Genomic DNA, 57671 nt, shown 5'->3' with positions numbered 1-57671 from the left:
ATGAGCCATGAGGATATCATTGCATCGATGTGCGCTACTTATCATGTGCGGACTCAGCAGCTTTCCCAATGGCTTTTATTCCGTACCGCTGTTACTGCCTATTTAACCGCTCTTCTTAAACAGAATCGGATAACGAGCGAAATCAGGAATTACCGGTGGTTTTTCAAAGCTGCAAGCTGATGTGTAATTAATTTGTTAAAAAGACATTAAGTCGGCAGGTGTTAGTATCCCGACTTAATGTCTTTTTCTGTCTTTAGCTTGCTCCCATACCGCCACCATTCTGTATTGAGTCCCCCGTTATAAATTGCTGTCGTCCGATACGAAAAATGTGGGCTACAGAAACCCGGAGCGTGCCAATCAAAAGAAAGGGTCGAAGGAATTTATTTAATACGGCTGGATATGGAGCGGATGCCCCTCCTTCCATTCTGCAAAAAATACTTCTTTCGGCGACTGGACCTCTTGTTTGGAAAGTTCTGTATGTAGCCACTTCTCATCTAGATTGGCCTCGAGGAGATTGTCATATAAAATTTCGCCGTCTGATATGAGGGTGAAGGCCAATAATGGTTCCTGCGGCTGGAGATTCATATCCTGTCGTGTCGGGGGCTGCGCCTGGGATTTTTTCATGACTGAAATGGATCCATCCGTTTCCAGAATGGCGAAGGCTACCTCGTTGACAGAAAATGCCCCCTTAGCACGCAGCAGATGCTGCAACTGGTTGATATCAAGCTTGCTTTTTTTCATTTGTTCTCGCTGCAGATGGCCTTTATTGATGATGATTGCGGGCATGCCTTCCAGCAGCCTGCGCGTTTTTTTGAACTTTTGCGTAGCAATCTCTGTCACATAGAGTAGAATTCCCCATAATAACACCGCGTACCCAATTTCAAACAATCCTGCCTGATCATCAAACAAAGCATTTCCGACCAGTTCACCCAGTATGAGTGCAGCGATAAAGTCAAAAGCGGTCAACTGGGTGATTTGTGTTTTTCCTAAAAATTTCGTAATCAAGAACAGAGCGAAGAATCCAAAGATCGTCTCGACTAATATAGATACGGCATTATCCATATTCACAACCCCCTTGCCAATCTTTTTTTTATCCTAACCCATTACCGGTGGGTTCATACGAAAAATCGGAGTTATACATTGTGAGTTTTCGAGGCTTTCGAAAAAAAGAAGGCATAAAAAAACCTTGCCGCTAAGACAAGGTTTTGCTGTGTATTATAATTCTTTTACCATGGTGACGTGCGGGATACCAGCGTCCATAAATTCCCCGGAAACAGTTTGATAGCCAAGTGATTGATAAAAATCTTCTGCGTGTGTCTGGGCATTCAGTTTGGATTTTTGGAATCCGTGTTCCCGAATTGCAGCTTCCATTGCTTTAATTATCTGCGAACCGAAAGAGCGGCCGCGGTATTCCTTGAGGACACAAATTCTTTCCAGCTTGCCATACGGGTCGACGAATCGCAGTCTGCTTGCTGCCACAGGTATTTCATCTTCATAGCCGACGAAATGGATAGCTTCCTTCTCAAGCTCATCGATCTCCAGCTCCGCCGGGACTTTTTGCTCCTCAACAAAGACAGTATTTCTTACATGGTACGCCTGTTTTTGTTCTGTTTCTGTTTCCACCTGTTTAACTTGCATTATTTAATTTTTCTCCTCACCGAATGTAAAGGTTTCAAATACAGTCCATGCGCCATTTTCAAGCTGGTACATCAACTGGAAACGATCAACTGTCTGCTCCAGGTCGAAGCTTTGCATTTTCAAGCTGCCGAATACATCTGAGTATTCGTCGTGCGAAAGCTTTTGGGCAATCGTTATATGCGGGACGAAAGTGTACGTTTTTTCTTGCGGCAGGTTACCGGTATGCAACCTTTCGTTCAATTTAAGCAATTCGTCGACAGGCTCGACTTTTAAGTATATCGTGTTGGTCACGGGAGAAAAAGAGCTTACTTTGTGAATCTGCAACGGAAAGGGCTTGGTTTCCGCAGCCACTTTTCGGAGTTCTCCCACAATCTGTTTCAAATCATCTTCATTGGCCTCGAACGGCTCTTTTAATGTAAGGTGTGGCGGAATGAGTGCGTAATGCGGGTCATACCGCTTTCTGTATGAATTAGCCGTATCTTGAATTTTCTTTTCTGGGAAAATAGCAATACCATATCTCATAAATATTCCTCCTGTATGATTGGTTTACGTTAGGCAATATTGAATAGCTTGGTATTTTGATTGATCATGTAGCTAATTCCAATTCGGTTACCAACCATTATATCAAAAATTGGTAAAACGGGCGTAGACTAAATTAGAGAAAACGCACAAATTTTAAAAAACTTTGCTTAAAGGTCTGACGAAGGATTTCACTGGAAAATCGTAAGTAAGGTTGTTAACTAATACTCAGTTCATCCATTAAACATGGTGACAAGCGCCCGCTTTAAATCCTTTTGCCAGAACTTCCAGGTATGATTTCCGTCAAGTTCATGGAACACATAGTTGGTGTCCTGTTGTTCGATAAGCTCGTGAAGCTTTCGATTCGGTTCCAGAAAATCTTTGCGATCCCCTGCTGTTGTCGGGACATCTGTTTCCTCATTGCCTATAGTGTGATAAATATCAAGGGTGTCGACCGACTTGGCAGATTGTACAGCATTCAGTACTTTTTCATCTACATACGGTGACTGCATGATTACTTTTCCGAATGTGTTCGGATATTTTAGAGCAGTCATTAAAGCCAATGTTCCTGCCAGTGAATCGCCTATCAATGCACGGCTGCCACCCATGTGATAAGTTGGCAGTTCTTCATCTAACAAAGGAACCACTTCGTGGAGAAGAAACTGCATATAAGCAGCCTGCTTACTGCCATTAGGATGATATTTATCCTGACGGTCGTATTTATCATTATAATGAATCCCTACAAAAACAGTATTTTCAATCTCCCCGTCGCTATGCAGCCGATCGCTCAATGTCGCTATCCTGCCGAGCTGAAAGTAATCATCTCCATCCTGCATGATACAGACATGGTACTTGTACAAAGGAGAGAAAGACTCTGGCAGATACCATTTGATCGTCATGGTTTCTTCTAAGTACTTGCTGTCGATTTGTCGATCAAGCATCGTTCCTTTTCTACCCATTGTAACTCACTCCTTAAAACATGCAGCCAGGAAGTATCCTATAAGATTCCCCCTGCCGCCCCCAACTAAACAAATCTAAGCCCAGTTTAACATAAAACAACAAAAAAAGAACATACGCAGGGTAGGAGGGACAGTCCCTCCGTGAATTAATTCACATTTAATTTGCCGTTACGGAAAGATTTGGGGTCAGTCCCCGATATATGACGGACAAGATTTATCTGCGCTCGCGCCGGGTATAGATGTATAAAACCTTCAAAGGAGGCTGACTTAGATGGAAAGTAAAGTGATTGGCGGTGTATTCAAAACGCAGGAAGATGCAATCAAAGCGATTAAAGAATTGCAGGAAAAAGGCTACAAGAAGGAAGATATATCGGTATTTGCCAAGGATAGCGATGATGCCGCAGTGATTGGGGATGAAACGGATACTAGTATAAGCAAAGATAAGAGTGGACGCGGGAAAAATGCTGGAAAAGGCCTCGGTATCGGGGTCGGAACCGGGGGCGTACTAGGAGGCATCACCGGTCTGATTGCTGAAGTAGGTCTTCTGGCGATACCTGGTGTTGGAGCAATAGCGGCCGCAGGGCCGATCGCCGCAGCATTAACAGGAGCAGGCATTGGAGCCGGTGGTGGCGGTATTGTCGGTGCGCTTGTCGGTGCAGGGATACCGGAAGAACATGCCAAGGAATATGAGCGTCATCTAAAAAACGGAAATATCGTTGTTTTAGTCGAGACAGGGGAAAATGATCGTGAAGTTTATAAAACCTTCTTGGCCAATAAAACAGAAAACCATACCATCTATCCAGACGAAGTAGTGGTTAACGAACCAAGAAGTCATCAATAAAGGACTTATTTGAAGAAAATGGTGACTCAAATGGGGACAGTCCCTCTGTGAATCTGCTCATAGAGGGACTGTCCCCATTCCTTTAATGCTCCATTTTGACTATCGGTTTTACGGTGGTACCTTGCTTCGAATCAGCAAAAGCCTGGTTGATGTCTTCCAGTTCATAGAAATTGATGAGTTTATCGAATGGGAACTGCCCGTTTTTGTAGTACGCAATCAGTTTAGGTATGAATAGTTGGGGGATGGCATTTCCTTCAATGGCTCCTACAAGCCCTTTACCCAAGGCCATGATGTCCTCGAAAACGTTGAACTCCGTTTCCTGGGTAACACCTACGACGGCAGAAATTCCCAACGGTTTCAATGCTTGTACAGACTGACGTGCCAAAGCAGGTACGCTGGTTGTTTCAACAGCATAGTTCGTACCACCACCGGTCAGCTTTCGAATTTCTTCAACTGTATCGACTTCTTTTCCATTAAGGACATGAGTGGCCCCTAATTCTTTTGCCAATTCCAAGCGGCTTTCATGAACATCGATAGCGATGATTTGTGAACAGCCGACAATTTTCGCTGCCATCACAGCGCTAAGTCCGACTGCTCCGCATCCAAAAACTGCTATGGTTTCACCAAAATTCGGCTGTAATTTGTTCAATACCGTACCACTCCCGGTCTGAATGCCACAGCCGAGCGGCCCGAGTAATGCAAGATCGACATCTTTATCTACCTTTACCACATTACGCTCATTTGCAATGGCAAATGTTCCAAACGAGGATTGGCCAAAGAAGCTGGAAACGGATTCTCCATCTTGTTTAATTCGATTAGTATTGTCATTCATTTTTCCCCCGAAATTCAAATCATTGAAGTAAAGGCAATAAGCCGGGTGCCCGGACAAACAGTTTTCACAGTGACCACAAGATGAAAAGGATAGAACAACATGATCTCCTTTTTCGACTGTATGGACATTAGAACCGACTTTTTCTATAATGCCGGAGCCTTCGTGACCGAGAACAGCAGGGAGTGGGACAGGCACTTCCTGGTCCCTAGCTACAGCATCCGTATGACAGACACCAGAAGCAACTACCTTCACCAAAACTTCATTGGCGGTGGGGTCCGCCAGTTCCACTTCTTCTATTTGAAAATCTTCCCCTTTACCATGAGTTACAGCAGCTTTCACTTTCATTTTCATTCTCCTTTAAAACGTCATTATCCCCTAGACTTCCCCAAAAAAATTAAGATAACCAGTAGAAGGAGCGCAGCGAGTTCATAACGGGGGTCAGTCCCTCTGTGAACTATTCACAGAGGGACTGACCCCAAAATTCTCGAAAAGGCAAGGGGTGCGAATCAAAGGTTCCCTTGCTTTTTTATCCTTTCACATGATTTGTCTGTTTTCATCCATACTAATAGTGGAGGTATCGTTATGAAAATGTTTCTTTTATCCATTTTATTGGCGTCGATTATTCCTACCCAGCAGCATCCGCCCGATCCACCAAGGCAGCCAATTAAACCAGAAGAACAACAAGCGCAGACATTTACGGTCACCCATAAAGATAAAGCAATCCATCAAATTACCGCTGAAGATGTGAGTCTTCCTTATATAGAGGGATTGTGGCTGGATATGGAAAAGTATAAGCAATTCCAGGAGGAAGTCGCTTCACAGGTATATCGTGAACCAGTCAATGCCAGAATTGACGTGAACGGCCGGATTACCCCGGCAAAACCTGGCCGCGAGCTTGACCTGGAGCAGTTTAATCACCAATTTGCAGCATTTTTTTATGGGCGTGAAGTTTCCAAGGTGGAGACACCGCTTCGAGTTGTCCACCCACGTGTCGATGAAGAACTGCTTGCTTCTATCCGTGAACGAAAAATCGGCCAGTATGTCACTTATTATAATGAAAACAATAAAGAACGATCGAAGAACGTAGCCCTCGCTGCCGAGGCAATTGATAGCCATGTCGTGTTTCCAAATGAAACCTTCTCTTTTAATGGGGTTGTAGGAAAACGTACGAAGGAAAAGGGTTACCTGCCGGCCCCGGTAATTGTAAAAGGAGAACTAGCGGAAGATATTGGCGGGGGAATCTGTCAAATATCCTCCACTCTGTATAATGCAGTCGACCAGGCAGGGGTGAAAATAATTGAAAGGTATTCCCACAGCCGGCGCGTTCCATATGTGCCACCCGGGAGAGACGCTACAGTCAGTTGGTATGGGCCGGATTTCAGCTTCGAAAATGATTATAACCAGCCTATATTAATTAGGGCAAAAGCAGTAAATGGCCGAGTATTGATCAACATCTTTTCATCCGAAACAATTGAAAATGAGAAGCGCGAAGTACCGGAGGCGGATGCGGAACCACCAAAAGAGGTGCCGGCGGAGTAGAAGTCACTCAATCGATTCCTTGCACCCCAAGATCATCAAGCAAAATTTTCAACTCTTCCGCCGCCCGGTCCGTGCCTTTGTAATAATCTTCGATGCTACAGTCCTGTAAATAACGATAGCGATCAATAATATCATCGAGCGGTACTCGTTCTTCATCGGTTGCATTTAAATAATATGGGGCCAGGGCTGCACATAATACGTTGAAAGCACCCTGGCTGTTTTCTATATAATCGACCGAAATGATTCCAGCCATCGAGTTTTTCTTTTTTATATTCAATGCCCGCTTCGCAGCAATTTCAAGCTTGATTGCGATTTGTTGACTGAACACACGAAACAGTCCCTTCTGTAATTCATTTCTCTCATCTTACCAGAAAAGAAAGCGCTTTAAAAAGATAAAGACCTTTTTTTGTAGATAGGCCATGTTATAATAAGCGCAAAAGATGACAGGGAGATTAGAAAAGATGAACATTGTGTTTGATTTGGACGGTACGATTTGTTTTAAAGGAAAACCTGTTTCAGAAACCATTTTGCGAGCATTGGAACAGGTCCAGGAACATGGCCATTCGATTATTTTTGCTTCGGCACGTCCAATTCGGGACATGTTGCCAGTGCTTGATTCTCGATTTCATACGTATACCATGATAGGTGGAAATGGCTCTTTGATTTCCGAACGGGGAAGTCTTACGCACCAAACAGCATTTTCGAATTACCAACTAGAAGTCATCAAACATTTGATCGAAAGCCAAAACGCTGCTTTTTTACTTGATGGAGAGTGGGATTATTCTTATACAGGGCCAGCAGACCATCCAATCTTAAGCAAAGTGGATCCAGGTAATTTAGCAAAAAACATATCGATTGAACAGCATCCGGCTGTTGTAAAAGCACTTATTCTATCTGCCGATGATATGGATTTGCTCGCCAGGGAACTGGAAAAAATAGATGTTGTTCTTCATCGTCACTCCGCAGAAAATGTGCTGGATATTAGTCCTGAAAATATTGATAAACGTACAGCGTTACGTACGATTGGCATAGATGATTATATCGCGTTCGGAAATGATGCTAATGATATAAGGATGTTCCAAGAGGCACACCATGCAGTAATGATCGGCCATCATGCCGAGCTTGCTTCTTTTGCTTCGGAAGAAATCCCGTTAGATGGAGACTTTGAAGCGGTGATAGCTGAACGTATTGTACAACTAAGCACAGCCTGCGAAGGAAGTAAGGTATAAGAAAAATTCAGACTAAGCATGGCTGAACCTTTCTTTATCGCCTATACGTTTACAAGAGACAAGGCAAAAAAGAATAGTATTGACAAAAGGGGAATTACCTATTAAAGTAATAGTTGTCGATAAAATATTATAATGTGATTCCGTAGCTCAGCTGGGAGAGCGCCACCTTGACAGGGTGGAGGTCGTTGGTTCGAGCCCAATCGGAATCATAGCCGGAACCCTTGATAGAAAAGGGTTCTTTTTTTTGCCTGAAGTGAAAAAACGGTTCTCGGTCAATTACAAAGTTAGGTGCGTAAAAGGGCTTTCTCTGATATTTTTTATATAGCATAGTGTATGGAAGGTGATATATTTGCTTAAAGTTTTAGGATATTTTTTTACCATAACTGTAATCATATACATAATGTTTACAGTATCGGCAACAATGCTGGATGTTAATAGTGAAGGGGCGGTTTTTCACATACTCATATTTATGACTTTGCTTTTGGCCCTGATTTCAGCTTTGCTAATTAGGATAATTGAACTGATGAAAAAATAGTTGATTTAAATAATTCTGGTTGTCCATCTAAATAGCAAAAAAGACAGCGATAACAGAAATACATAAAAAAAAGAGTGGGATTTAAGCTTACACGCTAAATCCCACTCTTTTTTTGAAAGCAATAAATTCAAGGGCATAACAAAAAACCATTGAATCATCTTGGATTTCATGGTAAATTAAATAGGTATGTATTAGTGTAAAACGAAATACTTCACACTACCTCTATTTTAATTATACGACTTACACAATGCATTAGTCAACCTTTTTATAAAAATTTTTAAGGAGTGTTGCTATGGGATTGAATTTTCAGCAGGAGAAGATGCGGTTAGCCCGGGTTCAAAAGACACTTACGGAAGAAGTCGACAGACTTGAAGAAGAAACTTCCAGGCGAAAAAAAGAGGTTGTTCATATCCGGAAGCATTTTTGGGATGAAGTGAAGGTGAACACCGAAACCTTTGATGATTACTTGGAAACCATTATTGGTTTGAGACAAGAGGCGCAGGCCTTATCGGTAACTCAGAGTATCCACCGACATGCATCCAAGCGGCTGTCAACATTGCACCGTATGCAGGACATTCCCTACTTCGGCCGGATTGATTTTAGGGAAGACGGGGCTTCTGACGTGGAGGAGATTTACATTGGCATTTCCTCGCTTAGAGACGATAGCGGCGAAAACTTTCTGATTTACGACTGGAGGTCGCCGATTGCAAGTGTTTACTACGATTTTCAGCCTGGTCCGGCAAAGTATGCTGCTCCAGGTGGAGAAGTCCAAGGTGAATTGAAGAAAAAGTGGCAATACCTTATTCGCGGGCGTGAGCTTGAATCTCTGTTCGATACGAGTCTTACCATAGGGGATGAAATTTTACAGGAAGTACTGGGTAAAGGTACTGACAAACAAATGCACAGTATAGTAGCGACAATTCAACAGGAGCAGAACCGTATTATCCGTCATGATCATGGAAGACTGCTAGTTGTTCATGGTGCAGCTGGAAGTGGCAAGACTTCGGCCGCCATGCAACGGATTGCTTATTTGCTCTACAAATATCGAGACCGCTTGCATGCTGATCAAATCATTCTGTTTTCGCCTAATTCCATGTTTAGCAGTTATGTGTCCAATGTGTTGCCGGAACTGGGGGAAGAAAATATGCAACAAGTTACGTTTCAGGAATACCTGAATCACCGATTGAGTAAACAGTTTCAAGTAGAAAATCCCTACGAACAATTGGAATATGTTTTAACTGCTGAGAACACCTCTTCCTACCAGACAAGGCTAGCGGGCATCCGCTTGAAAGGATCTTCCAGCTTTGTCGATGCGGTCCAATCGTACAGACGGTCTCTGGAATATACCGGAATGATTTTCAAGGATATTACCTTCAGAGGGGAATCGATCATAACTGCGAGACAGATAGAAGAAAGGTTTTACAATCAAGACGCATCTCTTCGCTTTCCTAACAGACTTGAAAAATTGAAGGATTGGTTAATCAAAAAAATAAAAGAAATTCAAAAGGCAGAAAGGAAAAAGCCGTGGGTACAAGAGGAAATCGAACTACTAAGTGACGATGCGTACCATGAGGCACGAACCTTCTTGGCGGAAAAACGAGGTTTGAAACGAGAAGAGATTGCCCACTATGAGGTCGAGCCAGACGAACTTGGAAGGTTGATCGTTCATCAAAAGTGGATGCCGTTACGAAAAAAGATCCGCTCGTTTCGTTTCATCGATTTTAAAGGAATTTACAGGCAGTTTTTTGATGATTCCTCTCAATTCGTAAAAGGCGAAAATACAGCGAAGTGGTCGGCTATTTGTAAGGCGACGCAGGAAATGCTGGATGAAGATAAACTATTTTATGAGGATGCTGCGCCATTTCTATTTCTGAAAGAGTTGATTCAGGGCTTTCAGACGAACAGCTCGATCAAACATCTCGTTGTTGATGAGGCTCAGGATTATACCCCTTTTCAATTTGAGTTTTTGAAGCGTTTATTCCCCTCAGCAAGGATGACAGTGCTCGGCGACTTTAACCAGGCAATATTCGCCCATGCCAATGGAAGGGTAAATTTCGACACGCTAACTAGCCTGTACGGTCGGGATAGAACAGAAGTGATCAATTTAGCGCGGAGTTACCGATCGACCAAACCGATTATTGAATGTACAAGAAGACTTGTTCCTAATGGTGGAGAAATAATTCCTTTTGAACGTGCTGGGGAACGACCTGTTTTGAAACAAGTAGTTGATCGAGTAGAACTGCACAGTTGTATTGTCTCCCAAATAGCAGCGTTGCAAAGGTTAGGACATAAAAGTATCGCCATCATATGCAAATCCGCCAAAGAAAGTGAAAGGGCATATGAATCCTTGGCATGTATTAAAGATATCAAGCTGTTAAAGAGTAACTCGGCGACCTACGAGCAAGGAGTCGTTGTGTTGCCGGCATATTTGTCCAAAGGTGTGGAATTCGATGCTGTGATTATTTACGATGCATCGGAAAATGTGTATGGAGACGAGAGTTTGCGGAGAATATTTTACACAGCTTGCACCAGAGCTATGCATTATTTGCAGTTTTATAGTGTCGGGGAACCGAGCCCCTTTTTGCGGACCGTGTTGCGGGATGGGTACGTTCAATATGCCTCCATCTAACGGAGATTTTAAACAACAGATGATATCCTGTTAATGCCTATGGTATAGGAATAAACCCAGAAGAGGGAAATGCTTCAAGTGAAACCTGTTGGACTAGAAATGGGAGGGATTGTAATGGATGCTTTTGTTTTGAAATTTCAAGACATCGCCAATGCAAGACTGAATGTGGTCGGTGGCAAAGCGATGAATATGGCCAAATGCTCGAAGCTGGAAGGAATACACGTGCCAGCAGGGTTTTGTGTTACCACCGAAGCTTATAAAAGCTCCATTGGGGAAAACCAGGCGTTTCATGAACTGCTGGATCGCCTGGCAGCTAAAAACCTGGGGGAACGAGAAGAAATCAGGGAAATCAGCAAGAAAATCCGTGAGCTGATTGAAGGAATTGAAATGGAGAATCGAATCAAAGAAGATATCGATGAATGTCTTTTATCTTTGGGTTTCGAACAAGCGTATGCAGTGCGATCCAGTGCCACCGCTGAAGATTTACCAGACGCCTCCTTTGCGGGGCAACAAGAAACGTATCTAAATATCATAGGAAGAGAATCCATTCTGCGCTATATCAGAAAGTGCTGGGCATCATTGTTCACAGAGCGTGCTGTCGTTTATCGTATGAGGAATGGCTTTGAGCACAGTCAAGTTTATTTATCCGTTATTGTTCAACAAATGGTATTTCCACAGTCCTCAGGAATTTTATTCACTGCTGATCCCGTAACCTCCAATCGAAAACTGCTATCGATCGATGCCGGTTTTGGGCTAGGTGAGGCGCTTGTCTCTGGTTTAGTATCTGCAGATAATTATAAGGTGCGGGAAGGGGAGATTGTAGAGAAGACGATTTACAACCAAAAGATGGCTATCTACGCACTGAAAGAAGGTGGAACACAGCGAAAGGAAATGGAGCCTTCGCGACAAGGTCTGTCCACTCTGACAGATGAGCAGGTTTTAAAGCTTGAAAAAATCGCTAGAAAGATTGAAGCCTATTTTGGCTGTCCTCAGGATATTGAATGGTGTATTGTCGATGATACAATCCACATCCTTCAAAGTAGACCAATCACGACCTTATACCCTATCCCAAAAACGGGCGATCATGAAAATCATGTCTTTCTATCTGTCGGCCATCAACAAATGATGACCGATGCGATGAAACCGTTGGGCATCTCTTTGTTTCTGTTGACGACGAATGCTCCCATGTTCGAGGCGGGTGGTAGACTGTTTGTTGATTGTACACAGTCTTTGGCTTCATCTGCCCAAAGAGAAACGTTACTGAATACCATTGGAGAATCCGATCCTCTTACAAAAGATGCACTCACGAAGGTGGTGGAACGGGAAAATTTTATTCAATCCCAATCCCCTCCATACAGTCAACAAGAAAAAAGACCAGGTAGTAGTAATATCGATAAACCGGTAAACATTGAAGACGATCCGACGATCGTGTCTGATTTGATAGAGCGTCATCAAAGATCTATAGAAGCGTTAAAGCAAACGATTCGAACGAAAACAGGAGCGGATTTATTCCGCTTTATTTTAGAGGATATCCAGCAATTAAAGAAGAATCTATTTGACCCTGAAGGATTGCGTGTGATCAATGGTGCGATGAATGCTTCCGCGTGGCTTAACGAAAAAATGAACGAGTGGTTGGGCGAAAAAAGCGTAGCAGATACGCTTTCTCTATCTGTGCCAAACAATGTCACTTCAGAAATGGGACTGGAATTAATGGATGTCGCTGACGTTATCCGACCTTATCCGGAAATCATCCACTATCTCCAAGATGTAGAAGATGATAACTTTTTGGATGAACTGGTTACGTTTAAGGGCGGGCAGGAAGTAAGAGATGCTATCAATGTTTACCTCGATAAATATGGAATGCGATGTCCCGGTGAAATTGATCTAACGAGAACCCGCTGGAGTGAAAAACCATCCATCCTTATCCCTATGATTCTCAGCAACATCCGAAATTTTGAACCAGGAGCTGGCGCAAGGAAATTCGAGCAAGGACGACAGCTCGCTTTGAAAAAAGAAAAAGAGTTGTTGGATCGATTGAGGCAATTACCGGATGGTGAACGAAAAGCCGAAGAGACAAAACGGATGACCAGACTGCTCCGATGTTTCATCGGTTACCGGGAATATCCTAAGTATGGCATGGTAAGTCGCTACTTTGTTTATAAGCAGGCTTTATGGAAAGAGGCCGAAAAACTTGTTTCGGCCAATATCATTCAAAATAAAGAAGACATTTTCTATCTTTGCTTTGAAGAACTGCGCGAAGCAGCAACGACACGTCATTTGGATCACCAACTTATCGTCCAACGAAGAAAAGAGTACCAGCGGAATAAAAAACTAACCCCGCCACGCGTGCTCACTTCCGAGGGGGAAGTCATTGTAGGTGAATACAAACGAACAAATCTTCCAATTCAAGCTGTGCCGGTTTCTTCCGGAGCAGTAGAGGGAAGAGCGCGGGTCATATTAAATATGGAAGAGGCAGAGCTGGAAGATGGTGATATTTTGGTCACTGCTTATACAGATCCCAGCTGGACTCCTTTATTTGTAACGGTAAAAGGCCTCGTCACGGAAATTGGCGGACTGATGACCCATGGAGCAGTGATTGCACGTGAATATGGCTTGCCGGCAGTTGTCGGGGTGAAAAATGCTACGAAACTGGTTAAGGATGGCCAAAGGATCAGGGTGAATGGAACGGAAGGATATATAGAGATCCTCTGATTAACGGTGAGAAGGTACCGGGTAATATACCCGGTACCTTCTCAATCTGATAAAAGCTGGAAGGTTTTGTTGTCCAGCATGAAGCCAAAGAGATTACAGAAGTCGCTTCTTTTGAAAGAAATAGGCAAGCGAAGTTGTGAAATCGCTTAACTTTATTATTGACACCCCAAAAAAACAGTGGTAAATTAAACGTGTAAACGCCAACAATATCATAAACATTTTTAGGAATGTTACCTATTTTGGGCATAACCTGAATCGATTTGAATGACGCATAGCTATGTGTCTATTCAAAACGGTTCAGGTTTTTTATTTACAAAAATACGAAGGAAAGTCAGGGGGAATCACGATGAAATACACTCAATTGGCTAAAGACATAATTGAAAATGTCGGCGGCAAGGAAAACGTTAACAGTGTAGTCCACTGTATTACTCGTCTTCGCTTTAAATTGAAAGATGAAAGTAAAGCGAATACAGAAACACTGAAAAATATGGATGGCGTAGTGACTGTTCGAAAAAGCGGCGGCCAGTACCAGGTCGTTATAGGGAACCATGTCGCAGATGTCTATCAAGCTGTGGTTGAGGAAGGCGGTTTTCAGGCGGAAAGAGCAGTGGATGGTGACGAAGGGGAAGACAAAGGGGGGCTGTTCAACCGCTTCATCGACATGATTTCCGGCATATTCACACCGATACTAGGAGTATTAGCGGCTTCTGGTATGATTAAAGGCTTCAATGCCTTGTTTGTGGCAGTCGGCTGGCTTAATGAGGAAGGCGGAACCTATCAAATCCTGAATGCGATCGGAGACGGGCTGTTTTATTTCTTGCCGATTCTTCTAGGCTATACGGCAATGAAAAAGTTCGGTGGTACACCGTTCTTGGGAATGGTTATCGCAATGGCGCTGGTTTATCCGGATCTGGAAGGAATTCCGGCTTCAGGAGATCCTCTGTACACGCTGTTTTCGGGAACCATGTTTGAATCACCAGTGTATATTGAATTTTTTGGTATTCCGGTCATTTTGATGACCTACTCGATGTCGGTTATCCCGATCATTGTCTCAGCATTTTTCGCAGTTAAAGTGGAAAATTTCCTTAAGAAAATCGTACCGTCTGTTGTAAAGATGTTTTTGGTTCCCATGTTCACCTTGCTGATAATTATCCCCTTGACCTTTATCATTATTGGTCCGATTGCGACCTGGGCAAGTCAGTTGATCGGTCAGGCAACGATTTGGGCTTATGATCTTAGTCCGGTTATTGCGGGAATTTTCCTTGGAGGTTTCTGGCTGGTGTTTGTCATGTTCGGTCTGCATTGGGGACTTGTTCCAATAGCAATGAACAATATTGCGGTAGGCGGCATCGATCCGATTTTGGCATTGATTTTTGTCCATTCATTCGCACTTGCGGCAGCGATTTTTGCTGTTTGGTTAAGAACTAAGAACCAAAATACGAAAACATTGAGTGTACCGGCGATTATATCTGCGATTTTCGGTGTTACAGAGCCGGGGATGTATGGTATCGCACTTCCGCTAAAGAAACCATTTATTTTTACGGTTATTTCCTCGGCAATAGGCGGAGGGATCCTTGGTCTGTTTGGTACCCAAGCTTATGTCATGGGCGGTCTGGGAGTATTCCAATACCCTTCCTTTATCCATCCGGAAGAAGGGCTCAACACAGCGGCCATAGGTGCATTGGGGGCAGTGGGGGTCGGCGCGGTTTTAGCTTTCGTTTTAACTTACTTCTTTGGCAGCGTCAACAAAATAGAAGAAAGCACAGCAGAATCAGGATTGGAGAATAAGACGTCATCCGATGAATCTTCCCGGGAAGAGACAGCCGCAGGTGAAGAAAAAGTGAACGACGAAACGATTTTCAGCCCTCTAAATGGGGAGTTAAGAAACCTGTCTGAGATTGAGGATACAGCTTTCGCATCCGGTTCGTTAGGAGAAGGGATTGCGATTGAACCGACAGAAGGAAAAGTATATGCACCAGTTACCGGTACCATTTCCGCTTTATTTCCAAGCAATCATGCCATTGGCATCCTGTCTGACCAAGGCGCAGAGGTGTTGATTCATATCGGAATGGATACTGTCCAGTTGAATGGAAAACACTTTGAAGCTCATATTGAACAGGGAAGCCGGGTGGAGCTAGGTCAACTCTTGATTGAATTCGATTTGGATGCCATTAGAAAAGACGGCTTTTCCTTGACCACACCTGTAGTGGTGCCGAATTGTGATCATTACGAAATCAAAATGACGAGTGAAAAAGAAGTAAAAGCTCAAGGTGTATTGTTTGAAGCAAAAGCGAGATAAAGTAATGCTGTAGCGGGGTCTGGTAAAAAAGGACGGGTTCCCCTCCTACTGATAAGGTGCTATGGGGATTTAAACACTACAGTCATTATTTTTAATAAATGAAAAATTGGAGGAATAAACAATGGCAAAACGTTTTCCAGAAGGATTTCTATGGGGCGGCGCAACAGCTGCCAATCAAATTGAAGGCGGTTTTCATGAAGGAAATAAAGGAATGAATATTGCCGATGTACTACCAGGTGGTAAAGAAAGATTATCGCTAATAAGCAATCCGGGTTTCGATTTCGAGATTGATCCAGAAAAGTTTTACCCGAATCATGAAGCCATCGACTTTTATCACCGCTACAAAGAGGATATCGCCTTGTTTGCGGAAATGGGCTTTAAAGTGTTCCGTATGTCGATAGCATGGACACGCATTTTTCCTAACGGCGATGAGTTGGAGCCGAATGAAGAGGGACTTGCCTTTTATGATCGGGTATTCGATGAATTACACAAGCATGGCATTGAGCCGGTGGTTACGATTTCCCATTACGAAATGCCGGTCCATTTAGTGAAAGAATATGGCGGATGGAGAAGCAGGGAAGTGGTCGCCTTTTTTGAAAGATACGTGAAAGCGATCTTCAACCGCTATCAAGGTAAAGTGAAATATTGGATGACTTTTAACGAAATCAATAGCGGTTTGATGATGCCGATCATGGGGCTCGGTTTCTCTATCCAAAAGGAAGAAGATAAGTATCAGCCGACATTCCAGGCATTTCATCATCAATTTGTTGCCAGTGCCAAAGCGGTCAAGTTGTGTCATGAAATGATGCCGGAAGCGGAAATAGGCTGCATGATTATTTTCGCTCCCGTATATGCTTATGACAGTAATCCCGAGAACGCCATGCACGCACTCCAGGAAGAAGAACTGTTTAACTACTTCTGCGCTGACGTTCAAGTGAGGGGGGAATACCCGGCCTTTATCAACCGCTATTTCAAAGAACATGGGATTGAATTAGAAATGGAAGACGGGGATCTCGAAATCATCAAAGAAGGTACTGTAGACTATATTGGATTCAGTTACTATATGTCTCGCACGGAAAAGAAAGACAAATCCGACTTGGATGGAATCCAGGGCAACATTATGCAAGGGGTGAAGAACCCATTCTTGAAAGCGAGTGACTGGGGCTGGGAAATAGATCCGATCGGTTTGAGGATTTCTTTGAACAAACTTTACGGAAGGTATGAAGTTCCTTTGTTTATTGTGGAAAATGGCTTAGGCGCTTATGACCAAGTAGAAGAGGATGGTTCAATCAACGATGATTACCGGATCGAATACCTCCGCGAACATATTGAACAAATGGGCGAAGCAATCGAAGATGGTGTGGACCTGATGGGATACACAAGCTGGGGCTGTATTGATCTGGTCAGTGCATCGTCTGGAGAATATTCGAAGCGTTATGGGTTTATCTATGTAGACAAGCATGATGATGGCAGCGGCACATTAGAAAGGAAGCGGAAAAAGTCCTTTTACTGGTACAAAGATGTCATCGTCTCGGATGGGGAAAACTTGTAAAAAGAGTCTACAGATTAAAAATCGACTCCGATTCGATTAGGATGTTTGGCAGGAGTAATTCATTGGCAAGCCACGTTTGATAACTGATCAAACGTGGCTTGCCTTTTTATTAAAGAGATTGGTACCCTCTACCCCAATAAAAGGGAATGATTAATCATGTCCAAAATAACTGACTTCCAGGCAAAGTTTTCCTTTGGAGTAAGGTTTTAAGACAAAAAATGTGAACATTGCTTTGTACTGTTGATGGTAAAAAAACAACTCTATCATAATAGAATATATGAAAGGGAATAAAGGTATATTTAGAGAAAGTGATATATGATAAATACAAGTGAGGAATTTTGATGAAGAAAAACGTTAGGAATATTCTTTTGGTCGTGTGGGTACTAGTGATTGTTATCGGAACGCCTAGCTTTGCTACTATGGTTGGGGCTGCGCAAAAATTGATAAAGAAAAAGCTATTCAGAAATATGACTTGAAAGGGGATCGTTCCATTGGCCTTACTTTAGAGGAGATGGGATATACCCAGGAAGAGTTAGATGAGATGAGTGAAAAATTCGGCCTTATTTTTCTCCAACAGAAAATGGATGCACTTTGATGCAGCCGGTGCTCTAAATGGAGGAGGAGACAAAGAAGTTGTACAACGAGTAAAAAATATATCGAGAAAATAAACAAACTAAAAAACTATTCAGCCAATGGTATCGGTATCTTTTACAGTCGTTCACCAATGGAGATTTATGGACAATAATCTCATCGGGAAGGAATAATGAAATGCTATTTAAGTTATTAAGTACACCATTTAAAATAATGACAATCATATTGATAACCGCAGTGATAATGATTTTTTGCTTATCTTTATGGAGTTGGCATTATCAAAATCCATTCGCCATAACCAATTGGATTATTGTTGCTTTGTTTTTGGTGAATGGAATACATGTCTTTAATAAAAAAAGAAGCTGGGGAATCTGGTTAATTGCAGGTGCGATTATTATTGCGGCAATTTCCTGGGTGCAAACTCTGTATTTGTAAGTGAAATTGATACACAAGCTAGGGCTACATCGAGAAAACTTGCAGGGGGGGAATCTGTCTTCCTCCGTACTTTGAATTTACCGGGAGTGATGCAATAAGGAAGCCGCGTTTTGAAGAGACTTCAAACGTGGCTTCCTTTATATCAAGGAGTCAAAGTGATTTTTCCCGATTTTTCTGCCCAGTCAATCTCAAATGCAACTGCTTCTGCCTCTGATTGAGCACAACCTTCACACATACTGCCACTTTCTTCAATTAATCCATTTTCGTTCAATGTGTCTTCACCTTTTGTGCTACCGGCATCAAAATCGAAGGTATATGAAATCCTTTTTTTCGATAACGGTTCCTCTTCTTTATAGGAGATACTAAATGAGGTTTCCTGCTTGTTTTCTTCAGGTTGATAGATTTCATATCTGACCTGCCAGTTTTCGCTTTCTCCTGTGTACAACTTACAAGTTTGATTCTCATTATCGCAAGCTGTAAAGGTAACCACGATTAAAAAAGATAAAAGCAAGCGTTTATTCAATAGAAACACTCCTAATGAAGTGTGAGCTTTTACAGAATGAAAAAGTGGATTTTTTACTGTCATTTTAACACATGGGAACTTGGTCAAGATTACCAAATAAAACGGTTAAAAGAAAAGTCCGCAGCGAAACACCCGATTCCGCTGTGGACCTTCCTGGACATTGAGAACACACTCTATTTTTCTTTTACTCTGGAAACCGTCAATCCATCTCCAATCGGAATGAGCAAGGACTCTAATTGTGGATGATTGGCCGCAAGTTCGTTGAAATGTCTCATATCCTCTGTATAACGCTTTTTCTTCGAGGTGTCATCTACTACGCTACCTCCAGCTAAAACATTGTCAGACACTATCAATGCGCCTGGTTCAGCCAGCTTGATACAATGCTCCAAGTAATGCTTGTAGTTCTCCTTATCCGCATCAATAAAGAAAAAATCGAATTGTCGTTGATTTTCTTCCAATTTCTCCAGGCTTTTCCGTGCAGGTCCCGTGAGATAAGTGACCTGGTTGCCAAATCCAGCTTTAGCCAAATTGTTCTCTGCCAATTTTGCGTACTTTTCCTCGAGCTCCAGGGAAGTCAATTTTCCGTTACTTCCGAAGCCTCTTGCCAGACATATGCCACTGTAACCACCAAGTGCGCCTATTTCCAATACGTTTAGAGCACCGGAAATGGAAACTAGCATGGTCAGCAGTTTTCCGGAAGATGGAGACACGGATATCGATGGCATTCCGTTCTCCTTAATGGATGCTGTTACCTCTTTGAGAAGTGCGTCGTTAGGGGCAAAAACGCTATCAATATAATCATTCATCTTCTTCACTATAAATCTACTCTCCTATTATCTGTTTTTTAAACAATTATACTACAGTTGCCTTCTCCTAACCTGTTTTCCATCTGGGTGTCGGCTTCACTGCTTACTTTGTGCTCGCTGTTTAGGGATTAAGGTTAGATCGGGAAAAAGCCGCTGCTAATCCTGTGGTTGATTATTATTACAGCATATCTTTCTTTAATACTGGTAATGACTTATCTAATACGCTTTAATTCCTGAATTACTATAATTCGTCTCTAAAACGCGGTTCCTTCAAAGTGAAGGGGAGCAGGATTTTTTATTAAAAAACTATTTGGCCCACCCCTTTAGTAGAAGTGCACATTTTCTTTCGACAAGATACTTGTCTAGGACAAACCATTTTTATATTCATACACTGTAGTATCCCTAATGGAAAGGGGGGAATGAAATGGGACGTTGTCATAACTGTGATAAACGGAGAAATGCCGTTTCACCAAGTGAGACTTCTCCGGCAAGGGATGAAATGGTAGTCCATCCGACAGAAAGAGTAGTTAACACAAGAACAAGGCAGCGTGTCGTGAAGAATGTTCATCCGACCGAAGTAGAAAACGTTAATAGAACCGTTGTAAGAAATGAAAATTATTACCCTGTCAGAAATTACGAAGTGAATGAAACCGTAGTAGAGGATTATGACTGCGGTAGTGATCTTAACAACCCAAACTGCAGACGTGTCAGTCCGGCCTCGGATAGTAATGATAATCGAGGACATTGCAGACGTGTCAGCCCGGCTTCAGATAATAATGATGATCGCGGACGCGACAGACGTTGCTGCCGCCATCATAGGCGAAGTTGGATTTAAACAGGAGCACCCTTTATGGGTGCTTCTTCCAAATCTAAAGTCAGAGTAAAATGCATAGATTACTATTTTATTTTCCGAGGAGGATGAACATGACAAAAATTTTCATCGACCCTGGCCATGGTGGCAGTGACCCTGGTGCTGTTGGTAACGGGTTGCAGGAGAAGCATCTAACACTGGCCATTGGGCTGAAAATTCGCGATATCTTGAACAGTGAGTATGAAGGCCACTCTGTTATGTTGTCGCGCACCACCGATCAAGATATTTCATTAACACAGCGAACCAACATGGCCAATAACTGGGGAGCCGATTATCTAGTATCGATTCATATCAACGCTGGCGGCGGAACAGGGTTTGAATCGTACACATATAATGGCAGTTATTCTGGAAAGGCGGAAACAAACCGGCTAAGGGGGATCGTTCATGACTCGGTTGTCAATCAAACAGGGTTTAGAGACCGTGGCAAAAAAGAAGCAAATTTCCATATGCTTAGGGAATCTGCTATGCCGGCGGTGTTGACGGAGAACGGTTTTATTGACCATTCCGCAGATGCAGCAAACCTAAAATCCGATGCTTTTCTTACCCGAATTGCCCGTGGGCATGCGGACGGACTGGCGAACGCACTCGGTTTGACTCCCAAAAGTAGTGGCGGGGATACCGGAGTGCAGAAATATGTGGAGATCATTGTAGATTCCTTATGGACTTACAATACGGCAGATTGGGATGATAAGGCTGTTGTCGTCAATAGAGGAGAAGTTTTCACCGTCATTCGGGACAGGTTTCCAGTTGGCGGCGGGTATATGTACCAAATTAAAAGTGGATTATATATCACAGCGAATCCTTCCTATGTGCGGTACTATACGAGGTGAAGAAAAATAGAAAAAGAGTGAATGAGCGAGGGAGGCAGCTTTGAATGAAAGCTGCCTCCCTCTTAAAATGCATACTATACGGATTGACTGTCATCGATCGCAGTTTTGTCATCATAGGTCTTTACATTGAGCTTGCCTAATATGCGTGAAGTCAACGTGCCGGATACCATCGCTCCGTTCACGTTCAAGGCGGTTCGGCCCATATCGATGAATGCTTCAATCGAGATCAACAGCCCAGCTAATGCTACTGGCATATTCAAGGAAGACAACACAATCAACGCTGCGAAGGTTGCGCCGCCTCCTACCCCAGCAATGCCGAAAGAACTGATTCCGATGATGATGACCAATTGTAAGATGAATAATGGGTCAAGTGGATCGATTCCGACAGTCGGAGCGATCATAACGGCAAGCATGGCTGGGTAAATTCCCGCACACCCGTTTTGCCCCATGGTCGCTCCGAACGAAGCGGAAATATTAGCTATTCCCTGGTCAACACCAAGAGAGTTTTTCTGTGCCGAAATATTTAATGGGATTGTTCCGGCACTGGAACGGGATGTAAAGGCAAAGCCTAATACTGGGGTCACTTTCCGTAAAAACGTCATTGGATTCAATCCAAATACCCCTACCAACACCAAATGGATCACAAACATGGTCAGCAGTGCAGCATAGGATGCCATTACGAATTTACCCAATTCGATAATACCTGCGAAATCGGTAGTAGCAACTGTATTTGCCATCAAAGCTAAAATTCCGTATGGAGTTAAACGCAAAATCAACGTGACGATCCTCATGACTACAGCATAGACGGCATTTACCATTTTGGTAAACATTTCGGCTTGTTCAGGGTTTTTTCGTCTTAAGCCAAGGACAGCGATTCCGACAATGACCGAAAAAATGACGACCGCGATGACGGAGGTTGAACGCTGTCCGGTCATATCCAAAAAGATATTGGACGGGATAAAGTTCAATATCTTTTGCGGTGTGGATTGGGTTTCCACTACATCATCCAAAGTGGCCTCCAGAGAAGAGCCTCGATCCTGTTCGGCTTGACCTGCTTCGATCTGTTCGGCATTAAGATCGAAAATAGTGGCGGAAGCAATTCCGACTAGAGCCGCTACCATGGTTGTCGTAATCAGAATACCGATAATCCAAGCAGACATTTTTCCTAGTTCTGCTGATTTATCCAGATTAATAATCGATTGAATGATCGATACCAGCACGAGTGGAATAACAATCATCATCAAAAAGTTGACATAGCCGCGGCCGACGATACTGTACCAATCCGCAGTCGTGGCAAGCACCTCAGAGCCGCTTCCATAGACCCATTGTAGGATGGCACCCAAGACGATTCCCATCCCGAGGCCCGTAAACACTCGTTTCGTAAAGGAAACGTGTTTGCGTTGCATGGTAATTAAAATACCGATAATGGCTAGTAATACAATGATATTTGTAAAAATAAATAAAATATCCATCCATAATCCCCCTGTCTTGTGTTCTTGTTAGCATATGTAGCTACCGATCATTCTGCTCTCTTTCTAACACAAATAAATCCTATAAAAATAGTATGCTTTCAAAATTTATATTATTATCAATGTTCGTGTCAAGTTATTTGGTTAATATAGGAAAAGCTGCAACAACTTGGGGAGAACAAGAACAGTTTATTTTTTCTGAATCTTTAGTCTTTCCGGGTGAAAAGGCGTATAATGGAATAGGTACTATACAAAGAAGGGGAGGAAAAACAGATGACCAAAAAAATCGATAAGGATATGGTGGAAGCTTTTTCGAATAGTCTCTATAACTATCCGCAAAGCAAGGTAATTAAAGACGCAATCATGAAAAACGGCATCCAGGCTTCCATCCAAAACAATGATTCCGTTGTATCGATGAATCACGTGTTTTCCGAGGAAATTAAAACAGGGAAAGTGACCAATCAAAAGCAAAGCGGACGCTGCTGGATGTTCGCGGCTTTGAACACTTTTACACACAAATTGAACGATTTGTTTAATCTGAAGGACTTTGAGCTTTCGCAAAATTATACGAATTTCTGGGATAAGTTCGAGAAATCGAACTATTTCTTGGAAAACATTCTCGATACGGTGGAGGAGCCACTTGATGGAAGGTTGGTTTCCTGGCTGCTGGAGACTCCGCAGCAGGACGGCGGTCAATGGGATATGTTTGTTTCTTTGATTGATAAATATGGTGTCGTTCCAAAACAGGTGATGCCTGAAACCTTTCACAGCAGCAATTCAGCCCAATTGAATCAGCTGTTGGATGCCACTTTGCGCAAGGACGCTGTTGAACTCCGCAAACTTCATGGGGAAGGCAAACCGGAAGCAGAGCTGCAGCAAGTGAAAGAGGGGATGCTATCGAATATCTATACCATGCTTGTTTATGCTCTCGGGGAGCCTCCTCGGACATTTGACTTTGAATTCAGGGACGAAGAGCATGCCTTCCATAGGGAAGAAAGCATAACCCCGCACGCATTCTTTGAAAAATATGTCGGGATAAACCTTCATGATTATGTAAGTGTCATCAATGCCCCTACAGAGGATAAGCCTTATGGAAAGACCTATACAGTCGATCGGCTGGGTAACGTGGTTGACGGCACACCGATCAAGTATCTAAATGTCGATATGGAGACCTTGAAACAGCTCGCCGTTAAGCAGATAAAAGATAATGAAAGTGTCTGGTTCGGTTGCGATGTCGCACAGGATTCCAATCGAAAAGAAGGAATCATGGATACCGCTCTCTTTGATTATGAACAGGCATTCGGCTTCTCGCCAGGCATGTCGAAAGCGGAACGGCTTGACTTTAAAGACGGACTGCTGACACATGCAATGGTGTTGACCGGTGTCAATCTTGTCGATAATAAACCAAACAGATGGAAGGTTGAAAACAGCTGGGGAGAAAAAGTAGGCGACAAAGGCTACTTCGTAATGAGTGATGAATGGATGAACGAATACACTTATCAGGTAGTCGTTCACAAAAAATATTTGTCAGAGGAACTGAAGCAAGCCTGGGAGCAGGAGCCAGTAGTTTTGAAACCATGGGATCCAATGGGTTCGCTTGCTGTTATGAAGTAATGAAAAAATCGGCCGGGCCAAAAGCTGGTCACCAAAGCAAAACCGGGCGAATTCTAATGCTAATCGAATTCGCCCGGTTTTTGTTTTTAGGTTGGGATTCGTTCTCTTACAATGTGGTAATAATCGGCCCTTCCTTTGTAAGGATAATCGTATGTTCGTATTGAGCTACAAAGCTTTCATCAGTTAGGAAGGTCCAGCCATCTTCCGATTGGAAGACCTCCTCTTCAGAAGTAGAGATAAACGGTTCAAAGGCAATTACCATGCCATTCTTTAAAGTTTCATCGTCCCAGGGAGAGTGGAAGTTGAAAATATGTTCTGGTGCCTCATGAATGGAGCGCCCTATACCGTGTCCAGTAAGATTTTTTATGACTGTTAATCCATGCTGTTTTGCTACATTGTGTGCAGCCTTTCCGAGTTCGCTTTTTTTCGAACCCGGTTTTGCATGCTTAAGCCCGGCATCAAATGCTTCCTTTGCAACATCACATATTTTCTGTAAAATCATCTCTCCCTTACCAACCACAAAGGAAGTACCGGTATCAGCAAAATAACCGTTTTTTGAACCGGAAACATCAATGTTAACCAGGTCCCCTTCTTGGATAGTCCGTTCTCTTGGGATTCCGTGTGCTACTTCTTCATTTATACTAATACACGTATATCCAGGGAAATTGTATTCTCCTTTTGGTGCAGAGTGAGCGCCTGCTTTTTCAAAAAGCTGTCCCGCTATTTCATCGAGTTTTTTTGTAGTGACTCCAGGCTTGGTGCAATGGATTAATTCATTTCGAATTGCTCCACAAATTTCACCAATTTCTTTTAATCCCTTAAAATCTTCTTCAGTCTTTGCAATCATCGGATATCCTCACTTTTTAAAGTATTGTTAAATCAGTATTCCATTCAGTTTCTAGTATAAACGGAATATCTTTTTCTTCAACGAAAGATATTTCGGAAGGATAGGTACACAAAAGACACCATACTTTACCTCAAGTTATATTTCACTCCAAAAGAAAACAACATGATAAGACGAATGCCATGTTAATATGTCGATACTGCCATATTAAAGAGGATATTAATTTTTATATAAACTAATATCCTCAAATGATAGTCTAGGGAATGAGATCAGAGATGGCAAGGCGCCCAATGTTTTTCTTATTCAATATGCAGTAATTCCTCGTTTAACTTCCTGGACTGATTTTTGAAGTAAAGGTAAAAGCAAATCCAGATCACCGCATATATTGCCAGCGTGATGATAAGGAATAACAAGATGCTTGCTGTTCCAGCCGGAATCCAGCCAATTTGATAGGCAAGTATAAAGTAAGCAGCCATGGCGGTAACGAAGTGAAGTCCGGTCTGCTGAAAAAGCGATAAAGATCTGATTTCAAAGTAAAGCGGGGTAACAGAAAACAACCATCCGCAAAATATAGAGCCAAGTGAATTTCTCAGGAAAAGTCCCCCGTCCAGCACCTTTTCATCTGCGAAATATACTAGAGAATTAGTAGCCAATACGGCAATAAATGCACCAAAAAAGATACCAATCAAGCTTCTGACTAAAAAGGTTTTCACTTTTTATCCCTCCTGTTCATTTTTAAAATAGATCGGATATTGCTGACATAATGCCGTGAAGCATATTCCTTCGCTCCGGATTTGAAATGGACACAAAGTGTGCCGTTGAAGGATGGTTCGAAGTGGCTGATTTCAAAAAGATTTGCGACAACCGACTTGGAAATCCGGATAAACCGATCCTTAGGAAGAGTTTGGTCCAGTTCATATAATTTTTCTTTGACTTTGAATATTCCTGCTGGGGTTGCAGCCAGGACTGTATCCCGTTCCGATTGAAAATAGTAAACCTCTTCCGGTTTCAAAATATGTTGTTGATCCCCGTTTTTCCCGATAATAAAGTCTGTCTTTCTGTTTTCCAGGAAATCGAGAACTTGTTTAATCGAATCATCGATTTCCCTGCACTGGATTGTAACAGTCGTACTTTCATGGTTACGATCCACATCCAATAACACCTTCACCATTTCCCCTCCTTTTGTTCGATTTGTTAAATCCAGTATAGAGTTGCTTTCCTTTCTTGTCATCACGATGGAGACAAAACGTCAACTCGAAAAGATAAGATGCAATTCTTCATCTGCGACCTGCATTGCGGCATCCAGCTAAAAAAATCATATGTATCCACAAACCAAATAAAAGAGACTGTTCGGCTGAAACAGTCTCCCCTAACTTGTTTTTAGTAATAATAGCCGCCTCCATATGGAGGATATCCGTAATATGGCGGATAAAGCAGTGAGCTTCCCAGAAATCCGCCCACCACACCACCAAGAAATGGATAGCCGAAGCCTCCGTAAAACGGTCTAGGTCCGAAGAATGGTCTTGGACCAAAGAATGGGCGCGGGCCAAAGAATGGACGCGGACCGTAAAAGGGTCTGCCGCGTTCCTCTGAATAATATTCCTGTTGAGCTAGGGCAGGGTATTCCTGAATTTCGTTATTCATCCTATATCTCCCCTCCTTATCAGTTCTAATTCATTCTATTGAAGAGAGGGGAGTTTGTAGCCTGTTTCACCCAACAAAGGACACAAGATGGGCATCTATCCATAAATTCATTTTTCCTGACTGACTGCTTCTTTCAACCTGTCGATAGATTGCGCCAATGCAGTTATCCGTTTCTCAAACCGGAACAAAAGATATAATACCATGACAACCGGAAATCCAAGATCGCTTACAAGTGTCACTAATGAAGGGACAAGCGTCGAATCCATTCTTCCTCCTCCTTTCTTTTCTCTTTAAATTTAAAAAGAGAAGGATTTACAGCAAAAGTAAACCGGAACAAGATAGTTATATTTACACTAGAAACTGGAACAAATATTGCGATATAATGACAAAAAAAGCGAACAAATGTTCTTATTTTTGTGTAAATCAGTTTATTTTTATCCTGTTTCATGCTCTTTACATAGTAGGAGGGATGCATCTATGGAATATGAGCGCTTCTCAAACAGTCATCATGATAGCGTAGAAGAATTTTTTGAAAGATATCATGCCTTTGCAAGGCAGCCGGTAGTCAAGTCGTTTTTTTTGAATGAGGAAAACAAACAGCTATTGGAAAAAGCACTGGTGGAGAAAACGGAAGAAAGCCAAAGAAGATTGGACGAAAAATTTCGTGATTTTTATCGCCGGGCAAAGATGACCAAGTATTTTTCTAATTTGATCTATTTTAATTCGATCAACTTTGATAAGCGAACACGTACCTATTATGAAAAGTATTTAACGATACTCAATCAGCCGTTGTCCGATAAGGAAACGGATTCAGAAGATGAATGGATGGACATCCTTTCCAAGGAAACAACTGATCCAGTAGAAGAAATCGTTAAGGATAGTGAAAAATTGGAAGATCATATACAGGATGAAAAGTTGTATGATGCCATTCAGCAATTAAGCAAGCTTCAAAAAGAAGTGCTCGCACTCATTTATGTCGACCAATTAAAAATCAAAGAAGTTGCTGCTGTAAGGAAAACCTCCTCCCAAAATATATCGAAAATTCACAGGCAGGCAATCACGAAGTTGAAAAAATATTTTAAGGAAAGGTGACACGATGAAACAAGAACACGATTTAATTACCGAGTTCATTACCCAAATGGAACCTAAAATAAAGAAATCTATCAAATATACTTCCTTTCAGGAAAGGGATGATTTGGAACAGGAAATAAAATTGAAAATGGTCGAGACGGTATCCAGAGGAGTGATCAAAGAAACGCCTGGTTTCTGGGAGTTCAAACAATCATTCGAATGAGAGAACGGACACCGGACAGCTTGGACAGGTCGGTAGGTTTGTTTTTCTGAGGATGTGTAGAGAGTAGATTTCGATTTTCACTTATGATAGTTTTAACAAAGAAGTGTACGCACCTGCAAATGTAATCAAAAGTTTTATCTTCCAAAAGGAGTTGTACGAAGACATGTCAAACAGAACGGGGTTCCTAGTCATGCTTTCTTTCTTTATATTCTTCCTGGCTGCATGCAGTGATGCTTCCGATGATTCAGCAGCAGAACAGCAGTCGGCCTCCGGTGAGGAGTCACCAGCAGAAGATGGCGAAGCAGTATCAGACACTCCCGAAAAGCAAGAGGAAACAAATGAGGAAGAGGCACGAACCTCTGTAGAAGAAAAGGAAAGTCCAGAGGAACAAAAATCGAAGGATACTGTGAAAAATCAATCAGACACATCTATTGACGCTGATGAAGCTGCCGCTACCACCAATGAAAGAAGTAATCCTGCTATCACCGATGGGGAAGCCGCTATTACTTATTTAAAACAGCAATTGGAAATGAAAGAGAATGAAGATATTGTTTTCGATGACTTGGGCGGAAAACTGAAAGAAGATGAAGCAGGGTCTTATTACACCATTACTCTGACATCGAAGGCGATTGAACAGGATGGCGGTTCCGGAACAGTAGGTGTCTATAAAGTCTACCAGAATGGTGAATACGAGATGAAAGGCTAAAAATGTTCTGTTATATGAGATGAAACCGGAACACCTGAAATAATTACAGGAAGTCCCTAATTGGTATAAGCGGATACTAATACGTAATAAAATAAAATAGAAGAGTAGAAATAAAGGGGCAAAGGGAGAGGAAGCGATTGACGGACAAGTTTATTGCTTTTGATGTGGGTGGAACGAAAGTGAAGCATTCGGTAATACTTGGGGACGGCATTATACTGGAAAAGGCTCAATACGATACACCGGTCTCTGATTTAGAGAGGTTTTTGATGGAAATGGAACTTATCATCAAGCAATACCGTTCTCGTCATTCTGTTAACGGAATAGCGATTAGTATGCCAGGCCCGATTAATCCAGTAACTGGATACTTGGATTCTGATACAGCGGGAAACGTGGTCTGTATAAGAAGAAGGAGCATTAAAACGTTGTTGGAAGAGAAAATCGATGTGCCGGTAGAGGTCGAAAACGACGGGAATTGTGCTGCTTTGGCCGAACAGTTCAACGGTAATGCCCAAGGCGTAAAGAATTTTGTATGTGTAACGATTGGGACAGGAATTGGCGGAGGGATTGTGGTAGATGGAAAAGTTTTGCACGGCAAATCCTTCAGAGGTGGAGAATTCGGGTTCATGATAACGGACAGGTCACTTCCTGACAAAGCGATCTGGCATCGTAACGGTTCGACCGGTAGCCTGATTCAGGATTACAGACAATTCATGCGGCTTGATACGAACGAAAAGGTGGAAGGACAAGCGATTTTTCAACAGGCAGAGCAGAATGAACAATGTGCTGCTATCTTGGATGAATGGCTGACTAGTATCAGCAGCGGATTGTACAACCTGGCGGTCACATTGAATCCGGAAATCATACTAGTCGGGGGCGGTGTTAGCGCGCAAGCTGATCTCCTGCAAAAGATAGAAACAAAGCTGGAACAAATGGAATTTTGGAAGGACTTCCGTGTCCCGCTTGCTGTTTGTAAACATAAGAATGATGCAGGTATGATCGGGGCAGTACAGCATTTTTTGATAAGACAAGGACAAAACTTCTAGTAAGTGTAAGATTCAAAAAAAGCAGGTGTTAAGCCTGCTTTTTGTCTGGGTACATATTGTGAGAATGACATGAAAAGTTGTGTTAATATGAGGACGAATTCAGATTTTTAGGAGGTGATTGGATGGTGGAGATAAGACGTGCAGTCACGGAAGATGTTGAAGGAATTGCACATGTATGTATAGAAGGGTGCAGGGACACTTACGCAGGAATCAGAAGCAGGGAAAATATTGAACGGAATAATCGCATTTTTTATAATCACGAACGGATAACAAATGAGCTTCAGGAGGAAGATGGATGGGATGGTTACATAGTCGCAGTCGACAATCAGGAAGTGGTAGGAGCAATCGGCGGAGGAATGATTAGTGAAAAAGAAAGCGAAGTATATGTGCTTTATCTTGATCCCGGACGGCGCAGAGAAGGAATTGGCGGCAAGTTACTTGAGTTCCTGACCGGTATTCATTTGGAAAAAGGGGCAAAACGACAGTGGGTATCTGTCCAAAAAGGTAATCAAAAAGGACTCCCTTTTTATGAAGCAAAGGGGTTTCAATATCAGTCGGAGAGACCTGCTTATTCCAATGTTGAAGGGGAAAACTACCTTTCCTTCCGAATGAGCAGGGGAATAGGATAGGGTGGCGCTTTAAATAAAAAGCTTGTAGAAAACCTTCGTTTTCTACAAGCTAAGTGTGATGCACAGTCTCACTTTACGGAGGTAGCCATTTCCAAGGCATCCAATGGCACCCGATCAGTTGTCAGCCGATAAATCTTATCCTGCTCCTGCCACCGAATATCTACCTGGACTTCTTTTCCGCCTTGAGGGTAATCCACCAGCACTGCGCCTGTAGGATCGGGTGCAGGAAGCATATGGTTTTCCAGGTAATCCACCATTTTTTTCGCAATGCCAGGTTGATCCATATTATCCTGAGTAAGGGAGCTAATACTGAAAAGCCAATTCCCTTCTTGCCAGCTAAAGTACTGGTGACCTGTTGCTCCTTCCCCATAACCGGTTATCCCATGTCCTAAATCTGTTGCTCCTTCATCATAGGATGGAACTTCTTTGCCACTCTGAAATTCGTTCATTGCACTGCTTGCATCTTCTGCGGAATCATACAAAGTCCCGGAAAAAGTAGCAACCTCTTCTCCTGATGAAGTCTGATATTTAACTGTATAAGCGGTATCCGAGTTTTCCTCTATCTGCGGTTCCACATCTTCCTTGGTCGGAAAACTAGTCGGCAGTTTGACCGCTGACTGTTTCATTTTTAATTGCTCGCTGACAGAAGAAGGTTCTTGATTGCTCGTTCCGGTGTTCTCGTCCGTTTCATTCTGGGTTCTGTCGTCATTCTCGTTGTCATTGTTTTCTGTTGCTTCCCCGCTGTCTGCCTCTGCGTCTTGATTGTCAGTCACCTGGGAAGTCTCGGAGTCAGCCTGCTGATCGTTATCGGCATTATTGTCGGATGTACATCCTGCCGCAATTAGAAAACTCCCTAGCATAAACGGCAGAATTATGGATCTTTTAATTGTCATTTTTAATTCCTTCTTTGCTTTTTTTTGTAGTGTTCCCAGTTAAATAATCAATAAACCGGGATTATCTATCGATAAATGAAGGCGATATCGCTAAAAATGGGAGGGTGGAAAGCTTCGAAGGTTGTTTTATCAATGAAGAGGCAGGGTATTTCTTCTGATAAAGCAGTTTAAGGAGTGACAAAAGATGAAACCATATATACGATTTGCCGGCATGGTGTTAACTTCCACTATTGTCATGTTTATCTTCAAGTATTTTAGTACTTATCGTTTGAATCATGTTTTTTTCAGTGAGACAAGGGTGTATATGGCAACCATGATGGGGGCAGCCATGACGATGATTATGCTGCTTTTTATGTTTCGCATGCTCAAGAACAGAAAAGCTAACCTCGGTATCGCAGCGGGAAGTATTATAGTGTTTTTCTTATCTTTATTCCTGCTCCGCAGCCAAACCTTGGTCGATGATACAGATTATATGGAGGCAATGATCCCACACCATTCTATTGCCATACTGACAAGTGAACGTGCTCAAATAACAGATCCGAGAGTCCGAAAGCTTGCCGATGAAATCATCAAGGCACAACGCAGAGAAATAAGCGAGATGAAAAAGTTGATAGATGATCTTAAGAATGAGGAATGAATAGCCACCAAACTAATAACCGAACGAACGCTAAATGCTGATCGGATTCGCTCGGTTTATTTGTATGTACTCTTTTCTCCTGGTGTTTAATCCATGCTTTGTATTGCTAAATCAACAGGATAAAGAAGTACTCCTGCATTCATTCCCTTTCACACTTCTCTTATCTTCATCCCACCATATTATTTCTAGTATATTACGCAGAATACTCAAATAGTATTTAAGAAAAAATCGTTTTTGCGTATACGCCGATGCAATGATACAGCTCGTTAACCGGGGTGATGGAAAGGAGGAGAGATATGTGGATTAACGTAGAACATTACGGAGCGGTTGGTGACGGACAGACAAAGGATGCGGTTGTAATTCAAGCTGCATTGGATGAAGCAAGATGTACAGAAAAGGGGGTAACAGTGATAATCCCTGCGGGGACGTATCGGTTGGAAAAAACCTTATACGTCTCTTCCAATACACATATTATTGCCGCCCCTTCAGCCAGATTGGTGAGGGATCATGACGGTTACCTGGTTACCAATGGTCGGCCCGAAGAGTCGTTTGAGGGGTATGATGGCCATTCAAACATCACGATAGAAGGCGGTATTTGGGATTTTAATGGGGTAATACGACGAAAAATGCATAACTGTTTTGCAATCGGCCATGGAGAAAATATAACTTTACAGCGGATGGAAATAAGGGACGTTGCCGGAGCACATGCAATAGAGGTTTGCGGCTGCCGAAATGTTTGGATCAACGGCTGTAGGTTTTTAGGGTTCATTGACACTGGAGGTCGCTCTTTTTCGGAGGCCGTCCAAATTGACTTGATGAAGGCTGTTGGGGTGTTTAGTGCATTCGGTGCTTACGATCAGACCACTTGTGAAAACATATGGGTCAACGATTGTTATTTCGGTTCCTCCAACACAGAAGGGAGCCAAGTATGGCCGCGTGGAATTGGAAGTCACTCGTCCACTATTGGAGTCTGGCATGAAAATATCATGATAAGTAGCAATGTATTTGACGGTCTTACGAAGCAGGCAGTACGAGGGTATAGTTGGAAGAATCTCCAAGTCCATCATAACCAGTTTTTACATTGTGGAGCAGGTATAGAGGTGGCATCCCCTCCTTTAAGCGATGCAAAGGATACCAAGGATATTTTTGGAAAACAAACGGGGGCGAGCCAGCCTTGTGAAAACGTGGAGATAGTAAGTAACATTATTACTGGAGGGCTAACATATCATCATGGTATCGCCATTATTGGTGAAAGGACCGGCATACTGGAAAATGTCTCGATTAGCGGCAACATTATATCCGATCCAGCAGACCAAAGCAGCTATTCCGGGGTGAGTATCTTATACGGGGATACCGTGAAAGTAACCAGCAATATATTGAAAAACATAAAGGGAACCGCAATTATTACTAACAAGGGAAATAGATATAGTATCCACGATAACACGATTACTCGAACTGGTGGGGATGGGATTGTTGTAACAGGTCCGTTAAATGGAGTAGATATTAAAAATAATTCCATTCAATCAATTCAGGAAAATGGGATTTCGATATCGGAAAATGTAAAGATGGCTGTTATACACGGCAACACCATTTACGGAGTCAACGGCAGAAACATTGATGCTTTTCCTATTTCTATCAATCAGGCCGATTATGTAACAATCAGTGCTAACAACTATTTCAATGAAAAACCTGAATTTCTAACTTCTACAATGCTAAATATTTCTTCCTCCTGTAACCAAGTTATCCAAACTGGAAATCATTTTCTGAATCCTCCCAGAAATGCTTCTCAGTCTTGAACAGATGAACCCCTCTCCATTTTTAAAAAGTACACCTATTCTTCTGATAATATGTTCCATGCTATCATTGATTTTTTATCTCTCTCCACGTAATACTTTATAAAGGTGGGACGGGCAATTGGTGCCCGCTTGCCTTTGCAAACTCCATGTAAACTTTGTTAAGTCTGCTGCTTAGGAAAATATATCTAATTCCTACTATTAAATCTGTCATTCTGAATAAGCAGACCAGTTTTCTAGTCCCTTATAATCCATAAATGGACTGTGGAGTTGCTATAAATAGGTCTATTCAATCAAAACGAAGGCATATTAGCCTTCTTTACTTTCTATTTATCCTTCATTAATAAAATAAGATTAGTATATTAGATGAAATCATATTGATCATATGGAGGGAAAACCATGAATAGAAAAGGCGTGTTGAAAAGACTGACAGTTTCGCTTGGGATAACAGGGGTAGCGCTGGGAAGCATATTTACCTTCTATACTCCATCGGAAGCGAATCAAGAACAAAACCCCGCAAAAGTAAAAAATGTCATTTTTTTAATAGGGGATGGCATGGGACCAGTCTATAACACGATGTACCGTTATTTGAAAGATGATTCGAATACACCAATGATGGAATCTACTGCTTTTGATTCCTATTTAGTTGGCATGCAAAAAACATATCCACACGACCATGAAGAAAACATCACTGATTCGGCAGCAGCTGCAACATCTATGGCTGGCGGAGTAAAGACATACAATGGTGCGATTGCCGTCGATACAGAAAAGCAAAATGTTAAAACCGTGCTCGAGCAGGCAAAAGAACAAGGAAAGTCAACAGGTTTGGTTGTAACTTCCCAGGTCAATCATGCAACGCCTGCTGCTTTTGGTGCGCACGATGAATCCAGGCAAAACTATAATCAGATTGCCGATGACTACTATGATGATTTAATAAATGACCAGCATAAAGTGGATGTACTCTTAGGTGGGGGTACAAGCTACTTTGAACGAGAAGACAGGGATTTGGTGGAGGCCTTTCAAAAGGATGGGTACAGTTATGTAACCAACCGCAAACAGCTGCTGAAGGATAATCATCATCAAGTTTTAGGCTTGTTTGCTCCGGTAGGAATGGACAAAATGATTGATCGAAACGCTTCTACCCCCTCTTTAGCCGAAATGACCAATTCTGCTCTTGATCGCCTTAGCAAGGATAAAGATGGTTTTTTCCTTATGGTTGAAGGAAGCCAAATTGATTGGGCCGGCCATGATAATGATGTTGTCGGGGCTATGAGTGAGATGGAAGATTTCGAAAAAGCATTCAAGGCAGCAATCGAATACGCAAAGAAAGACAAGCATACCTTGGTAGTTGCCACTGCTGATCACTCTACAGGAGGGTTGTCTATCGGAGCTAACGGTCCGTATGTTTGGGATCCGGCGCCAATAAAGGCTGCAAAACGCACTCCGGATTATATGGCACAGGAAATAGTAGATGGTGAGCCTGTAAGATCGGTGTTGAATAAGTACATTGATTTAGATTTGGCAGAAGAAGAGATTCAATCAGTGGAAACAGCAACCGAAAGCGGAGAGGCGACGGATATCGACAATGCCATTGAAGCAATATTTAACGAGCGATCTGGAACTGGCTGGACTACTGGGGGGCATACAGGTGTCGATGTGAATATCTATGCATATGGACCGGGTTCCGACCAATTTGCTGGTTCACTGGAAAATACAGAAACGGCTGAGAAGCTATTCGATTTTTTACGTAATTGAGATAACAAGCAGCCCCCCCTTCGCCTAAGAGGACGGAGGGGGGGTCTTACTAGTTTTATATATGAAATGATAGATTGGTTTCTACTTTAGAAAAGATAAAATGAGTGACTGTTACAGCATATGAACTTAACGTATTAATAAATTCTTCTGCCTGGGATAAATCTTTAAAATGCAGCTTAAGCATATAACATGCTTTGCCGGCGATTCGATAGCAAAACTCTACATTAGAGAACGTTTGGATCTTCTGTTTAAAGGCTTCATAATTTCCGTCTTTGACGGTAGCTTCTATCAGGCACTGAATCGGATAGCCCAACTTTTCATAGTCAACTTGAAGGGTATATTGCTGGATGATTCCAAAGGATTCCATTTGTCTTACCCTCTCCGTCACAGAGGGAGAAGAAAGATTGACCCTTCTACCAAGTTCGCTCATGGACAAACGGCTGTTTTTCTGTAATTCATCTATTATTTTCAGATCAATCTCATCTATTTTCATATTTTTAATAAATCCTCCCAAAAAGTTTTATATTTTAAGAAAATCGTAAATTTCCCTTAAAAAGTGCATGTAATAGAGTTGATTATTATCTTATCATTATAATACAAGGAGGGATAGAGATGGTCAGAATTAATCAGTCAAAAACAGGAGAAACGCCTTTCCAACAATTATTGGGACATAATCCCAGGATAATGAAAAGTTGGACATTGCTCGGTGAGGCGCTGGAAAAGGACGGACAACTTTCGAAAGAACTTAAAGAACAGGTGAGAAGAACACTGGCTCAGCGAAATGGTTGTCAATACTGTAAAGCAAAAGGAAAACCGGACCCGAATATGGTGGATGATCGGGTGCTTACCGCAACAGGATTTGCTGAGGTTTTTGCCAAGTCGCATGGAGAAATACCAGATTCCGTATTTAATGTATTACGAGATGTGTTCTCAGAAAAGGAAATCAGTGAATTGATTGCTTTTATTTGTTTTACCACTGCCCAGCAACGTTTTGGGGCTGTATTGCAACTAGAAGCAGAAGCATAAGCGAATGATATTCCGTGTAAAAAAGAGTCCCATCCTTTATCTTAGTAATAGATAGTACATTTTGCAGGATTATTTCCTGACTTAGGGGAGAGAGCATTGAGAATCGAAAAACAGACACTCGGTACGGAAGGTGCATACGCAGTAGCATATTTATGGGAGGATTCTACTCAATTTAAGACTGGGGAGAAGCGGCCGATAGTCGTGGTATGCCCAGGAGGAAGCTATACCCACACTTCCGACAGGGAAGCAGACCCTGTGGCAATGAAGTTTTTTGCAGAGGGGTATCATGTCATTGTTGTAAGGTATTCTTGTATTTCATCTGATACTTCTTTATTTCCTGAGCCTTATGTACAGCTTGGATCAACTTTCTTATGGCTGCGGACAAATGCAGACAATTGGTATGTCGATTTGGACCAAATCGTATTGACTGGTTTTTCAGCAGGGGGCCACCTTGCTCTCACATTTACGGCAGAGAAGCAATGGGTAGCGGGATTGATGGACGTTTCTCCGGAAAAACTGCAAGTAACCTATTTGGTATTGTGTTATCCGGTCGTTAATTTCACTTATGGCTGGCCAAAAGAGGTGGAAAAAGAGAAAAAAATCAAAGATTTATTCGGGCATGACTTTCATCAACCGACAAAGCAAAGGTTAATCCAACCTGACAAACATATCCCGGAACACATGCCAAGAACATTCATTTGGCATACAGGGGATGACGCTGCAGTTCCTGTGGAAAATTCGATGAAACTGATGCTCGCCCTTCAGGAGAAGCGAATCCCAAATGAGGCTCACTTTTTTGAAAGTGGGGTGCATGGCCTCTCGTTAGGAACTGCCGTCTCGGCGGCACACAAAGAGCAGATCAATCAATATTGTGAACCGTGGTTTGACCTTGTTTTACATTGGTTAAAAAAAGGGATCAACCAATGAAAAAACATGGCACTTATTTAATGGTGCCATGTTTTTACTATGTACGACTTCTCCCTATTCAGTTACTAATTCAATGGTATAGCTGCCACGGTCGGTCGTTAAGGAAAAACGGTCATCGTCGTATTGAAATAAAGTAGAATCCTCAATTGGAATTTCGTAGACCTGATTTGGAAGCGGCTGTGCATTTGCCGCAGCCGTGAGCATTGTTCCACCCCCGTTTAACAGCAGCTTATGCTTCGCTTGATAGTCGTCAATTCTTCGTGTATCTGTATCATAGGAAACGGTATTTAACCGAAGGACTGTCTCATCATAATCCCCGATTTCCTGTTTTGTTACCTTAATAGCATTGCCATTCCATTGCTGTAATAATTGATTGAATTCTTCTATGGATAAAAAGTGTTGAGCCATTGTCATCCCTCCTTGGTTTAGCCTGTCCGAAAAGCAGGGAATCATACAGTTTTTGACTTTGATTAAGCAGGGAGATGGTTGTTACTTTTTTGTGAAGAAGTTGTTAATGGCTTCCAGCAACCTGAAAATGGTAAACTGTACTCAGTGTATTGTTATCTTCTGTTCAATGAAAAAGGAACAGACAGCTGGTTAAATCAAATAGAGAAAGAATGAATAAGATATCGAGAGGCTTCTCATTAATTAGGAAACAGATACAGTTTGTTTTGGGGAATTGACAAGAGCTGATTGAACTTATCTATACAGGAGGGAACGGCTATGAAGCTAGTGGGGATATCAGGATCGTTGGTTGGCTGGAAGACCCATGTAGCCATCAACAAAGTATTGGCAGCAGCAAAATCGGTTGATTCAGATGTGAAGACGGAAATGATCGACTTGAAGGACTATGAGGTGGAATTTGTCCGCGGAACGCCGCTTGCCTATTATAATGAAGATACATTTAATGTAGTAAATAAGATACTGGCGGCTGATTTTCTTGTCATAGGTACACCGATATACCAGGCGTCTATATCCGGAGCATTGAAAAACTTACTTGACCACTTCCCGGTCGATGCCTTTAAGAATAAGGTTACCGGAATTGTGTCTACTGGAGCGGTCGAAAAGCATTTTCTTGTCTCCGAATATCAGCTAAAACCAATTCTTTCTTATTTAAAAGGATTGGTACCGGCATATAATGTTTTTATCCATAACGACTCATTTGATGATGAAAATGAAATCATTGACGAAGAGGTTACCGAACGGATCGGGAAATTTGCGGAAGAACTGGTAAGGTTGCAGCAGAATTTCAGTTGACTGGATTAAAAGACAGCAAGATAAGGAGGAAACATGATGGAACTGGACGATCTGCTACAAGACATTTCAATATGGCGGGCTGAGCAAACGGAAATTGGAGAGCCGACTATTCCGAAAAAAATTCTCATCCATCCAACTTTATTGGAAGCGATCAGAAAAGATAAACGGATAAATCAATATAGTACAGCACAGGAAGGGGACAATTCATACTTCATGTTCGGTGCTCGAGTTGTCCCTACCACCGAGGTGGAGAAATGGGAGATAGAATAAGCATAGATAATTCCCAATAATACTTTAAACCAGCAGCTGTAGGGACAGTGCTGGTTTTCATTTCTGTCAAAAAAAGGGCTGTAACTAAAATCTGGAGGACGGTCCTTTTTCACTAAGAGCAACTTTTTGCCATACTGGTCATTGGCTTTCTAGTCATTTTGTTGATAAAAAGCGGCTGTAGCTTTTGCCATATCACTGACTTTGCTATGTAGCCGTTTTGGTTTGAGGACCCTGATTTGATTGGCGAAACCTAAGATATATGCTGCTGCTTCCTCTTCTGTATTGAAAACCAAATCAACAGGAATCCAACCTTCTTGTGATGGATCCTTTACCTCGAGAATCCGGACAAAACGTCCGGTGAAAGTCAGCCGGGGCATGATTTTTTTCGTTACCTCTACCGATACTGGATATTCAGGCAAATGCTCGATAAACGCATTTGTAGTGGAATCCCAATAACTAGCAAGGTCAAAATTATTAGGTCTAATAAAGGTTTCATCAATTGGTTTAGCAGTTTGTATTCTGGAAATTCGATAACTGCGGATTTCGTTATTTTCTTTACCAGCAATAAAATACCATTTGTTTCCTTTAGCAACTAATCCTAGTGGTTTTACTATCCTCTCATCCTCACTGCCATCTGCACGCTGGTATTCTATCCTTAATTTTTTTGTATCCCAGATTGCTTGCTGAAGTACAGAAAATGAAGCTGCATTTTCTTGTTTTTGTCTCCAACTACTTGTATCGATGTAGATTCGATTCCACACCGCTTTGGCACTGTTTTGTTGTACTGCTGGAAGGGATGCGAATAATTTGTTTCTGGCGTCATCAGCTTCACGTTTAAGGCCAAGATCCTCTAGCAACTGTATCGAGTAAGAAATAAACAAGGCATGGACTTCAGTTTCTTTAAAACCGGTAAGGCTTGTTTTATAGTTATTAAGTAATGACCATCCGCCTTGCTTGCCACGTTCTGCAATAACGGGGATACCTATCCTGCTGAGCGCATCCATGTCTCGATAAATCGTTCGTTCTGAAACTTCCAGCTTTTCGGATAGCTGTTTTGCCGTCAACTGATTATACGATTGCAATAACAATAAAATCGATATTAGCCGGTCTCCTCTCATCATGTTCACCAACTTTCCATGTATACAGATTATTTAATGAAATATGACAGAGGTTGTCAAGATAGCTTGTTTACAATGAATACATCTTTTTATAGAAAGGGTGTAGTGATTTGAAAAAGTTAACAGGGAAGATTGCATTGGTGACTGGAGCAAGCAGAGGTGCAGGGCGGGGGATCGCAATAGAATTAGGGAAAGCAGGAGCGACAGTTTATGTTACAGGGCGTAGCTTAAGAGGTAGTTCTACCCAAAATTTTCCTGGATCTATCGATGAGACTGCAGAGGAAATTATCGAGGCAGGAGGGATGGCGGTTGCCATTCGATGCGATCATACGAAAGACGAAGAGACAGCAGCAGTAATAGAACAAATACGAAGGGAACAAGGAAAACTGGATATTTTAGTAAATAATGTCTGGGGAGCACATGATCTGGGGGTGGAAGGAGGGCCTTTTTGGGACCTTCCTTTAGAGCATTGGGATACGATGTTCACGGCTGGCGTCCGTGCCCAATTGGCGACGAATCATTATGCGGTCCCTTTTATGAGGGAAAATCAGGAGGCGGTTATTTTCCATACGACTTTTTGGGATGATGGTAATTATACTGGACACTTTTATTATGATTTAGCCAAAAACACGATTGTGCGCATGGCCTATGGCCTTTCGTTAGAGCTAAAGCAAGATAATATCGCAGTAATTGCTGTTTCTCCGGGATTTATGAGAACGGAATTAGTACTGAAATATCATCAATCAGATGAGGAGAACTGGCAGCAGTCAAAAGATTTACAAGGTACAGAAACCCCGTTTTATATTGGCCGGGGCATTACAGCTTTGGCTGAAGATCCTGATATTTTTAAGAAAACAGGTAGAGTATGTAAAGTTGGTGACCTTGCACAGGAATACCAGTTTGCCGATGCGGACGGACGTTATATTCCACCCTTTACAATAAAATAAATAAGCAGAAAGCATCCTTAACAGGGTGCTTTTTCTTTTATCCAAAAGGTTTCTAAAAAGATAACCATGTCCTATTTCCTATCAACAGAGATATAAGCTTGAAAGCATGCAAATGAAGGGGGTTTTTAGTAATTGTTTGGAAAAAAATGAAACAAAAAAATCTATTTGCCAGTCTAAAAGGTTGGAAGGGGGATTCACATGAGGGATAATCGCGATATTCCAATACCGTTTAACCAAGAGAAAGTTCATTTAAATGAACAAGAGAAAGAGCAATTACTGAAAGAACTAATGGCTTCCTATTCACAAAAAGTTTTCTTGCTTGCCTATTCCTTTGTACAAGACCATGGTATGGCAGAAGACATATCGCAGGAAGTTTTTATAAAGTGTTATCAGAACTTAAATCAATATCGGGGTGAGGCCTCGTTATCCACCTGGCTGTATCGGATTACAGCAAATACATCAAAAGACGTCTTAAGAAAAAATAAACTAGCCATCCTTATGCAGCCGTGGCAATTTTTTGAACCATCTAAGCGCAGCGAAAGTCCTGAAGTATCTTATCTAAAACAAGACCAACGGGAAGAGGTTTTGCAAAGTATCTTCTCGCTCCCGATTAAATATCGGGAAATCCTCATTCTGTATTATTTTCACGAACAAAAGGTGGAGGAAATTGCAGTTTCCCTTGCTATTAATTCCAATACTGTTCGAACCAGACTAGTCCGAGGGAGAGAAAGATTAAAACGAGTGTTAACTTCTCAAATAGGAGAGTGATCCTGAATGGATAAGAAGTTAAAAGAGACGAAAAGTTACTATTACGATCATTATTTCTCGAATGATACAGCTAAAAGTATTGAAGACAGGGTTTTTGAAAAGTTGCAAGTCAAGCCAAAAAAACAAGGATTAGGAAAGAAAGTATTTTATTTCATTTCAGTAGCAGTCATTCTCATAGGTCTGTTAATAGGTTCTGCATTTACTTCTCCTACCATAGCTAACGTCCTTGCACAAATTCCGGTTTTGAATGGACTGTTCGAAAAAGGTTCTGACTCTTCTTTAGTGGGCTCCATAGTTGATGAATTGCAAGATGAGGGCTATAAGGTTGGTGGAGCCAGCCTGCATGTAAGAACCAAAACAATCGGAGTAGAAATAGATGGTTCGGAAAGCTATTATAAAGAAGTCAAAGAAGAAGTGAAACGAAAGGCCATCAACCTTCTTGAGGCAAAGGGAGTTGATGCCTATAAGGTGGATATAACCTTACACAAAGAACCAGTAGATCCCGAGTCAGAGATGACAACGGACCAAATAAAGCAGATGGAAGCGTATCAGGAGCAAAGTCAGCAACTTCAAAAAGCCATTCTCGAAAAGATGGAAAAAGAGGGGTATGAGATTCTTTCGGCAAACGTTAGAATCAATGACATAGAACGATTTATTCCATTGGAAATTCCTATTACGGAAACCCGCATAGATGAAATGAAAGCAATCGCAAGGGATTTGGCTGAGGAGACTGAATTAGGCGATTTCAAAATAAAAGTATATAAAATAGATCCGGAAAAACAAAAAGCGGAGCAAAGGTGGATGCCTGTCATTAGTGCGATGGGACAAGGATTAATCGGAATGGAAGAGCTTAAAGTCGAAGGATTTGCTTATTCCTTTTATCCATCCCCACTTACGTTCTCCATCAGGACTTCGATTGAGGCTGATCAAAAAGATGCTAAAGAACTGGCAGCCGAGATTGAAAAGGAAGCCCGGCAATTTATTGAATCGGATGAAGTGAAAGAAAATGTGAAGGATGATGAATACGTCATTAATATTTATAGTAAGGATGAGAAAATATTGAACCACTAATTATGGAAGAAGCGTTTCTGATTTATTTCAGAAGCGCTTTTTTTGCAGGTGATACTCCGACAAGCAGAGAACCTTTAATAAAGGATGGAATTTTAATAAGCGTGAAATGTGGTGACTACGAATGGGGGAAAATCTTTTCAAAGGAACGGCGACCTATTATGCAAAATACAGACCTATGTATCCTTCCACGCTCGTTCGATACTTAGTGCAGCGTTTTTCCTTGAATGGCGAACAGCGATTGCTTGATATAGGTTGTGGGACTGGTCAACTGACAACCCGCTTTAGTGATTGGTGTAGCAGAATTGTTGGACTGGATACAGATGAGGATATGATTTTGGAAGCAAAATTGCTTCATCAAAAATTACGATATGGAAGCATTGATTGGATCCATGGTGATTTGCAGGAGTATATTCAACAACATAACGAGGGATTTTTTCAGTTAGCAATCATTGCCAAAGCATTTCACTGGATGGAACGCGAGAAGACATTGGAACTATTATATCCGTTACTAAATAAAGGAGGGGGAATAGCATTAATCGATGCTCATAACCCAGACAGTTCAGAGGAATTGTGGAAAAGAAAATTCAAGGAAGTGGTGACCCGCTGGTATGGAAAAGAACGGAGGGCTGGAAATACTACTTATCGACATCCCGATCGGAGCTATGAAACAATCATTAAAGATTCAGATTTCGATTTAGAAGTTCACCGGCTTCCGTCTTATCAAGTGGCTTGGACAGTTGAAACTATCATCGGAAATCTGTATTCAACCTCTTACGGAGCGAAACGCTTTCTCGGTAATAAAGAGAAGGAATTTGAAACAGAAGCGAGGGAAGTATTGCTCTTCACGAATCCTGCCGGAGTATTCCAGGAACAAGTGGGATTGACTATTAAAATGGCTATCAAGTGACTCGGTGATAATCTTCTTGAGAGGATAATTTGTTAGAAAGGAAGCAGTTAAGAAGCTTCCTTTCTCTATTCTTAGCACTTACGGCAGATTAGCCCTGTCCCAAAGCTGATTATGCCAAATAAGATGGCTAGTAACAAAATGAAAAGTGCCAGAATGATAATGGTAATCAAACCCCAACCTCCATCAGGTTGTTCTGGCTCGGGTTCTGGCGGCGTCGGACAGCATGGCTGACAAGGCGGCTGGCATATTTCTCTCCAGCGTGGCTGCCAGGTAGAACAAATCATAAGCATCCTCCTTTACTGACGTATATTATAGGATATGGGATAACAAAACTGCCTGATTGGTACAACGATGGAATTTATGGTGTAATGAGTGAATAATCCTAGTTTGTTAACACAGAGTTTAGTTGATAGATACAAAGGGAGGGAGATATACATATGCCGGAATTTAAAACGGAGAGGTTGGAAATGCATACGCTGACAGCTGATATGATGGCTGCTGTGTTAAAAGGAGGACAAGAGCTTGAACGAATTGTCCCGTTCGACACAGGAGCCGAGTGGCCGTTGGAAGTCTATAAAAACCTATTTCCATATAAGATTGAACGTTTTCGGGACTTTCCATCTGAAAATGATTGGGAAGGGTTGATAGTCGATAAAACGAACAAGAAAATTGTGGGGGATATGGGATTTAAAGGTGGTCCAAATGAAGAAGGAGTGATTGATTTAGGTTACAGCATCATTCCCAGTTGCCGCGGAAAGGGATTTGCCACGGAAATGGGGAAAGCAATGGTAGAATGGGGACTCAATCAACCTGGGGTTAAAAAGGTAATGGCCAGTTGTAGTCCGGACAATTCGGCTTCCATTCGTGTATTGGAGAAGATAGGTTTTCAACCGACGATTCAAACGGATGATTCGATCTATTGGTTGTATTATTAGTAAATAACTAGTAAGCAAAAAGCGGCATTCCTTTTAGGGTGATGCCGCTTTTTTGTTAAAGGCTGTTAAAAAGAAAACCTGACTGTGTTGGTTCTCGTCTAAAATAACAGGGAGGTGATCAAATTGGAAGAATACACAGCAGAAGATGTAATAGAGGATAGAAAAGAACTAGTCGATCAACTCATGCAAAATTATGGCCAGGATATTTTGCAGCTTGCTTATTCTTATGTGAAGGATACAGGAGCTGCTGAGGATTTAACACAAGAAATCTTTATAAAATGTTACAAGAAGCTTCATACATACGATGGAAAATCAAAAATGAAGACTTGGTTGTGGAGAATTGCCATTAATCATTGTAAAGATTATTTGAAGAGCTGGTATATCAGAAATGTTTTCACCGATGGATCCGATAATTTCCAGAAAAGCACCAGTCCTGATGACGTAGAAAAGAAAGTTATCCAAAACAGTGAGGGTCAACAGCTTATGGGAGCTGTCATGGAACTTCCGGTGAAATACAGAGAAGTGATTTATTTGTTTTATTATGAGGACTTGCCACTGAACGAGATATCGACTTTAACCGGGAAAAACGTCAATACGGTGAAGACGCGATTAAGAAAAGCAAAAAAATTGCTGCGAAAAAAGTTGGGAGGTTGAACAATTTGGAGAAAAGGCTGAGTAAACTGAAAAACCACATGGACAAAACGATCTTCAAGGATTTGGATTTTTCGGAACGTCACAGAAGTGCCGTCTTCCAAGTAATAGAAAAGGAAGAGAAGAAAGAGGAGGATGTTTTTCGAGCTGTATTACAGCTGCTTGTCAAGGAGAAGACGGGTGTTCAACTAGCAAAACTACTCCGGGCAAGGGGAATAAAAAAATTCGATAATAACGAAGGATTTCTTTATACCACGCTTCACAGACTTGAACTAAAAGGATATTTGGCAGCCAACTGGAATGAGAAGGGAGAAAAACGGTATCAATTGAACCGGAGAGGAAAGCGCCTTTTGGCTAGAAGGGAAAGGAATGTTATTAAACAGGGAGATTTGAAGTTATGGCTGGAAGTGACAGCTAATGAATAACTATAGAAAAAGATTTCTTGAAACCGTTGTGAAAGAGATAAGATCACCGTCTATCCGAAAAATGATTATGACCGAGCTTGAGCACCATATTGATAAAGAGAAACAACGTTTTATAACATCAGGAAAGAGCGAAGAGGCTGCAGAAGAAAAAGCGGTTGCCCAGATGGGGAATCCTGTTACATTAGGGAAAGAGTTGAAAAAACTGCACCGGCCCAAAGTTGATTGGTGGATAGCAGTTCTATTGATGATGGCTCTCTGTTTAGGCTTTTTACCATTGTTGGCGATGGACGAGAATTTAGGATTCGTGCCTCATAAGATTATCTACACAATAGTTGGGTTAGTGATTACTGGTGGATTGATACTGGTTGACTATTCTAAAATAGTCAAGTTTCGATGGGCAAGTTATCTTGGTGGACTGTTTTTGTTAGTCTTTTTGATCCTTTTTCCAACTGCTTACGTAAACGGCTTCCCTTCCGTCGAACTGGGGCCGCTCGTTTTTAACATTCTGGATACGATTCCATTCTTTTTCATTAGCTGGACCGGGTTTTTAAAGGATAAAAGAATGAATGGACTTATCCTTTGCATTTTCTTTCTGATTCCATTTTTGTTGTTTGCGTTTATTGGAAATGTTTTGGCGATGCTCTTCTGTTCATTTATCCTTATAGGCATGATTGTCTGGGCTGAGATGGCTCGACTTAAAAAAATATATTTACTCATAATGGGGGCTTCTGGACTAGTTATCAGTTTAGCAGCACGGCTGAAAACGTACGTTACAGGAGAACATACCCAGGAAACAACGTTTGTTTATTCCAATATTCAAGAAGTGCTTACCAATGCAAAATGGCTGTGGATGGGAGAAGGGAATCGAACTGCAGCTGTGCCGGAAGCTCATACAGATTTTGCCCTTGTAACCATCATTCAACAGTTTGGTTGGCTGGCCGGATTATTCACATTAATCGTGCTTTTTGGACTTCTGGCAAGAATGCTGTTTATTTTCCCGCGTGTCAATGATCCATTGGGAAAAGTACTGATCGGGGGTGGAGTGAGCTTACTTGCCTTCCAAATATTCTACAACCTAGGTATGGTTTTGGGTTTTTTCCCGCTTGTAGGTGTATCGTTGCCATTCATCAGCTATGGTTCTTTTCCGATTGAACTTAATGCCATCGTGCTTGGACTCGTGCTTAGTGTTTATCGACGAAAATCGATTTTCAATGCAATCAACATGGAATGAAATGACGAAACCCGTTTGAAAAAAAAGTGCCAAACGGGTTTGCGTTTGCTGTTCGTGTTTGTAACTAATGAACGCTAATTGCATTATCCTCTTTTATCTGCGACTTAGGCTTCAAAGCTTGTGCAAAATTCATACTGTTTACTTCCCTGTGGATTTTAAAAATTGGCTCGTTTTAGCAGCGATTTCTCTGGCTTCATTGGCAAAAGGAGTATCTTCAAAAGCTTTGTAGAACGGCCGGAGCAGTGATTCAATAACCGCATTTCGGATGTTGTCGGCAGAAAGCTCTTCAAACAAGACATCCGCCAAATCGATCATGTTTTTTGGCGTTTGTTTCGTCCTTGTTCTGATATCCTGTCTCAATCTACCTAATAAGTGAAGAATGTCCCCTTTTGGTACCCGATGAATTTCAATCTTATTCTTCAACATTTCCATTGCTTCCAAATCTAGAAGTGCTGTTTTTTCCCTTACCATGACTGGAAGGATTTCTTTTATATACTGAATAATCTTCCTTGCCGCTTTTATCGGATCTAGTGGGGCATCGTGCGTCATTCGCCAAGTAATGGAGATATGTTGCATCATTCCGTAAAACAAGACAGCTGCTTCATAGGAGTATGGCCGTACGTGTTCCCCGAAAACATCGGTGAAACGCTCGGCCAGCCATTCATGTTCATTTAGTCGATGCAGGGAAATCATTTTTTTCAATTCTTTGTCACCGGAATGGAGAATCGAATTGTACACAGCAATGAGGTTTTGCTGATGATTGATGTTTAATAGAACGGATATCTGCTTGATCAACAACTCGATATCAGTAGGGTCGTTACCAGCTAGCATTTCCTGTCTTTGTAAGCTAGCTTCATAACGGGCTCTCTCTAAAATAACGAGTACGCACTCGTTTTTTGATGCAAAATAATTATAAAAAGTCCCTTTGGAAATCCCCGCCCGCGTTAAGATGTCCTGAAGAGAAGTTTGCTCGATCCCTTTTTCGATAAATAGCTGCAGGGCGCTGTCAATTACCTGATTTTTTCGATCGCTCATGAAAATCCCCCGAATTTATACCGTTGGTATATTTTATAAATACTTCTATCATCGCGTTTTCTAATTAATATTTCAAAACCCTTGATTTAATTATACCACTAGTATAGAATGTCTCAAGTGACCGAAATTATGGAGAAGGAAAAAAACGCTCTCTGGTGGTTTAAGGTACTTGGATTCATCTTTTCAAAGAAATTGTCTTCACTACATCAGGAGTTAAAATAAAGAAATTTCCTAGAACTCATTTTATCTTACTAAGAAAGAAGGAATATTATGGTTGAAAGTCAAAACGCCGCATCATCAGCGCAGAATATCAACAAGATACCTCTGATGATCGTGCTGATATCTGGAGCATTTGCGGCAATCTTGAATCAGACATTGTTAGCAACTGCTTTGCCGCACATAATGAGGGATTTGGATTTAAATGCAAATACAGCTCAATGGCTGCAGTCCATTTTTATGCTGGTAAACGGGATCATGATTCCAGTTACCGCTTTTTTGATTGAACGGTTTACAACCCGTAGCTTATTTTTCACTGCCATGGGACTTTTTGGATTGGGTACAATCATATGTGCGTTTGCCCCTGGTTTTTCTATCCTAATGGTAGGTAGAGTCCTGCAAGCTTCCGGAGCAGGGATCATCATGCCGTTGATGCAAACCATTTTGTTTTTGATATTCCCGGTAGAGCGGCGCGGAACCGCTATGGGAATGTTCGGTTTGGTAATTGCTTTTGCTCCGGCTATCGGCCCGACACTTTCCGGCTGGTTAGTGGAAAATTATCCATGGAGAAGTTTGTTTTATGTTATTTTCCCGATTATTGTGATTGATTTGATTGTTTCTTACTTCATCTTGAAAAACGTTACCGAACAAAAAAATCCACGGGTTGATATTTTGTCGATTGTCCTTTCATCACTGGGATTTGGTGGTTTATTATATGGTTTCAGTACAGCAGGAAACAGTGGATGGGGAAGTTATCATGTGATTATCTCGATGATAGTCGGCGCGATAAGCTTATACTTCTTCATCACTCGTCAATCAAAGCTCAAGCAACCGATACTTCAATTCAAAGTGTTTGAACACAAGATGTTCACCATTACTACTGCGCTTGGTATGATTGTATTTATTGCTATGATTGGCGGAGCGGTAATCCTGCCGTTGTTCATGCAGAATATGCTTGGATATACTGCATTTGAATCAGGTCTGATGCTGCTGCCAGGCGCTTTGCTGATGGGAGTTATGAACCCGATTATGGGACGAGTGTTTGACAAATTTGGTGCCAAGTGGCTGGCCATTATTGGTCTATCGATTTTGGTAATCACTACATTTATGTTTACGGACATGACAGGTGAAACAACCTTCACTTATTTGGCTACTGTGAATGCGGCTAGAATGCTGGGTGTCGCGATGGTAATGATGCCGGTCACTACAGCTGGGCTCAATCAGCTGCCGCCACATCTGATTCCGCATGGTACAGCGATGAACAATACTATGCGTCAGGTCGCCGGAGCGGTCGGTACAGCACTGTTGGTAACAGTTATGACCAACAATATACAGCCTGAAAATGGCATCGATGGTGCAGTACATGGAGTGAACGTTTCCTTTATCGTGGCAGGTGTAATCGCGATTTTTGGACTCGTTTTGTCATTCTTTATCAAAAATTCCCGTCCTTCTGTCGGAAGCGATGAAGTAAAAGCTGAAAATTAATTTCATTCTACTTTTGAAAAAAGGTCAACCAACATGGTTGACCTTTTTTTATAGGAGAAGTCTATTTGGATTGCAACGTGGCAAAGATGTTATTGTTAGTATTTATAATTAGGGTAATTTAACGGCGGAGTGTTTAATTTGAGAAAAAAATCTTATGATGGCGGCCGAAGACGTCTCAAACATCATGACAAAACTGCTTCCACGAAGGAGTTTAAGATAGAGGTGGATAAAGGGTTGGATGGAAACCTGGCTAGCATAAAACAAATGCTAGGTGATCCTCCGGATCTAGTGATTCGTCAATTGAAAGTAGGGGAGACGGAACAGAAAATAGCGATTATATATATAAGCGGCTTGGTAAAAACCGATTTCATAAATAATAACTTATTAAAAGCGATAAAAATTCACGTGAATGAAGGACAACCCTGGAATTTGGAAACAGTCTATCAAGAAGCGGTCGCAATTACCGATACTAAGCAAAGCGATAAACTGGATTCGGTTTCGCTTGATGTGTTGTCTGGATGGACAGCTTTTTATATGGACGGCTGTGACAAGGTATTAACCATGAACACTGTTGGGGGAGAAAAACGTTCGATTGAAGAACCACCCTCCGAAATGTTGATTAGGGGTCCGCGAGCTGGTTTCATTGAGAATATCGAAACAAACTTGGCGCTTTTACGCCAGGCTGTCAAAGACCCGAACCTTCGATTTGAAAGTCATAAGGTTGGTCGTCGTTCGAAGCAGCAATTGGTTGTTGCATACATGGCTGGTATTGTTAACAGCGATTTAGTGAAGGTATTGGACGAACGGCTGCGGAGTATTGATACCGATCATGCAATTGATTCTGGGACGGTGGAACAGTGGATTGAGGATAGTTTTTTGTCTCCTTTTCCCCAATTGATTGGAACAGAACGACCTGATCGAGTCACTTCCGCATTATTGGAAGGAAAAATAGCGGTTTTCCTTGATGGTTCTCCCTTTGTATTAATTGCGCCGGTTACTCTTGTGGATACATTGAAATCGCAGGAAGACTATACGCAACGGTGGGTGACCGGAACGCTAGTAAGGCTGCTCCGCTATCTGTCGGCATTCATTGCATTGTTGCTGCCAGCCTTGTATATCGCCGGTGTTTCATATCATCCTGCCATGCTTCCGACAAGACTGGTCTTTTCTATAGCAGGTTCCCGAGAAGGGGTTCCCTTTCCTGCAGTGATTGAAGCCATTGCCATGGCTGTTACCTTTGAGATTTTACATGAAGCAAGTATCAGGTTGCCTAAGATAATTGGTTCGACTATCGGTATCGTGGGTGGCCTTGTTATAGGGGAGTCGGCTGTAACCGCAGGCATTGTCAGTCCGGTAATGGTTGTTGTGACAGCTTTGACAGCGATTGCTTCTTTTACCATATCAGAATACAGTGTTGCAATTGCCTTTCGTTTTATTCGATTTGCCTTTATGATAGCTGCCGCTTTTTTAGGCTTGTACGGAATAGTGCTCGTGTATATTATGCTCAATATTCATCTGGTTAACTTGAAAAGTTTTGGTATACCTTATACCGTCCCTTTCGCACCCAGCTTCTTTAAAGACTGGAAGGATATGTTCCTCCGAGCTCCGTTGCTAATGATGAGAAGACGGCCTGCTCACTTGGAAACGAAGGATCGTAAGTCTGCACGAAAAGGAGGGGATCCTAGGTGAGTAGCTTTCAATATGGTGACGAACAAGTCAGGGACAGAGATATTATGGTGGCGATTCCATCGATGGTAATCGCTGTAGGGATTCTAACGTTACCAAGAAACATGGCGCAAGTAACGGTAGCTGTGGATGGGTGGGTATCGATAGTAATTAGTGGTGGAATCGTCATCGTTTTTACATGGATGGCGGCAAAGCTCTCATCATTATTTCCTGGCCAATCCTTCTTTACCTATGCATCTAATTTGGTGACAAAGCCGATAGCTGTAATGCTTACTTTTTTGTTGCTATTACAGGGGCTGCTTATTACTGCCTTTGAAATCCGGGCAGTAGCTGATATTTCCCACCAGTATTTATTTGACAAAACCCCGATCGAAGTAGTGGCCCTAACGATCTTGCTTGTCATAATTTATGCGGTTTCCGGTTCAAGAGCCGGCATTTTTAGGCTGAATTCTTTGTTTTTGCCAATGATTTTTCTGGTTTCACTGGTCATTATCCTGGTATCTATCGCCTATTTTAAAATGGAACATATCCTCCCTGTGTTTAAAACGGATATAAATGGATTTTGGGAAGGGATCAAATTAAGTTCTTTTTCTTATACAGGATTTGGGATATTGCTTTTTTATATTCCCTACGTGAAAAGCCCGCGGAAAACACCTCTAAAAGCAGTAACAGGTATGTCATGGGCAATTGTACTCTATGTGTTACTTTATTTTACTTGTATTGCAGTATTTGGGGATGTGGCCACGGCAAACATTAACTTTCCTACGATAGAATTGGCACGGGCTGTGGAGTTGCCGGGAGGTTTTTTTGTCCGTTTTGAATCCATATTTTTCGTGATTTGGATTATGGCCGTTTTCACAACTGCTGTAATGGCATTCGATGCTTCGGTTATTGCATTGCAATCCTTGTTCAAAGGAATTAGAAAATTTACCGCAATTTTGATCTATTCGCCTACCATTTATTTAATTAGCACCATCCCGGAAAATTTCCTCGAAGTCAGAATGCTGTCTGAATTAATTAGCTTTTATGAAATTGCGCTGGTAGTGCCGGTGACGGTCCTGTTGTTGGCTATAGCAAAAGGAAAAGGAGAGAAAAACAGTGGCCGGGAATAAAGTGTTTTTTTTATTATGCTGCTGTTCTATTCTGTTAACAGGCTGCTGGGACAGTGTGGAACTGGAGGAGAGGTCTTTCATCTATGGCATTGCTATAGACTTGGCGGAGAAAGAGCCTGGCGGAGAGAATATCCTGACGATGACCGACCAAATCGTTGTCCCAGCAGGACTGGGCGGTATAACTAATAACGGAAACAGCGAGCAGCAGGCTTATCGGAATATAGCTAAATCCGGTAAAACGCTGGTAGATATCAATCGAGAGTTATCCCGTGTAACGAACAGGACTCTCTATGCGCAACAGCTTAATGTCATCCTTTTATCAGAAGAGGCAGCAAATCAACCAGGCTTATTAAAGGATGCTTTGGATGTTTTCATAAGGGAGAGAGAAATGCGTCGGGGAATACGGCTGGTAATCACAAAAGGAAAAGCGAGCGATTTTCTCGAAATTAAACCAGAAGATGTTCAAATACCGAGTGAATACATACATCTTATGTTAAAGAATAAACGGAATGCAGGTACAATAACTCCCCTGCGCATTGGAGAAGTCCATGATTTTTTGCTAAGGGGTTATAGTTTCCCTATCCCCTATTTAGTCATATTAGATGATCAAAATATTGAATATGCAGGGGCAGCAGCATATAACGGTAAAAGAGAACAAGTTGTCGGAATAGTAAATGGAGAGGAAACCAAAGGGCTGGGCTTATTTACTGGGAAAATTAGCGGTGGAAGTATTGAAATCGATGTAGAGGGCGAAAAGGCGGCAATCGATATTATGGAGAACGCTAAAAGCCTCCGGTTAAGCGGCAAGGATAAGGAAAATTTAACGTTTAACGTCGATCTTAATATAACAGCTTCCATTGCAGAAACCATGAGTCCAGTAGCAGTAACCAACCTAGAAAAATATGAAAAGGCAGCCCGTGAAAGAGTACAAGAGTTAGCAGAAGAAACGATCGCCAAAGCCCAAAATGAATTTGCTACGGATATTTTTGGTATTTCAAGTTATCTGAATGGGCACCATTATAACCTTTGGCAGGAGATAAAAGAGGACTGGGATACAGGAGAAAATTATTTTTCCCGGAGTGAATTTCATATCCGGGTCAACATAAGTGTAAATCATCCAGGAAATACAAATAAAACACATAAGGAAGGAAAGGGTTGACATGTGGCAAATAATGGTTGAACGGTTGCCTGATAAGCTGGGAATATTGTGTATGCTGCTCGCTTTTTTTGTTCCATATCTCATAAATAAAGTGAACCGTCAGCTTCACAAGCATGGAGACCCGCCGTGGAAAAAGAAACGGTAAGATGAGCAATTGCGATCTCCTGCTTAACTTTGGTCGTTCTTCAGCCTTTCCCAATGGTATATTTAGTTTTCGTGGTTTATTTAAATTTTCATGGGAGCCTCAAGCCATTCCAGAAAAAATCAACAATCTGTTCAGCTGTTTCCGTTGTTGTCGGAAAAATGCCATTCCCCTTCCGGTCGCGATAGTTGCCAACCCGAAGCAATGCAACATAGGCATGGGCGGCAAAAGTGGAATCAATGCTGCTTTTTTCTCCATTGGCTGAAGCTTCTTCAATAATCGCTTGTTCGATTGCTTTATATAATTTTTCCTCAGCATGCTGCATTCTGATTGTCTGTTCTTCTGAAACAGCATTTTTTGTTTCACGCATAAAACTGTCTAAGTCAATATCGAATGTAGCGGTCAAGTGTGCTTCGGCAATCTCCAGCAGGCGTTCACGTAAGGGAATGGCTTTCTGTAAGATCGCTTGGATCTGGGCATGAATATGGGACATAAGTTGTACAATGGTTTCTGTAAACAAGGCTGCCTTGCTTGGATAGTAATAATAAACAGTAGCTTTGGTGACATTGGCGGCCGTGGCTACGTCGTCCACGGATACTTCCTGATAACCACGGGCTAAAAAAAGCTCGATGGCTGCCTGGAGGATGATGTCGGTTGTCGGTTGTTTTCTGTCACTTGCGCGCGGTCTTCCCAGCGGCCGTTGGTTATTCGCGGTCAATCTCGCTCTCTCCTTATTTCCTTCTATTTCTGCAAGTATATCATACGTTTATAATAAAGATATTTCCGATAAATTGAAAATTAACCGACCGGTATATATAATTATTATAGTAATTATCTTTCAACCGGAGAAGGGGATTGGCATGAATAGTTTTTTGGAATGGTTAGGTAAAGCGACAACTGGTATAAAAACCAGATGGTTAACCGTAGTGATATGGGTTGCCCTAGTGGCAGTAGTATCGATGGTTTGGCCTCAGGTGAATGAAGAAGAAACAGGATCGAATAATCTGTTACCCGCGGAAGCGATGTCGGAAGAGGCTGCCAGGCTTGTTGATGAACAGTTTCCGGATGATTCGGGTGTTCCGTTACTGATTGTCTGGTATAGAGATGGCGGGTTGACAGAAGAAGATTTTTCATCTGTACAATCTTTGTTTGGCGAGTTGGAAGAAAACCCGCTCGAGAATCAAAAAATGATTCCGGGATTTGGAGAAATGCCTGTACCGGCATTGCAAGGGGCAGCTTCAGAAGATGAAATGGCACTAACGACTCCGATATTTTTTAGCGAGGAAGCTGCCACAGAAGAGATTCAATCGGCGATGGGCAGTTTGCAAAAGCGTATAAATGACATCTCGGAGGAGCAGGTCTTTGAAAAAGACCTCGAATCTGAGGGGCTACATGTAAGATTCACCGGACCGGCCGGCATTCAGACTGATACCACTGCTTTGTTCAGCCAGGCTGATGTAACCTTGCTGATTGCGACTGTCTTATTGGTGTTGATATTGTTGATTGTATTATACCGTTCTCCTATATTAGCGGTTGTTCCGCTGATAGGAGTAGGGTTTGCGTATGGTTTGATCAGTCCGTTGCTAGGTTTCTTTGCTAGTCAGGGGTGGATTGTCGTCGATGCACAGGCAGTATCCATCATGACGGTCCTGTTATTCGGGGCTGGAACAGATTATTGTTTGTTCCTTGTTTCCCGTTACCGGGATGAACTGCAATTGGAAGCGAATAAATATAAGGCACTGCAGCTTGCGATTGCCAATTCCGGCGGGGCCATCATGATGAGTGCATTAACCACGGCAATCGGATTGTTGACTCTATCACTGGCGCAGTATGCTTCTTACGATCGTTTTGCTGTTCCCTTCAGTCTTGCGATCGTAATTATGTGTATGGCTGTGCTAACCCTGCTTCCGGCAATTTTGGCCATTTTCGGTAGAACGGCTTTCTTCCCATTCATACCAAGAACAGAAAAGATGGCGAAAGAATTAACAGAGAAAAAAGGAAAACCAGTTCGGCAACCAAAAACGAGAAGCAAGTTCAGTAAGGCGGCAGGTCGACTTGTTACGGAGAAGCCATGGGCAATTATTATTGTCTGCCTTCTTTTCTTGGGCGGACTGGCAGCATTCGTACCAAAAATCGATTACACATATGGCGTGCTGGATTCTTTTCCAGATGATATGCCGTCTCGGGAAGGTTTTACTGTAATTGGTGAACACTATCCTCCTGGGGAAATTGCTCCAGTCGACATGATCGTCGAGACAGATAGCGGGGTAGATGAAATTCAATCGGCTATCGCTGAAATGGACAATATTTCGGTGGTAAGTGATCCGAGATTTGGTGAGAAGAATGAGAATTTCGTTCATTACTCGGTCACGCTATCTATCGACCCTTATTCTTCTGAAGCTGTAGCCATGATTCCGGATATAAAGGATCGTGCAGTGGACGTACTGGAACAGGAGGGCATAGGAAATGCTGTTGACCATGTATGGATTGGCGGAGAAACAGCAAATCTTTTTGACACTGAACAAATAACCAGCCGTGACCAAAATATCATTATTCCGGTTATCCTTGTTATCATCGCTATTTTACTGCTGGTATATTTACGTTCGATTGTTGCAATGACTTATTTACTGTTGACGGTTGTTTTGTCCTTCTTCTCTGCATTGGGACTAGGTTGGCTGTTTATCCATTACGGAATGGGTGAGCCGGCTATGCAAGGGCTTATCCCGTTATACGCCTTTGTATTTCTTGTAGCACTCGGCGGGGATTACAATATTTTTATGATATCGAGTATTTGGAGAAACCGGAAACGAATGCCGTTAAAACAGGCAATTGCAGAAGGGGTAGGGGAAACCAGCAGTGTCATTACCTCCGCAGGCCTTATTTTGGCAGGGACATTTTCCGTTTTAGCTGTGATGCCGATGCAAGTACTTGTCCAGTTTGGTGTCGTCACCGCCATCGGTGTGCTGCTGGATACCTTTATTGTCAGACCGCTTCTCGTGCCTGCTATTACGACAGTGCTGGGCAACTATGCGTTTTGGCCAGGGGTTTTATGGAAAAAAACAGATACTCAAAGTCAGGAAAATAGAAGCTAAAGGTAGAAAGAGCATCGTCGATTAAAACAGGCGGTGCTTTTTTATGGGTAGGAATGTAGGAGTGCTGCCGTGTTGTTTCTGAGCCAATCTATCTGCAGAAGGATCTATTTTGAGTTTGACTTAAGCTGGCGATGGTAATATACGGGATATTGATAGTAAAGGTGGGGTTTTTTAGGGCGATGATAGTCGTCGGCGCCGGAAAACAGGCTGTTAGCTTTCTTAATCAGATTTATTTGGAATAATAATAGGTGATAATTTGTTTGTTTAGTGATGTTTGCTATAAATGGTATATTAGGTGGAAGAGGTGAGGAGAAAATGGGAAAATGGTTTCCAATTGCCTATGATTTTTTCATGAAACCTTTGGAAAAACATCGTTTTAAGGATATTCGAAGCAATCTTTTAGCAAAGGCAAAAGGGAGAGTTCTGGAAATCGGTTCCGGCTCAGGAATTAATTTACCACACTATCAGCACAGTGTTGAACATGTGGTGGCTATAGATCCCAATGAACAGATGTTGCAGCGTTCTGTTGAAGCTGTAAGGCAGGGGAAAG

Annotated in this window: 58 protein-coding genes, 1 tRNA gene and 1 pseudogene (2 of these 60 cut by a window edge); 39 read left to right on the top strand and 21 right to left on the bottom strand. The window is 42.0% G+C overall.

Annotation, left to right across the window (positions count from 1 at the left end; all coding sequences use genetic code 11):
* Positions 1–180: the 3' end of an MBL fold metallo-hydrolase gene (locus tag BLR82_RS06155; protein WP_074598067.1), read on the top strand. It extends 723 nt beyond the left edge of the window; 180 of the gene's 903 nt are visible here — the last part of the coding sequence; its start codon lies beyond the left edge, outside the window; its stop codon occupies positions 178–180.
* A 204-nt stretch (positions 181–384) separates the two neighbouring features.
* Here the strand turns inward: BLR82_RS06155 and BLR82_RS06150 are convergent, their stop codons facing one another.
* From BLR82_RS06150 to BLR82_RS06135, 4 genes are all read right to left on the bottom strand, one after another.
* The gene (locus tag BLR82_RS06150; protein WP_074598066.1) at positions 385–1062 is read right to left on the bottom strand and encodes a DUF421 domain-containing protein; all 678 of its coding nucleotides are present in this window, start codon (positions 1060–1062) and stop codon (positions 385–387) included.
* A gap of 153 nt (positions 1063–1215) precedes the next feature.
* Entirely contained in the window at positions 1216–1638 is a 423-nt protein-coding gene (locus tag BLR82_RS06145; protein ID WP_074598065.1) for a GNAT family N-acetyltransferase, read from the bottom strand.
* Positions 1639–1641: 3 nt separating this feature from the next.
* Positions 1642–2160 carry a YjcG family protein gene (locus tag BLR82_RS06140; RefSeq protein ID WP_074598064.1) on the bottom strand — a complete coding sequence of 173 codons (519 nt, stop codon included), beginning with the start codon at positions 2158–2160 and terminating at the stop codon, positions 1642–1644.
* 230 nt (positions 2161–2390) lie between these two features.
* Entirely contained in the window at positions 2391–3116 is a 726-nt protein-coding gene (locus BLR82_RS06135) for an alpha/beta hydrolase (RefSeq protein ID WP_074598063.1), read from the bottom strand.
* Between the two features lie 271 nt (positions 3117–3387).
* On the opposite strand from BLR82_RS06135, the gene BLR82_RS06130 reads away from it, so the two are divergent.
* Positions 3388–3957 carry a general stress protein gene (locus BLR82_RS06130; protein ID WP_074598062.1) on the top strand — a complete coding sequence of 190 codons (570 nt, stop codon included), beginning with the start codon at positions 3388–3390 and terminating at the stop codon, positions 3955–3957.
* An 82-nt stretch (positions 3958–4039) separates the two neighbouring features.
* Here BLR82_RS06130 and BLR82_RS06125 read toward each other — a convergent pair whose 3' ends face one another.
* A complete protein-coding gene (locus tag BLR82_RS06125; RefSeq protein WP_074598061.1) occupies positions 4040–5134 on the bottom strand; it encodes an NAD(P)-dependent alcohol dehydrogenase in 1095 nt (364 codons plus the stop codon).
* A 237-nt stretch (positions 5135–5371) separates the two neighbouring features.
* Here BLR82_RS06125 and BLR82_RS06120 point away from each other — a divergent pair, with 237 nt between their 5' ends.
* A complete protein-coding gene (locus BLR82_RS06120; RefSeq protein ID WP_245693655.1) occupies positions 5372–6328 on the top strand; it encodes a VanW family protein in 957 nt (318 codons plus the stop codon).
* A gap of 7 nt (positions 6329–6335) precedes the next feature.
* Here BLR82_RS06120 and BLR82_RS06115 read toward each other — a convergent pair whose 3' ends face one another.
* A complete protein-coding gene (locus BLR82_RS06115) occupies positions 6336–6656 on the bottom strand; it encodes a hypothetical protein (protein ID WP_074598060.1) in 321 nt (106 codons plus the stop codon).
* Positions 6657–6789: 133 nt separating this feature from the next.
* Here BLR82_RS06115 and BLR82_RS06110 point away from each other — a divergent pair, with 133 nt between their 5' ends.
* From BLR82_RS06110 to BLR82_RS06080, 6 genes are all read left to right on the top strand, one after another.
* Positions 6790–7557, top strand: coding sequence for an HAD-IIB family hydrolase (locus tag BLR82_RS06110; protein ID WP_074598059.1), 768 nt, complete (start codon positions 6790–6792; stop codon positions 7555–7557).
* Between the two features lie 136 nt (positions 7558–7693).
* A tRNA-Val gene (locus tag BLR82_RS06105) sits at positions 7694–7766 on the top strand.
* A 618-nt stretch (positions 7767–8384) separates the two neighbouring features.
* Positions 8385–10721, top strand: a complete 2337-nt coding sequence (helD, locus tag BLR82_RS06095) for an RNA polymerase recycling motor HelD (protein WP_074598057.1) — start codon at positions 8385–8387, stop codon at positions 10719–10721.
* Positions 10722–10835: 114 nt separating this feature from the next.
* Positions 10836–13433, top strand: coding sequence for a phosphoenolpyruvate synthase (gene ppsA / locus BLR82_RS06090; protein ID WP_074598056.1), 2598 nt, complete (start codon positions 10836–10838; stop codon positions 13431–13433).
* Between the two features lie 346 nt (positions 13434–13779).
* Positions 13780–15732: a beta-glucoside-specific PTS transporter subunit IIABC gene (locus tag BLR82_RS06085; RefSeq protein WP_074598055.1), complete on the top strand. Its 1953-nt coding sequence runs from the start codon at positions 13780–13782 to the stop codon at positions 15730–15732.
* A gap of 121 nt (positions 15733–15853) precedes the next feature.
* Entirely contained in the window at positions 15854–17284 is a 1431-nt protein-coding gene (locus BLR82_RS06080) for a glycoside hydrolase family 1 protein (RefSeq protein WP_074598054.1), read from the top strand.
* 1168 nt (positions 17285–18452) lie between these two features.
* Here BLR82_RS06080 and BLR82_RS06070 read toward each other — a convergent pair.
* Together BLR82_RS06070 and BLR82_RS06065 are read right to left on the bottom strand one after the other, a co-directional pair.
* Complete coding sequence (locus tag BLR82_RS06070; RefSeq protein WP_074598052.1) at positions 18453–18833, bottom strand: hypothetical protein; 381 nt, start codon at positions 18831–18833, stop codon at positions 18453–18455.
* A gap of 173 nt (positions 18834–19006) precedes the next feature.
* Positions 19007–19648, bottom strand: coding sequence for an O-methyltransferase (locus BLR82_RS06065; RefSeq protein ID WP_074598051.1), 642 nt, complete (start codon positions 19646–19648; stop codon positions 19007–19009).
* 415 nt (positions 19649–20063) lie between these two features.
* Between BLR82_RS06065 and BLR82_RS06060 the strand changes: the two genes are divergently transcribed.
* Positions 20064–20474 carry a CotD family spore coat protein gene (locus BLR82_RS06060; protein WP_074598050.1) on the top strand — a complete coding sequence of 137 codons (411 nt, stop codon included), beginning with the start codon at positions 20064–20066 and terminating at the stop codon, positions 20472–20474.
* A gap of 89 nt (positions 20475–20563) precedes the next feature.
* Positions 20564–21340, top strand: a complete 777-nt coding sequence (locus tag BLR82_RS06055; RefSeq protein WP_074598049.1) for an N-acetylmuramoyl-L-alanine amidase — start codon at positions 20564–20566, stop codon at positions 21338–21340.
* Between the two features lie 74 nt (positions 21341–21414).
* Here BLR82_RS06055 and BLR82_RS06050 read toward each other — a convergent pair whose 3' ends face one another.
* Positions 21415–22812, bottom strand: a complete 1398-nt coding sequence (locus BLR82_RS06050) for an L-cystine transporter (protein ID WP_074598048.1) — start codon at positions 22810–22812, stop codon at positions 21415–21417.
* Between the two features lie 270 nt (positions 22813–23082).
* Here BLR82_RS06050 and BLR82_RS06045 point away from each other — a divergent pair, with 270 nt between their 5' ends.
* Positions 23083–24423 carry a C1 family peptidase gene (locus BLR82_RS06045; protein ID WP_074598047.1) on the top strand — a complete coding sequence of 447 codons (1341 nt, stop codon included), beginning with the start codon at positions 23083–23085 and terminating at the stop codon, positions 24421–24423.
* Between the two features lie 106 nt (positions 24424–24529).
* On the opposite strand, the gene map is transcribed toward BLR82_RS06045, so the two are convergent.
* Positions 24530–25270: a type I methionyl aminopeptidase gene (gene map, locus BLR82_RS06040; RefSeq protein WP_074598046.1), complete on the bottom strand. Its 741-nt coding sequence runs from the start codon at positions 25268–25270 to the stop codon at positions 24530–24532.
* A 125-nt stretch (positions 25271–25395) separates the two neighbouring features.
* Here map and BLR82_RS21595 point away from each other — a divergent pair.
* Positions 25396–25506, top strand: a pseudogene (locus BLR82_RS21595) (HNH endonuclease); the annotation flags it as partial.
* Positions 25507–25566: 60 nt separating this feature from the next.
* On the opposite strand, the gene BLR82_RS06035 reads toward BLR82_RS21595, so the two are convergent.
* The 4 genes from BLR82_RS06035 to BLR82_RS20560 all read right to left on the bottom strand — a co-directional run bounded on the left by BLR82_RS06035 (position 25567) and on the right by BLR82_RS20560 (position 27177).
* Positions 25567–25980 (bottom strand): DUF3021 domain-containing protein, encoded by a 414-nt coding sequence (locus BLR82_RS06035; RefSeq protein WP_074598045.1) that lies wholly within the window; start codon positions 25978–25980, stop codon positions 25567–25569.
* Complete coding sequence (locus BLR82_RS06030) at positions 25977–26435, bottom strand: LytTR family DNA-binding domain-containing protein (RefSeq protein WP_074598044.1); 459 nt, start codon at positions 26433–26435, stop codon at positions 25977–25979. Before BLR82_RS06030 ends, BLR82_RS06035 begins: the two co-directional genes overlap by 4 nt.
* 212 nt (positions 26436–26647) lie before the next feature.
* Positions 26648–26911, bottom strand: coding sequence for a hypothetical protein (locus BLR82_RS06025; RefSeq protein WP_245693654.1), 264 nt, complete (start codon positions 26909–26911; stop codon positions 26648–26650).
* A gap of 107 nt (positions 26912–27018) precedes the next feature.
* Complete coding sequence (locus BLR82_RS20560) at positions 27019–27177, bottom strand: YvrJ family protein (RefSeq protein WP_081704568.1); 159 nt, start codon at positions 27175–27177, stop codon at positions 27019–27021.
* Positions 27178–27388: 211 nt separating this feature from the next.
* Here BLR82_RS20560 and BLR82_RS06015 point away from each other — a divergent pair, with 211 nt between their 5' ends.
* From BLR82_RS06015 to BLR82_RS05995, 5 genes are all read left to right on the top strand, one after another.
* Positions 27389–28003 carry a sigma factor-like helix-turn-helix DNA-binding protein gene (locus tag BLR82_RS06015; protein ID WP_074598043.1) on the top strand — a complete coding sequence of 205 codons (615 nt, stop codon included), beginning with the start codon at positions 27389–27391 and terminating at the stop codon, positions 28001–28003.
* 4 nt (positions 28004–28007) lie between these two features.
* On the top strand, positions 28008–28205 hold the full coding sequence (locus tag BLR82_RS06010) for a hypothetical protein (RefSeq protein ID WP_074598042.1): 198 nt from the start codon (positions 28008–28010) through the stop codon (positions 28203–28205).
* A gap of 163 nt (positions 28206–28368) precedes the next feature.
* Positions 28369–28911: a hypothetical protein gene (locus tag BLR82_RS06005; protein WP_074598041.1), complete on the top strand. Its 543-nt coding sequence runs from the start codon at positions 28369–28371 to the stop codon at positions 28909–28911.
* Between the two features lie 137 nt (positions 28912–29048).
* The gene (locus BLR82_RS06000; RefSeq protein ID WP_074598040.1) at positions 29049–29954 is read left to right on the top strand and encodes an ROK family protein; all 906 of its coding nucleotides are present in this window, start codon (positions 29049–29051) and stop codon (positions 29952–29954) included.
* A 122-nt stretch (positions 29955–30076) separates the two neighbouring features.
* Entirely contained in the window at positions 30077–30583 is a 507-nt protein-coding gene (locus tag BLR82_RS05995) for a GNAT family N-acetyltransferase (RefSeq protein WP_074598039.1), read from the top strand.
* A gap of 68 nt (positions 30584–30651) precedes the next feature.
* Here BLR82_RS05995 and BLR82_RS05990 read toward each other — a convergent pair whose 3' ends face one another.
* Positions 30652–31476: a hypothetical protein gene (locus BLR82_RS05990; protein ID WP_083334727.1), complete on the bottom strand. Its 825-nt coding sequence runs from the start codon at positions 31474–31476 to the stop codon at positions 30652–30654.
* Positions 31477–31660: 184 nt separating this feature from the next.
* Here BLR82_RS05990 and BLR82_RS05985 point away from each other — a divergent pair, with 184 nt between their 5' ends.
* The 3 genes from BLR82_RS05985 (at position 31661) to BLR82_RS05975 (ending at position 35661) form a co-directional block, all read left to right on the top strand.
* Positions 31661–32113: a DUF305 domain-containing protein gene (locus tag BLR82_RS05985; protein ID WP_074598038.1), complete on the top strand. Its 453-nt coding sequence runs from the start codon at positions 31661–31663 to the stop codon at positions 32111–32113.
* Between the two features lie 296 nt (positions 32114–32409).
* Positions 32410–33909, top strand: coding sequence for a right-handed parallel beta-helix repeat-containing protein (locus BLR82_RS05980; protein WP_074598037.1), 1500 nt, complete (start codon positions 32410–32412; stop codon positions 33907–33909).
* 396 nt (positions 33910–34305) lie between these two features.
* Positions 34306–35661, top strand: coding sequence for an alkaline phosphatase (locus BLR82_RS05975; protein WP_074598036.1), 1356 nt, complete (start codon positions 34306–34308; stop codon positions 35659–35661).
* 55 nt (positions 35662–35716) lie between these two features.
* On the opposite strand, the gene BLR82_RS05970 is transcribed toward BLR82_RS05975, so the two are convergent.
* Positions 35717–36154, bottom strand: a complete 438-nt coding sequence (locus BLR82_RS05970) for an Lrp/AsnC family transcriptional regulator (RefSeq protein ID WP_074598035.1) — start codon at positions 36152–36154, stop codon at positions 35717–35719.
* A gap of 119 nt (positions 36155–36273) precedes the next feature.
* Here BLR82_RS05970 and BLR82_RS05965 point away from each other — a divergent pair, with 119 nt between their 5' ends.
* Both BLR82_RS05965 and BLR82_RS05960 read left to right on the top strand, forming a co-directional pair.
* Positions 36274–36687 (top strand): carboxymuconolactone decarboxylase family protein, encoded by a 414-nt coding sequence (locus tag BLR82_RS05965; RefSeq protein WP_074598034.1) that lies wholly within the window; start codon positions 36274–36276, stop codon positions 36685–36687.
* 96 nt (positions 36688–36783) lie between these two features.
* Complete coding sequence (locus BLR82_RS05960) at positions 36784–37614, top strand: alpha/beta hydrolase (protein WP_074598033.1); 831 nt, start codon at positions 36784–36786, stop codon at positions 37612–37614.
* 54 nt (positions 37615–37668) lie between these two features.
* On the opposite strand, the gene ymzB is transcribed toward BLR82_RS05960, so the two are convergent.
* Positions 37669–38022, bottom strand: a complete 354-nt coding sequence (gene ymzB / locus BLR82_RS05955; protein ID WP_074598032.1) for a protein YmzB — start codon at positions 38020–38022, stop codon at positions 37669–37671.
* A gap of 315 nt (positions 38023–38337) precedes the next feature.
* Between ymzB and BLR82_RS05950 the strand changes: the two genes are divergently transcribed.
* The gene (locus tag BLR82_RS05950) at positions 38338–38871 is read left to right on the top strand and encodes an NADPH-dependent FMN reductase (RefSeq protein ID WP_074598031.1); all 534 of its coding nucleotides are present in this window, start codon (positions 38338–38340) and stop codon (positions 38869–38871) included.
* Positions 38872–38907: 36 nt separating this feature from the next.
* The gene (locus BLR82_RS05945; RefSeq protein WP_074598030.1) at positions 38908–39141 is read left to right on the top strand and encodes a hypothetical protein; all 234 of its coding nucleotides are present in this window, start codon (positions 38908–38910) and stop codon (positions 39139–39141) included.
* A 149-nt stretch (positions 39142–39290) separates the two neighbouring features.
* Here the strand turns inward: BLR82_RS05945 and BLR82_RS05940 are convergent, their stop codons facing one another.
* Positions 39291–40259 carry a helix-turn-helix transcriptional regulator gene (locus tag BLR82_RS05940; RefSeq protein WP_074598295.1) on the bottom strand — a complete coding sequence of 323 codons (969 nt, stop codon included), beginning with the start codon at positions 40257–40259 and terminating at the stop codon, positions 39291–39293.
* A 110-nt stretch (positions 40260–40369) separates the two neighbouring features.
* Between BLR82_RS05940 and BLR82_RS05935 the strand changes: the two genes are divergently transcribed.
* The 4 genes from BLR82_RS05935 (at position 40370) to BLR82_RS05920 (ending at position 43952) form a co-directional block, all read left to right on the top strand.
* Positions 40370–41206: an SDR family NAD(P)-dependent oxidoreductase gene (locus BLR82_RS05935; protein WP_074598029.1), complete on the top strand. Its 837-nt coding sequence runs from the start codon at positions 40370–40372 to the stop codon at positions 41204–41206.
* 198 nt (positions 41207–41404) lie between these two features.
* The gene (locus BLR82_RS05930) at positions 41405–41974 is read left to right on the top strand and encodes a sigma-70 family RNA polymerase sigma factor (RefSeq protein ID WP_074598028.1); all 570 of its coding nucleotides are present in this window, start codon (positions 41405–41407) and stop codon (positions 41972–41974) included.
* Between the two features lie 6 nt (positions 41975–41980).
* Positions 41981–43045 (top strand): DUF4030 domain-containing protein, encoded by a 1065-nt coding sequence (locus tag BLR82_RS05925; protein WP_074598027.1) that lies wholly within the window; start codon positions 41981–41983, stop codon positions 43043–43045.
* Between the two features lie 121 nt (positions 43046–43166).
* Entirely contained in the window at positions 43167–43952 is a 786-nt protein-coding gene (locus BLR82_RS05920; protein WP_074598026.1) for a class I SAM-dependent methyltransferase, read from the top strand.
* 71 nt (positions 43953–44023) lie between these two features.
* Here BLR82_RS05920 and BLR82_RS05915 read toward each other — a convergent pair whose 3' ends face one another.
* Positions 44024–44236: a hypothetical protein gene (locus BLR82_RS05915; protein WP_074598025.1), complete on the bottom strand. Its 213-nt coding sequence runs from the start codon at positions 44234–44236 to the stop codon at positions 44024–44026.
* A gap of 153 nt (positions 44237–44389) precedes the next feature.
* On the opposite strand from BLR82_RS05915, the gene BLR82_RS05910 reads away from it, so the two are divergent.
* The 4 genes from BLR82_RS05910 to BLR82_RS05895 all read left to right on the top strand — a co-directional run bounded on the left by BLR82_RS05910 (position 44390) and on the right by BLR82_RS05895 (position 47194).
* Complete coding sequence (locus BLR82_RS05910) at positions 44390–44887, top strand: GNAT family N-acetyltransferase (protein ID WP_074598024.1); 498 nt, start codon at positions 44390–44392, stop codon at positions 44885–44887.
* A gap of 123 nt (positions 44888–45010) precedes the next feature.
* On the top strand, positions 45011–45541 hold the full coding sequence (locus BLR82_RS05905) for a sigma-70 family RNA polymerase sigma factor (protein WP_074598023.1): 531 nt from the start codon (positions 45011–45013) through the stop codon (positions 45539–45541).
* Positions 45542–45546: 5 nt separating this feature from the next.
* Positions 45547–45963, top strand: a complete 417-nt coding sequence (locus tag BLR82_RS05900) for a PadR family transcriptional regulator (protein WP_074598022.1) — start codon at positions 45547–45549, stop codon at positions 45961–45963.
* Positions 45956–47194 carry an FtsW/RodA/SpoVE family cell cycle protein gene (locus BLR82_RS05895; RefSeq protein WP_074598021.1) on the top strand — a complete coding sequence of 413 codons (1239 nt, stop codon included), beginning with the start codon at positions 45956–45958 and terminating at the stop codon, positions 47192–47194. Before BLR82_RS05900 ends, BLR82_RS05895 begins: the two co-directional genes overlap by 8 nt.
* Before the next feature lie 138 nt (positions 47195–47332).
* On the opposite strand, the gene BLR82_RS05890 is transcribed toward BLR82_RS05895, so the two are convergent.
* Positions 47333–48229, bottom strand: a complete 897-nt coding sequence (locus tag BLR82_RS05890; RefSeq protein ID WP_074598020.1) for a TetR/AcrR family transcriptional regulator — start codon at positions 48227–48229, stop codon at positions 47333–47335.
* A 270-nt stretch (positions 48230–48499) separates the two neighbouring features.
* Between BLR82_RS05890 and BLR82_RS05885 the strand changes: the two genes are divergently transcribed.
* The 4 genes from BLR82_RS05885 to BLR82_RS05870 all read left to right on the top strand — a co-directional run bounded on the left by BLR82_RS05885 (position 48500) and on the right by BLR82_RS05870 (position 53887).
* Complete coding sequence (locus BLR82_RS05885; protein ID WP_074598019.1) at positions 48500–49930, top strand: DHA2 family efflux MFS transporter permease subunit; 1431 nt, start codon at positions 48500–48502, stop codon at positions 49928–49930.
* 138 nt (positions 49931–50068) lie between these two features.
* Entirely contained in the window at positions 50069–51619 is a 1551-nt protein-coding gene (locus BLR82_RS05880) for a spore germination protein (RefSeq protein WP_245693653.1), read from the top strand.
* The gene (locus BLR82_RS05875; RefSeq protein ID WP_074598018.1) at positions 51616–52728 is read left to right on the top strand and encodes a GerAB/ArcD/ProY family transporter; all 1113 of its coding nucleotides are present in this window, start codon (positions 51616–51618) and stop codon (positions 52726–52728) included. The genes BLR82_RS05880 and BLR82_RS05875 overlap by 4 nt, the downstream gene beginning before the upstream one ends.
* Positions 52715–53887 (top strand): Ger(x)C family spore germination protein, encoded by a 1173-nt coding sequence (locus BLR82_RS05870; RefSeq protein WP_074598017.1) that lies wholly within the window; start codon positions 52715–52717, stop codon positions 53885–53887. The genes BLR82_RS05875 and BLR82_RS05870 overlap by 14 nt, the downstream gene beginning before the upstream one ends.
* Positions 53888–54120: 233 nt before the next feature.
* Here BLR82_RS05870 and BLR82_RS05865 read toward each other — a convergent pair whose 3' ends face one another.
* Positions 54121–54747 carry a TetR/AcrR family transcriptional regulator gene (locus BLR82_RS05865; RefSeq protein WP_074598016.1) on the bottom strand — a complete coding sequence of 209 codons (627 nt, stop codon included), beginning with the start codon at positions 54745–54747 and terminating at the stop codon, positions 54121–54123.
* 142 nt (positions 54748–54889) lie between these two features.
* Here BLR82_RS05865 and BLR82_RS05860 point away from each other — a divergent pair, with 142 nt between their 5' ends.
* The gene (locus BLR82_RS05860) at positions 54890–57121 is read left to right on the top strand and encodes an MMPL family transporter (RefSeq protein ID WP_074598015.1); all 2232 of its coding nucleotides are present in this window, start codon (positions 54890–54892) and stop codon (positions 57119–57121) included.
* Between the two features lie 315 nt (positions 57122–57436).
* On the top strand, positions 57437–57671 hold the start of the coding sequence (locus tag BLR82_RS05855; RefSeq protein WP_074598014.1) for a class I SAM-dependent methyltransferase. The gene runs 380 nt beyond the window's last position; the window shows 235 of its 615 coding nt (coding positions 1–235); its start codon is at positions 57437–57439; its stop codon lies beyond the right edge, outside the window.

Origin of the sequence: Sediminibacillus halophilus (assembly GCF_900103695.1) — a bacterium.
Lineage (GTDB): Bacteria > Bacillota > Bacilli > Bacillales > Amphibacillaceae > Sediminibacillus > Sediminibacillus halophilus.
This window is presented reverse-complemented; position numbering and strand designations above follow the sequence as displayed.

Excerpts from the sequence above, each read along its gene's own strand:
- BLR82_RS06150 (WP_074598066.1), bottom strand. The coding sequence starts at position 1,062 with ATGGATAATGCCGTATCTATATTAGTCGAGACGATCTTTGGATTCTTC.
- BLR82_RS06145 (WP_074598065.1), bottom strand. The coding sequence starts at position 1,638 with ATGCAAGTTAAACAGGTGGAAACAGAAACAGAACAAAAACAGGCGTAC.
- BLR82_RS06140 (WP_074598064.1), bottom strand. The coding sequence starts at position 2,160 with ATGAGATATGGTATTGCTATTTTCCCAGAAAAGAAAATTCAAGATACG.
- BLR82_RS06135 (WP_074598063.1), bottom strand. The coding sequence starts at position 3,116 with ATGGGTAGAAAAGGAACGATGCTTGATCGACAAATCGACAGCAAGTAC.
- BLR82_RS06130 (WP_074598062.1), top strand. The coding sequence starts at position 3,388 with ATGGAAAGTAAAGTGATTGGCGGTGTATTCAAAACGCAGGAAGATGCA.
- BLR82_RS06125 (WP_074598061.1), bottom strand. The coding sequence starts at position 5,134 with ATGAAAGTGAAAGCTGCTGTAACTCATGGTAAAGGGGAAGATTTTCAA.
- BLR82_RS06120 (WP_245693655.1), top strand. The coding sequence starts at position 5,372 with ATGAAAATGTTTCTTTTATCCATTTTATTGGCGTCGATTATTCCTACC.
- BLR82_RS06110 (WP_074598059.1), top strand. The coding sequence starts at position 6,790 with ATGAACATTGTGTTTGATTTGGACGGTACGATTTGTTTTAAAGGAAAA.
- helD (WP_074598057.1), top strand. The coding sequence starts at position 8,385 with ATGGGATTGAATTTTCAGCAGGAGAAGATGCGGTTAGCCCGGGTTCAA.
- ppsA (WP_074598056.1), top strand. The coding sequence starts at position 10,836 with ATGGATGCTTTTGTTTTGAAATTTCAAGACATCGCCAATGCAAGACTG.
- BLR82_RS06085 (WP_074598055.1), top strand. The coding sequence starts at position 13,780 with ATGAAATACACTCAATTGGCTAAAGACATAATTGAAAATGTCGGCGGC.
- BLR82_RS06080 (WP_074598054.1), top strand. The coding sequence starts at position 15,854 with ATGGCAAAACGTTTTCCAGAAGGATTTCTATGGGGCGGCGCAACAGCT.
- BLR82_RS06060 (WP_074598050.1), top strand. The coding sequence starts at position 20,064 with ATGGGACGTTGTCATAACTGTGATAAACGGAGAAATGCCGTTTCACCA.
- BLR82_RS06055 (WP_074598049.1), top strand. The coding sequence starts at position 20,564 with ATGACAAAAATTTTCATCGACCCTGGCCATGGTGGCAGTGACCCTGGT.
- BLR82_RS06050 (WP_074598048.1), bottom strand. The coding sequence starts at position 22,812 with ATGGATATTTTATTTATTTTTACAAATATCATTGTATTACTAGCCATT.
- BLR82_RS06045 (WP_074598047.1), top strand. The coding sequence starts at position 23,083 with ATGACCAAAAAAATCGATAAGGATATGGTGGAAGCTTTTTCGAATAGT.
- map (WP_074598046.1), bottom strand. The coding sequence starts at position 25,270 with ATGATTGCAAAGACTGAAGAAGATTTTAAGGGATTAAAAGAAATTGGT.
- BLR82_RS06025 (WP_245693654.1), bottom strand. The coding sequence starts at position 26,911 with ATGAATAACGAAATTCAGGAATACCCTGCCCTAGCTCAACAGGAATAT.
- BLR82_RS20560 (WP_081704568.1), bottom strand. The coding sequence starts at position 27,177 with ATGGATTCGACGCTTGTCCCTTCATTAGTGACACTTGTAAGCGATCTT.
- BLR82_RS06015 (WP_074598043.1), top strand. The coding sequence starts at position 27,389 with ATGGAATATGAGCGCTTCTCAAACAGTCATCATGATAGCGTAGAAGAA.
- BLR82_RS06010 (WP_074598042.1), top strand. The coding sequence starts at position 28,008 with ATGAAACAAGAACACGATTTAATTACCGAGTTCATTACCCAAATGGAA.
- BLR82_RS06005 (WP_074598041.1), top strand. The coding sequence starts at position 28,369 with ATGTCAAACAGAACGGGGTTCCTAGTCATGCTTTCTTTCTTTATATTC.
- BLR82_RS05995 (WP_074598039.1), top strand. The coding sequence starts at position 30,077 with ATGGTGGAGATAAGACGTGCAGTCACGGAAGATGTTGAAGGAATTGCA.
- BLR82_RS05990 (WP_083334727.1), bottom strand. The coding sequence starts at position 31,476 with ATGACAATTAAAAGATCCATAATTCTGCCGTTTATGCTAGGGAGTTTT.
- BLR82_RS05985 (WP_074598038.1), top strand. The coding sequence starts at position 31,661 with ATGAAACCATATATACGATTTGCCGGCATGGTGTTAACTTCCACTATT.
- BLR82_RS05980 (WP_074598037.1), top strand. The coding sequence starts at position 32,410 with ATGTGGATTAACGTAGAACATTACGGAGCGGTTGGTGACGGACAGACA.
- BLR82_RS05975 (WP_074598036.1), top strand. The coding sequence starts at position 34,306 with ATGAATAGAAAAGGCGTGTTGAAAAGACTGACAGTTTCGCTTGGGATA.
- BLR82_RS05970 (WP_074598035.1), bottom strand. The coding sequence starts at position 36,154 with ATGAAAATAGATGAGATTGATCTGAAAATAATAGATGAATTACAGAAA.
- BLR82_RS05965 (WP_074598034.1), top strand. The coding sequence starts at position 36,274 with ATGGTCAGAATTAATCAGTCAAAAACAGGAGAAACGCCTTTCCAACAA.
- ymzB (WP_074598032.1), bottom strand. The coding sequence starts at position 38,022 with ATGGCTCAACACTTTTTATCCATAGAAGAATTCAATCAATTATTACAG.
- BLR82_RS05950 (WP_074598031.1), top strand. The coding sequence starts at position 38,338 with ATGAAGCTAGTGGGGATATCAGGATCGTTGGTTGGCTGGAAGACCCAT.
- BLR82_RS05945 (WP_074598030.1), top strand. The coding sequence starts at position 38,908 with ATGGAACTGGACGATCTGCTACAAGACATTTCAATATGGCGGGCTGAG.
- BLR82_RS05940 (WP_074598295.1), bottom strand. The coding sequence starts at position 40,259 with ATGAGAGGAGACCGGCTAATATCGATTTTATTGTTATTGCAATCGTAT.
- BLR82_RS05930 (WP_074598028.1), top strand. The coding sequence starts at position 41,405 with ATGAGGGATAATCGCGATATTCCAATACCGTTTAACCAAGAGAAAGTT.
- BLR82_RS05925 (WP_074598027.1), top strand. The coding sequence starts at position 41,981 with ATGGATAAGAAGTTAAAAGAGACGAAAAGTTACTATTACGATCATTAT.
- BLR82_RS05920 (WP_074598026.1), top strand. The coding sequence starts at position 43,167 with ATGGGGGAAAATCTTTTCAAAGGAACGGCGACCTATTATGCAAAATAC.
- BLR82_RS05915 (WP_074598025.1), bottom strand. The coding sequence starts at position 44,236 with ATGATTTGTTCTACCTGGCAGCCACGCTGGAGAGAAATATGCCAGCCG.
- BLR82_RS05910 (WP_074598024.1), top strand. The coding sequence starts at position 44,390 with ATGCCGGAATTTAAAACGGAGAGGTTGGAAATGCATACGCTGACAGCT.
- BLR82_RS05895 (WP_074598021.1), top strand. The coding sequence starts at position 45,956 with ATGAATAACTATAGAAAAAGATTTCTTGAAACCGTTGTGAAAGAGATA.
- BLR82_RS05890 (WP_074598020.1), bottom strand. The coding sequence starts at position 48,229 with ATGAGCGATCGAAAAAATCAGGTAATTGACAGCGCCCTGCAGCTATTT.
- BLR82_RS05885 (WP_074598019.1), top strand. The coding sequence starts at position 48,500 with ATGGTTGAAAGTCAAAACGCCGCATCATCAGCGCAGAATATCAACAAG.
- BLR82_RS05860 (WP_074598015.1), top strand. The coding sequence starts at position 54,890 with ATGAATAGTTTTTTGGAATGGTTAGGTAAAGCGACAACTGGTATAAAA.